The sequence below is a fragment of the Enorma sp. genome (assembly GCF_982429025.1).
On sequence record NZ_CEWCAA010000009.1, the window covers coordinates 1 to 57,671 of the forward strand.

Consider the following 57,671-nt stretch of genomic DNA (forward strand, 5'->3'; position numbering starts at 1 on the left):
CTGCAGGCGAGCGTCGAGGCAGACCTCCACGCTGCCGAAGCCGCCGGTGGCACGGGTTTCAATCGGCCGATAGCGCTTGAGCAGCGCGGACGCCGTGGCTCCCGGTGCCGGCTGCGGCGCGGGCGCGCGACGGGTAGCAGCGGCGCGTCCGGGCATTGCCGGGCGGGGGGCCGCGCTATGCGGCGATGCGCCCCGCGGGGGGCGGGTATGTTGCGAGAAGAGCGGCATGGCCATCCTTGGTGCGTTTGTGATGTGAGTGCGGTATGCCTTGGCGCACATTTTACCATGCGACAATAGCTGCCGTTATGAAGGCTGCGTGACGGGAGGGACCATGACGGACCAAGAACGCTTGGCGGCGTACGAGGCCTTTGCGGCCGAGGTGCGCGAGGAGCTCTCGAGCACGGTTGCGCGCATGGAGGACCTGCAGGCGCAGAACAAGGTGAAGACCGCAACGTACCGGCAGCTCTTTGCCGCGCGCGTCACGCTCAAGGAGATCGACCGCCGGCTGGCGTCCCACGGCTTGTAAGGCCGACGGCGGCTTAGGGGTTGCCTGGCAGGCCGGAGGGGCTGCCGGGCCGGCCGCTCCAGGTGCCTGCTCACCCGGCGGCAGGCTCGCGCTTGCGTGACCGTGCGGGAGAGTATCATGGAGGCACGCCGTTGCCCGGTTGGCGAGCGGCCACCTCGGCGCCGTCGACCGTACTGCACGAAGGAGAATCCATGGAGTCGCTCTATCGTAAATACCGCCCGTTGACGTTCGAGAGCGTGGTGGGACAGCGACATATCGTTTCGACGTTGGAACATGCCATCACAGAGGGCCGCTTGAGCCACGCGTACCTGTTCTGCGGCCCGCGCGGCACGGGTAAGACAACCATGGCGCGCATCCTTGCCAAGGCGCTACTTTGCGAGCGCGCCGCCGCTGCTCGCGCCGAGGGCGCCTCTGGTTGCATGCCGGATGGCTCGTGCGAGGAATGCCAGCGCATCGCCGAGGGCACGCATCCGGATGTCTACGAGCTCGACGCTGCAAGCCGCACCGGCGTGGATAACGTTCGCGAGGAAATTATCAACTCGGTGAGCTTCGCCCCGGTGCGCGGCGCATACAAGATCTATATCATCGACGAGGTCCACATGCTCACCACGCAGGCGTTCAACGCCCTGCTCAAGACGCTCGAAGAGCCCCCCGAGCATGTGCTTTTCGTGCTCTGCACGACCGATCCTCAAAAGATTCCCGAAACCATCCTTTCGCGCTGCCAGCGGTTCGATTTTCACCGTATCGGCAACGAGGACATTGTGGGCAGGCTCGCCTACATCTGCGAGCAGGAGGGCTTCGACTACGATGCCGAGGCGCTCGAAATCGTGGCGAAGCACGCCCGCGGCGGCATGCGTGATGCACTGTCTACGCTGGAGCAGCTATCGGTATTCGGCAACGGCTCGGTGCATGCATCGGACGCTCGGGCGCTGCTGGGCGAGGTGTCGGGCACGGTGCTCTCGGAGTTCAGCCGGGCCATCGCGGCGCGTGACGTGGCCACGCTCTTCGGGCTCGTGCGCACGCAGGTTGATGCCGGCGAGGACCTCATGGAGCTCACGCGCGACCTCGTGGCGCACACGCGAGATATATATATGGTAAGCGTGGCGGGTGCGCGCCCCGAGCTCTTCGATGGGGCGGAGGACGTCGAGGCGCTGGCCGAGGAGGCCGGGCTGTTCGGGACGGCCGACCGCCTGGCGCGCGCGCTCACGGTGCTTGACGACGCTGCGCTCGAGATGCGCACGGCAGCAGATACGCGCCTGGTGCTCGAAATCGCGCTTACCCGGCTTGCTCGCCCCGAATCCGACCTAACGCTCGAAGCGCTTGCCGAGCGAATTGACCGCCTTGAGTCCCGGATTGCTTCCGGTGTGCCCGCAGCGCCTCTTGATGCGAGTGGGGTGGCTGCGCTTGCCGGCGTGCGGGGGGCGGTGGCGAAGGTGCCCGTGCCGAATGAGGACAAGGCGACCATGCCAGCCGGGGTGCCCGTGTCGGCTGAGGCTCCCGCGGCGGCGGGAACTTCCGGTTCGGCTGGAACTTCCAAGCCCGATAAGGTATCCGCTCCCGCCGGGGCAGCCGTTTCTGCGGCGGAGCGGGCTTCCGCGCCGGTGGGGGCAAAAACCGCTGAATTTGCGGGGGAGCAGATGGCATCGCCGGTTGAGGGCGGCGCGTCCGCCCGTTCTGAGGCTTCCCATGCTGCTGGTGAGGCTCATCGCCCATCTGTGAGCACGCCGACCGAGGCTGCCGCCGCACATGTTGAGGAGCGTGGCACGGTGCCCGTCGCCCCCGTTGTTCCGCAGGATTCTAGGGTGATGGATCCTTCGGTTCGCGCCGAACAGCGGGAAGCCGACGTGCGTTCGGATCAGGGAGTTCGGGCTGCACATGCTGCCGGGCGAGGGACCGCACGTGCCGGAGGGCCCGGGGCTGAGCACGCTTCCGGTCCCGAAGCTGTTCGCCCGGCGACCGCAGCGGGGCAGGCCGCCCCGACCGCAGCGGCAGCCCCCTCGCGCCCTTCGGCAGCCGCCGCCCCAGCCGCTTCCTCGCGCCCGTCTACGGCCGAGGTCGCTGCGTCGGCTGCGGCCCCCACGCCCGCGGTGACCGATGCGGGCGAGCTGCAGCGCAAGTGGGGCGATGTGGTGAAGCGCGTTACCGCGGCCCAGCCTTCGAGAGGCGCGCTTCTGCAGAGCTCCCGCGCGCAATCCGACGACGGGTCCGCGCTTACGGTGAGCTTCCCTCCCGGTTCGGGCTTTGCGATCACGATGCTCGGTCGGCCGGACACGCAAGAGGTCGTGCTTCCGCAGGTGTGCGCTGTTTTTGGTAACCGCGCGGTGCACTACGTGATGGATGGTTCTGCCGCTGCGCCGAAAACTTCCGCCCCACAGCCTTCAGCTCCGGCTGCTTCTGTGCCGGAGGCACCTTCATCGGCTGCACGGCCCGAGGCCACGGCGCCGAAGGGGGGCCAGGTCGCAGAGGCGCCGGCGGGGCCCCAGGTTGCGGCGGAGTCGTCAGCCCCGGCGACCCACTCCTCTCCTGCTGCTTCGGCATCGCCCGATGCGTCCGAGCCAGTGGCCAAAAAACCCGCAGCCACGCCGGCCGCCCAGGAACCCGCATCCGGTCTGTCGCCAGATTCTGCTCCGTGGGCTCCTGCCCCGGCGGAGTTTGGCCCAGCGCCTGAGCCGGCCCCCTCGGTGCCCGAGCGCAAGCTAGATCACGCTCCCTCGGAGCCCGCCCAGGAACCGGCCCCTGCTTTCACAAAGCCTGCCCAAGCACCGGCCTCCGAGACCCCTGCATGGGATGACGACCAGGTGCCCTACGACGATGCTGCCGCCATGGCATATGACGACGACCTACCCCCGTTCGATATGCCCGGCGCGGATCTCGGTGCCGCCGCATCACCGTCTCCCGCTCCTGCGGCTAGCTCTTCTGCAACCTCTGCGGTAGCAGCTCCTACGACGGTTTCTTCCGCAGCCTCCACGGCTGGCGCGTCACAGGTCGCTGCTGCTGCGGCGCCCTCGGCGAAAGCGGTTGCGCCCTCGTCGTCTTCGCAGCCAAAGACATCTTCTTCCGATGTCGCTCAGGCTGCCGCTCCGTCATCTGCCCCTTGGGCTACACCAGCCGCGTCCCCGGTGCCGGCGGCCGGCGGATCTTCCGGCTCTGCGCCCTCAGCCTCTGATTCGGCCCCTGCAATGCCGGCTCCCTCCGTCTCCATGGGCGGCGAAGACGCCGACGATATTGCGTCGGTGCTGGGTAGCGTATTCGGCGACGGAGTAAAGGTGACGCAGGTGGGCGGCACGGAGTAGCGCACTCGTTCATGGTACGATGCCAACGTCAAATATCGCGGCGCGCCCGGTTTGCCGGATGCGCGCCGCGCCGCAATCAAAGGAGTTCCCATGGCTCAGATGAACATGCAGCAAATGATGAAGCAGGCTCGCAAGATGCAGGAGCAGCTCGCGGCCGCACAGGAGACCATCGCGCAGTCCACGGTCGATGCGTCGGCCGGCGGCGGCATGGTCAAGGTCACCGTGAGCGGTGACATGCAGGTCACTTCGCTCAAGATCGACCCGGAGGCCATCGACCCCGAAGACGTCGAGATGCTCGAGGACATGGTTATGGCAGCGGTGAACGAGGCCCTGCGCGGCGTCGGCGAGCTTGCGAACCGCCAGATGGGCGCCGTTACCGGAGGCCTCAACATTCCGGGCATGCCGTTCTAAGTCCACTCGATTCGGAAATCAACGGTTGTTTTTGGATTAGTCGAGTAGCGCGAAATGGCACAGGCGTTCTACCTGCAAATTCTTTTGCCAAGGACACCGCTCTACTGGGCTCATTGCGAAATAACCGTTGATATCCGTCGCGAATGTGTTTGCACACGGTGCGCGTGACCCCGTAACACCGAATGTCGCTCGTGGAAGCTGATGAGGAAGGATGCCATGGCGAGCAACCAAGATTTGCAGCGCTTGCTCGATGAGCTGGGGCGTTTGCCGGGCATCGGTCCCAAGAGTGCCCAGCGCATCGCTTACCACCTACTCGAAGCCGACGCCGAGGAGGCGCGCCGTTTGGCGCAGGCCATCCTCGATGTGAAAGAGCACGTGCACTTCTGCAGCCGTTGCTTTAACTACGCTACGGCCGACGAGTGCCCCATCTGCATGGACGGCATGCGCGATCGCACGCGCATCTGCGTGGTTGGCGAGCCGCGCGATGTGACCGCCATCGAGCGCACGGGCAGCTACCACGGCTTGTACCACGTGCTCGGCGGCGTGATCAGCCCCATGGACAAGATCGGTCCGGAGCAGCTGCATATTCGCGAGTTGCTTATGCGCCTGGGCGAGGAAGACATCCAAGAGGTCATCATCGCTACGAACCCCAACATCGAGGGCGAAACCACCGCGAGCTACCTCGCACGCACCATCAAGCCGCTGGGCGTGACGGTGAGCCGTTTGGCGAGCGGCCTGCCCGTGGGCGGCGACCTTGAATACGCGGACGAGCTGACCCTCGGCCGCGCCATCGAAGCCCGCCGCGCGCTCTGAGGCGGCGAATTCCATCCCTCACTTGTCGGTCACCACCGCTAGGTGCGTTCCCTCCTCGTTCGGGCGGACTTCGCCGCCTCAGAGCGCGCGGTTCCTAGGCGGGCGCTCCGCCTTGCCGCTTATTCGTCGGTCGCCGCGCGCAAGGCGTGCTCCCTCCTCATTTGTGGCACCTCAGAGCGTGATTTCCTGCACGGCGATTTTCCATCGCTGAATATTTGGAGTTACATTCTGTTCACCGTTGCAGATTTGAAGTTAAGGGCAGCGAGCGAAGCATATATGGAGTTATTGGTCTCTGTAGGTGGCCTTAGCTCCATATATGCTGCGCTCGCTATGCATAATTCCAGATTTGCTGCACTCGGAGGGCATGCCGGTGACAGTAACTCCAATTTTGCCGCGCTCGGCGAATCTCGACCCCGTGTAACTCCAAATCTGCAACGTTGAGTCGGGGATAACTCCAGATTTGCAGCGCTGACCGGGGGTGGCTTCGGAACTGGCCCGTTGGATGGGGGATAACTCCGGATCTGCCGCGATGGACGCAGCCCCCTCCAATTCACCTCACCTATTCAGATTCACGATTACGGTCGCGCCGAACGCGGTACAATAACGACGCATGTGGTTTTTCGCCAGCAGACGGCTTCCCCTCATCGCCGAAGCCCGACGCACGCGGCCGCGCCAATTGCGCAGACACGGCCTAGTACCAGCGATTTTCCAAGAAATGCGGAAAAGCCCCGGCGCACCAGGCACCGGGAACCTGTATACCTATGAGAGGAGAGGGTATATGGCGCGCAAGTTCAAGTCCATGGACGGCAACGAGGCCGCCGCATACGTATCGTATGCGTTCACCGAAGTTGCGGGGATTTACCCCATCACGCCGTCCAGCCCCATGGCCGACCATGTCGACCAGTGGGCAGCCCAGGGGATGAAGAACATCTTCGGAACCCCGGTGAAGGTCATCGAGATGGAGTCCGAGGCGGGCGCCGCGGGCACCGTCCACGGCTCGCTCTGCGCCGGTGCGCTGACCACCACCTACACGGCTTCCCAGGGCCTGCTGCTCATGATCCCGAACATGTACAAGATCGCTGGCGAGCACCTGCCGGGCGTGTTCCACGTCTCCGCGCGTACGGTTGCCTCCCACGCGCTCAACATCTTCGGCGATCACTCCGACGTGATGGCTTGCCGCCAGACCGGCTTCGCCATGCTCGCCGAGACCAACGTCCAGGAGGTCATGGACCTCGCCGCCGTGGCGCACCTTTCCGCCATCAAGGGCCGCGTGCCGTTCCTGAACTTCTTCGACGGCTTCCGCACCTCGCATGAGATCCAGAAGGTCGCCGTGTGGGACTTCGACGATCTGGCCGAGATGTGCGACATGGACGCCGTCCAGGCGTTCCGCGACCACGCCCTCAACCCGGAGCACCCGCACAACCGCGGTACCCACGAGGACGGCGACGTCTTCTTCCAGCATCGTGAGGCCTGCAACACGACCTACGACGAGCTGCCCGCGGTAGTCGAGGACTACATGAACCAGGTGAACGAGAAGCTCGGCACCAACTATCACCTCTTCGACTACTATGGCGCGCCGGATGCGGACCGCGTCGTGGTCTGCATGGGCTCCTTCTGCGATACCCTCGAGGAGGTCATCGACTACCTCAACGCCCATGGCGAGAAGGTCGGCCTGGTCAAGGTCCGCCTGTATCGTCCGTGGTCCATCGAGCACTTCATCGCTGCGCTGCCCGAGACCGTCAAGAAGATCGCCGTGCTCGACCGCACCAAGGAGGCCGGTTCCATCGGCGAGCCGCTCTACGAGGACGTCGTCTCTGCGCTCTATGAGTCCGGCAAGACCGGCATCAAGGTTGTCGGCGGCCGCTACGGCCTCGGTTCCAAGGACGAGCCGCCCGCGGCTGCGTTCTCGGTCTACGAGGAGCTCAAGGCCGACGAGCCCAAGCGCGAGTTCACCATCGGCATCGTCGACGATGTCACCAACCTCTCCCTCCCCATGGACGCCGACGCGCCCAACACCGCGGCCGAGGGTACCATCGAGTGCAAGTTCTGGGGCCTTGGCGGCGACGGCACCGTGGGCGCCAACAAGAACTCGATCAAGATCATCGGCGACCACACCGACAAGTACGTTCAGGCCTACTTCCAGTACGACTCCAAGAAGACGGGCGGCGTGACCATCAGCCACCTGCGCTTCGGCGATCAGCCCATCAAGAGCCCGTACTACATCACCAAGGCCGACTTCGTGGCGTGCCACAACCCCAGCTACATCACGAAGCACTTCAAGATCGCCCAGGGTGTGAAGCCCGGCGGTACGCTCATGATCAACTGCCAGTGGGACTTCGACGAGCTCTCGAAGCACCTCTCGGCCGCTGAGAAGCGCTATATCGCCAAGAACAATGTGCAGCTCTACACCATCAACGCCATCGACCTGGCGGTTCAGGTGGGCATGGGCAAGCGCACCAACACCATCCTCCAGTCCGCGTTCTTCACGCTCGCCGGCGTGCTCCCGCAGGAGGATGCCATCAAGTACATGAAGGATGCTGCCGAGAAGTCTTACGCCAAGAAGGGCCAGGACGTCGTCGAGGCCAACTGGAAGGCCATCGATGCCGGCGCCACCGCCTTCGTGAAGCATGAGGTTCCCGCCGAGTGGGCCGACGCCACCGACGAGGCTCCCGCCGCCGAGCTCAAGGGCCGTCCCGAGCTCGTCAAGCAGGTCAAGAACATCATGGAGCCCATCAACCGCATGGAGGGCGACGAGCTCCCCGTCTCCGCGTTCGTCGATCACGCCGACGGCCAGTTCGAGCAGGGCGCCTCTGCGTACGAGAAGCGCGGCGTTGCCGTCATGGTGCCGCATTGGGACGCCGACAAGTGCATCCAGTGCAACCAGTGCTCGTATGTGTGCCCGCACGCCACAATCCGCCCGTTCGGCCTGACCGAGGAGGAGATCGCGAACGCGCCCGAGGGCATGCGCACGCTCGACATCAAGATGCCGAAGGACACCGGCCTCAAGTTCACCATGGCCATCAGCCCGCTCGACTGCATGGGCTGCACCAACTGCGCCAAGGTCTGCCCGAAGGGCGCCCTCACCATGGTGCCGCAGGAGCAGGAGCTCGAGGAGCAGAAGACCTTCGATTACTGCGTGGCCGAGGTCTCGCCGAAGCCCGTGCTCGAGGCTGCAAACGTCAAGGGCAGCCAGTTCAAGCAGCCGCTGCTTGAGTTCTCTGGTTCCTGCGCCGGCTGCGCCGAGACCGCTTATGCGCGCCTCGTCACCCAGGTTTGCGGCGACCGCATGTTCATCTCCAACGCCACCGGCTGCTCCTCCATTTGGGGCAACCCGGCTGGCCGTTCGCCGTACACGGTCAACAAGGACGGTCATGGTCCGGCGTGGAACAACAGCCTCTTCGAGGACAACGCCGAGCACGGTCTGGGCATGGCGCTCGGTTACGAGGCCGTTCAGAACAAGCTCGTGGTGCTGACCGAGGAGCTCATCGCTGCCGAGGGTACGCCCGAGGACGTGAAGGCTGCCGGTAAGGCCTGGATCGACGCCCGCAAGGACGCCGAGGCATCCAAGACCGCTGCTGCTGCCTACATCGCGGCCCTCGAGGCTTGCGGTTGCGACAAGGCCAAGGCGATCCTCGCCGACAAGTCCTTCCTCACCAAGAAGAGCTTCTGGATCTTCGGTGGCGACGGCTGGGCGTATGACATCGGCTTCGGCGGCCTCGATCACGTGCTCGCCAGCAACAACGACGTCAACGTCTTCGTGTTCGACACCGAGGTGTACTCCAACACCGGTGGCCAGGCCTCTAAGGCTTCGAACCTCGGCCAGGTGGCCCAGTTCGACGCGGCCGGTAAGACCACCAAGAAGAAGAGCCTTGCCGAGATCGCGATGAGCTATGGCTATGTGTACGTGGCCCAGGTTGCCATGGGCGCCAACCCCGCTCAGACGCTTAAGGCCATCCAGGAGGCCGAGGCCTACGACGGCCCGTCCCTCATCATCGGCTACAGCCCCTGCGAGATGCACTCCATCAAGAAGGGTGGCATGCAGAACTGCCAGGCCGAGATGAAGAAGGCCGTGGAGTGCGGCTACTGGAACCTCTTCCGCTTCAACCCCGCCGCCGAGGTGGGCAAGAAGTTCACCCTCGACTCCAAGGAGCCGAAGGGCGGTTATCAGGAGTTCCTGATGAACGAGGCCCGCTATGCTTCGCTCACCCGTTCGTTCCCCGAGCGCGCCGAGGTGCTCTTCAAGGAGAACGAGGAGGCCGCAATGGCCCGCTATCAGCACCTGCTGAAGCTCAAGGATGTCTACGCTGAGGTCTAAGGCCTGAGCCCTAGCTCCTTATAGGAGGCCCCGGGGGATTCCCTCGGGGCCTCCTTTCGTTTGGATGAATCGCAGACACCGGGTGTCTGCGATTCATCAAGGGCTTCGGACATGTTTCCGGGCCCCTTTCTCTTCTTGTGCGCGGCGGGTATCCAGAAGGCTCTGCGCCGGCGTAGCGTGACGCGTTGTTGGGTACAACTGACGTGACTGCGCACTGCGCGCGCTGAGCGAAGGGGAGACACATGGCAGAGATCGAAGAAAAAATGGTCGATAGCTCAACTACGGACAACCTGGAAGATGCTTATGCGGACGCGATGCCAGAGGAGGCGCCCGCTGCCGAAGACGGCGGCCATCTGGTCCCCGGCGACGAAGGCGAGCACGACGCCGAGCTGCATGAGCAAATCTTGACGCAAGAGACCATGTGGAGCGGCAAGATCTTCGATGTCGAACGCATGGAGGTCAAGCTTCCGAACGGGCGCTGCTCCGTGCGCGACGTGGTGCGTCATTGCGGGGCCGTAGCCATCGTTGCTCTCACAGAGAACGGAAAGATTGCGCTCGTGCGCCAGTACCGCACGGCGCTCGACCGTGTGACGGTGGAGATTCCCGCGGGCAAGATGGACCCCGGCGAGGAGCCGCTCGACTGCGCGAAGCGCGAGCTCAAGGAGGAGACCGGCTTTGTGGCGGGGCGCATCGCCTACCTCACCACCATCGCCACCTCGGGTGGTTTTACCGATGAGCTCATTCATATCTACCTTGCCACCCAGCTTTCGTTTGAGGGAGCCCAGCCCGACGAGGACGAATTCCTGAACGTCGAGCTGGTCGATGTGCAGGAGCTCGTGGATGCCGTGCTCGATGGCAAAATCGAGGATGCTAAAACGGTGGTCGGCGCGCTTGCCTGCGATGTCATGGCACATCGGCTTGCTGCGGACGACGCCATGCAGGGAGACGAGGGCTCCGTTGCGTGACGCTGGGGGAGCCGTGTCGCTTAAGCCCGATTTCTGAGGGCCGTGTCCAATGGGCGCGGCCCTTATGCTCGCAATACCGCAGGTATCGATGGGTGTTTGATTGCCCCCTTGGTGCGGGAGTCTGAAAAACTGGGTTAATTTGGCGGCACGTGCCTGCCTGCCCGAGCAGGCTGGTAATGCAGGCCGTTTTACGCCATGCGCGGTACGCGGTCGCGCATGCGTCGAGCTATCTCGCAGATGCCCTTAAGGGTGAGCTGCCCGTCGACAACATCGAATACGTTGGTTGAATCTGCCACGATGCTCGCAAGCCCTCCGGTCGCGATGACGCGGGCTTCGGGCGCCCCCAGCTCGGCCCGGATACGGCCAACAAGCCCCTCAACCATAGCAGCCGTTCCGAGCACGGCGCCGCTCTGCACCGCCTCTTCAGTGGTGCGGCCGATGGCGTGGGGCGGCGTCTCCAGCGGGATGCTTGCGATTCGGGCGGCTCGGGCAACGAGGGCGTCCATCGAGATGCGCAGCCCCGGGGCGATTGCACCGCCGATATAGTAGCCGTCGGAATCGACCACGTCGATATTGGTCGCCGTGCCAAAGTCGACCACGATCGACGGCGCTCCGTAGAGCTTTTCGGCGGCCACGGCGTTGGCGATACGGTCGGCGCCGACCTCCTCGGGATGTGGCGCGTGGATGCATGTAACGGCGGCGGTGTCCGCTCCCACGGCGATGCTTCTCGCCGCAATGCGCTGGGCGAAGGCGCGCCATTCGCGGGTGAGCTGCGGGACCACGCCAGCGAAGGCGATCTCGTCTACGCATTCAAGGGTAAGGCCGTACATGCGCAGGTAGCCGAGCAGACGAACATGGATTTCGTCCGCAGTGAACGTGCGGTCGGTTGGCATGCGCCAAGAGCGTACGAGCTCGTCGGCGTCGAAGAGGCCGAGCGCCGTTTGCGTGTTTCCCATATCTATGGCGAGGAGCATGGGCCTCCCTACGGTCGTTTCGTCACGAACTTGGAGCTTGGTGACGGTATGCGTTGCGCCATCATTGTATACCAAGGCTCCGCCCGCCATTAAAGCGTTTCAAAGAGTTGCTATACTGAGATACCATGCCGAAATCGGCAATACACGATGTGGAAAAGTAGCGGGAGCAAGATGGCGCGAGTTAACATCAGCGACGTGGCGCGCGAGGCGGGCGTCTCGCTGGGAACGGTATCGAATGCGATCAACCACCCAGAGCGCGTGCGCCCCGAGACGCGTCGGCTGATCGAAGAGGCTATCGAGCGCCTGGGCTACCTTCCCAACCAAAGCGCGCGCCTGCTGGCCGGGGGGTCCAACGCGGTGATCGGGCTCGTCTTGCCGCGCCTCAACCATGGTTGCAGCGTCCAGATAGCAAGCGGTGCCCGCAACGAAGCCGAGCGCGCGGGCCTCGATCTTGTCATCATGAATTCAAACGAAAACGCAGAGGTGGAAAGACGCTATCTGCGGTTTTGTACTGGTATGCAGCTTGCTGGCGTGCTGGTGCAGCCATCGACGTACCAGGTGTCTCCGCCTCAGCATGCGCCTTCGGTGCCGGTGGTGTACCTAGGTGCCCTGGGTGCGCCGCACGAGGTGCTCTCGGTCTCGGCGGACTATCGGGCTCAGGGACGCTTGATTGCAGAGCATGTCGTCGCGTGTGGGGCGCGCAGGGTTGCCGTGATCGGATCTGCTTCGCTGCCGCCGCTTGCCGAGCGCCTTGCGGGCATACAATCCGTTGGTGCCGAGCACCCTGAATGCTCGTTCGAAGTGCTTGATGAGGGAAGCCGTTGCGGATCTACCGATGGTGCTCGGTTGGGGGAGAAGCTTGCGAAGCGTGCGAGCCGCGAGCGGCCGGATGCGATCATAGGCCTGGCAGATGCTATCGCGGCGGGGGCCATCCAGGGTGTCCAGGCGGCAGGGTGCGATGTGCCGGGCGACATCATGGTAGCAGGGTGCGATGGAAATCCCCTTGCTTGGGGAGGGGCGGTGCCGCTGACCACCTGTTCGCCTGCTGGATACGAGATTGGCCGCAAAGGGGTCCAAATGCTCGTGGGCCAAATCGCGGCTATGGAAGAGGAGAACGGCCGGAGCGGTGCGGTCGGGGCTCAGGGCAGCGTGATCGGCATCCGGAATGGCGGGGGAAGTGCCCGCGGTGCGGCCGAAGCCCACGGCACGGGTAGCACCCGGGGAGTGAGTGGCATCCAGGGTGTGGGTGGTACCCGCGGCACGGAGGGTGCGCGGGGCACCCAAGGTTCGGGCGGCGCTCCCAGCACTGATGCCATCCGGAACGGCACAAGCCGGGTTGCGGTGAGGCCTTCTGCCGTGCTGCGCGGCGAGGCCACGCGTGAGCTCGTGCAGCCCTTTTTGCTGGAGCGAGCGAGCACGGTCGGGCAGGGGGCGGCGCATAGGTCGGAGCTTTCCGGGCTCGGAGCGGTCCGCACGTTTGCCGAGCTCGACATGGGCTCGTATCTTTAGCGGTTTTTGCGGGTTTGGCGTTACGCAATCTCTTCGTTGCGCAGCCTAATCGCGCCCGCGAGCTCGTCGAGCGAGCCGAGCACATCGACGCACATCGAGCGAATCTCGGGCGTGGGCTCAATCGTATCCGGCACCAAGAAGACCGACATGCCAGCTGCGGCTCCCGCGCGAACCCCGTTGGGGGAGTCCTCGACGACTGCGCACTCCTCGGGCTGCATGCAGAGGCGTTCGGCAGCGAGCAGGTAGATATCGGGGGCCGGTTTGCCGTGCTCAATCTCATCGCCACAGGTGATGCTGTCAAAATACGCCTGCATGCCGAACGGTTCGAGCTCGCGTTCCGCAACCGGACGATACGACGAAGTGGCGAGTCCCAGCGCGAAGCCATGATCCTTGAGCACGGAGAGCGCCTTCACGGCAAAGGGCTTGGCTGCGAGCTCATTTTCCATGAGCTCTTCTTTGATGCTTCGATGGAGCGAAAAGAGCTCGTGGGCAGTTGCTTCGGTAATTCCCAGGTGCTCGATGAGCATGCTGGTAACGGCATCGGCCGTGCGCCCAACGAAGCTTTTGATCAGCTCTTCGCTCACATCGAGCCCCAGGCGTTCGCCAGATGCCAGCCATGCGCGCGCACTGAGCAGCTCGGTGTCAACGAGGGTGCCGTCAAGATCGAAAAGCACCGCTTTAATCATAGGGGTTCCCTTCATGAAGGTTCATGCTCCGTCGCTGCGAATGTTTGGCTAGGCCAGCGGCGGCAGCGCGAGCGTGCTGCTACGGTCGTGTGGCGGGTCAGCATCGATTACATGGGCGAGCCGATGTGACGGGCCGACGGACCATCGACGAGATGACCACATTATTGTGCCAGAGCCGGCCTGCGATGGGTACAAGAGGGACCGGAAACCGCGAAGAAGTCGGAGGATGCTGTGGAACGCGAAGCGCGGGAAAAGCTGCAGGCGCTCGAAGAGCTGCTTGATTCTTGGAAATCGGTTGCCGTCGGATATTCCGGGGGTGTCGACAGCACCTTTTTGGCTGCGGTTTGCGCGCGAGCGGTGCCGAGCCGAGCGGTGCTCATGCATATCGAGACTCCGTTTTCGGCAACGCCTGAGCTGGTGTCGGTTGAGCGGGCTGCAGAATCTGGCCAGGCGGCGTTCGGGCTGCCGCTTATCGCGGTTCCCCTCGATCCCTTCTCTTTGGAAAACGTTGTTCGAAACGACGAGAACCGCTGCTATTACTGTAAGCGGGCTGGTTTTTCGGCAATCTTGGCAGAGGCGCGGGCGCGCGGCATCGAGGTGGTCGTGGATGGCAGCAACGCGGACGATGCGGGCGATTATCGGCCTGGCATGCGTGCCCTCGAGGAGCTTGGGGTGCGTTCCCCGCTTCTAGAGACTGGCTGGCACAAGGATGAGGAGCGTGCGCTGCTGCGTGAATGGGGCATCCCGGTGTGGGACATGCCGGCCGGCGCATGCTTGGCGACGCGCATCCCGTGCGGCGAGCCGCTTACGGAGCAGAAGCTCGCCGCCGTGCGCGCTTGCGAGGACTATCTGCATGAGCTTGGGCTTCATCAGGTTCGGGCGCGCTTGATTGAGGGGTCCTTGCAGGTTGAAGCTTCGTCCGAGGATTTGCGCGTGCTTGCATCGGCGGGAGATCCCGCAGATGCCAGTGGCGGATCGAGTGCACCGCACGAGAAGGGCGCATGGCATGGGGAAGGTACGCCGAGCGAGGAGGGCGCGCGGCGCGTTGCGCTTCCAAAGGAGATGCGCGCCCATCTTGCAGGCTGTGTTGACGGCGAAGTGAACCCTTACGTTGTGCTTTACAGCAAAGGGAGCATGAACAGGTGAGCCGCTCTCGAATCTTGATGAATAGAACTCGACATAAATGCAGTTAACAAATTTTCGAAATGTATAGAAAAGTATGCTTCGACTAATTGGCGTGATTTGGATACTGGACTGTGGGGCGGCCATGTTTTGGGCTTTGGGGCGCATGCGCCGGGCCGGACGGATGCCCGTGCGCGGCATTAACGGGCCCCGTGGCGGAAATCGGGCTGCGGCGGCTCTCGATAGAAGCTGGGCCTGTTGGCAAATCCAAACGCTTGCCGCAAGTATTTCGCATTGTTGTTTCGCATGAGCGAGATAAAAAAGCAGTTCAAAGCATTTTAGATACTTTGAACTGCGCGTATTGCGTGGCTGGGGCAGAGGGATTCGAACCCCCGTAACCGGCACCAAAAACCGGGGTCCTGCCGCTGGACGATGCCCCAAAGCATAGCCGACGCTCCAAAGGCGCGCTCGGCCCACTCAGTGTACCTAATCGCTCAACGCATCGCAAACGCCGTCGAGGAGTTGCACGGCAAGCGCCTGTGCATCGCTTGAGGTGAACGATCCGTATCTCGTGATTCCCGTAAGCTCAAACCGAATGAGCGTTGGCCGCGTGGTGGAAGCAGCGAGTGCGGTACGAATGCGCCGCGATACATTGGGGCAGTCTGCCAGCACGATGGTCGCGCGCGGCGCGGCATCTTCGGGAAGCTCCGAGCTCGCGAGCTCGAAAACCATATCGACGTCGTCGGGCGCTTCGCTGTCGCACAGTTGCATGCCGCTGCCGTCTGTCGTCGCAGTGGCGATGTTCCACATGCGCGACGCGACGTTGCGCGCGATGGGATCCACGCCCATGACGGCGATTCGATTGCGCTCGAGCACGCTCGCTGCGCGCGCGAAACCGGTGCGCTCCTCGGCGTCTACAACGGGCGGCTTGCCCTCCCACACGTGGCGCAGCCGGTGAATGTAGTTGAAGGTGTCCTGGAAGGCCATGCCGTCGGCAAAGAGCCCTACGTTCTCCTGGAATTGCTGGAGGGCCGCCTCGGTGTGCGGGCCGAACGAGCCGTCTGCGCGCCCGCACGAGAAGCCCAGGGTGTTGAGCGCGTGCTGGAGCTCCATAACATCGGCCCCATGGAAGTTGGGAAGGCGCAGGTAGAGGGTGCGGTCGCCGAGCGCGTACGAGGCGTCGACGAGGGAGCTCCAGCATGCGGTATCCACGGTATCTCCCGCATCGAGTTGCATGTTCGCGCGGAACTCCTGAACCGCTTTTGCGGTGGCGGGGCCGAACTCCTGAGCCTCAAGCTCTGCGGCATCTATGGTGTAGCCCAAGCGGGTGAGGCGCGCCTGCACGTCTTCGACGGCCGGTCCCTGCATGCCCGAGGTGATTGCTTCCATGCTGCTTCTTTCTATATGCTTGCCCTGCGCCGGCACTGCGGCGTGGTTTCGTTGGTTCATCTTCTTTGTATAGTCTATCAAGTTGCGCGCATCGCTGCCCGCGGGCGTGCTTCCGCCTGAAAAACATCGGAATGGTAGATGGATTGTCGACATTTACTTGGCATGATGATAGCGGAAACCCCGGTGACACGGCGGGCGCCTTGGTCGCTTGGGCGCGGGCAGCGGCCGAGTGCGACGGCGTGCGGGAAAAAACCCGCGGCCGAGCGCGTGGCTCGCAGGTGGGATCCGTTGCCAAGCGCGACGGCGTGCGGGCAGCGGCCAAGTGCGACGGCGTGCGGGCAAAAACCCGCGGCCTAGCACGACGGCGGCGGAAAAGGTGGCGAGCCCCTTGGGCGCGCTGGCAAGACAGGGGTTCCGGCATCCGGATGCAGTGAGTTCGATGTGGGGTTGATGGGAATGGGGCCAGAGCAGCGACTGCTTATCGTGGACGATGAGCTTTCGATCGTGCAGATGCTTGAGGAGTTCTTCCGCATGGAAGGGTATGAAACCGTATGCGCGCAAAGCGCTGAGGAGGCGCTTCGTGCGGTCAACCGCAGCTTGACGGAGGAGCACGCCGGGATCGACCTCGCCTTGCTCGACGTGAACATGCCCGGCATGGACGGGTTCGAGCTCTGCCGCCGTATTCGCGAGCACCTTAGCTGCCCGATCATTTTCCTTACGGCGCGCGTGGAGGATGTCGACCAGCTCGACGGGTTCGCTGCCGGCGCCGATGATTACGTGCTCAAGCCGTTCTCGCTCGAGGTGCTGGGCGGTCGCGTGCGTGCGCATCTGGCGCGTGAGGCGCGGCGCGACGCGTCGAGGCCGCAGAGCGTTCGCATCTTCCATGACCTCACGATCGATTATGCAGAGCGTACGGTCGAGGTCTCGGCCCGGGATGCTCGCATCGCGCTTGACCTCACGCGCACGGAGTTCGACATCATCGCGCTGCTGAGCAAGAACCCAGGGCGCGTGTATGACCGCGTGCACATCTACGAGCAGGTATGGGGGTGGGGAGCAACGGGCGACCCATCCATCGTTCGCGAGCATGTTCGTCGAGTACGCAAGAAGTTTGCGGAGGCTGGAGTGGATGGCGAAGTCATCGAGACGGTGTGGGGCGTTGGCTATAGGTGGGCTGCGCGATGAGCGGAAGACAGGACGATAGGCTGCGGGAGCAAGGCCAAGCGGAGCGGGCGACGGCTTCTGCCGCCGGCGATTCGCAGCGCGGAGGCCGTCTTCGCCGCCTGCGCGACCGGCTGCGGGTTTGGTGGCGCAACCCCTCGATCATGCGGGCGTTTTTCGTGTATGCGCTCGTGTGGCTCGTGGCGGCCAGCGCGGTGACGCTCGTTGCTATCGACGCGCTCATGGAGGTGTACTACCGGGTGTCGGAGGAGCACCGGTCGGAGCATGTTGAGGTGAACGCGGGGCCGTACATCTACGACGCACAGGCCGATGAGCTGTTGCGAGCGACGCCCGTATACCTGCAGGATTTCTACGAGCAGGTCGTGTTCGTTGCGTTCGTCAACTCGGCGCAGAACTATTCGTCCGCGGGTGTCGTGGCCGGAGGCTGGAATCGCGATATGCAGGTTGTGGACGCGACGATGGAACTTCTTCGCAGCGATCCCTCGTACCGAGCGTCCGATTGGGGCGGAAACTATACCGAGAACGATTACCTTCAGACTGATGGCACTCCATACGATCCCGAGGCCACGGTGAGCGTGAGCGACCTTCCCGCGTACGACGCGCGCGAGCGTGCCGAGCGCTTGCAAACGGTTGAGGAGTTCGCGAACACGAACCTTGGCGAAGATGTCGTGCTCTCGAATGTGGCTTACTACGTGTCGCTCGACGAGGCGAGTTATCTCACCTGGATTGACTGGACGCTGCGGCTGGTGGCGGGCGTGGGGGTACCCATCGTTGCCTTTGGAGGCCTCGCGGTGCTGCTGTTCCGCCGGTTTTATCGGCGCCACATCGGGGGCCCGCTTTCCGTGCTGGAGGCGGCGGCCGACCGAATTGCGCGGCAGGACCTCGACTTTCAGATTGGTGCTGTGCGCGGGCGCGAGCTGGGGCGCCTCGGAGCGGCGATGGAGGGCATGCGGTCTTCGCTGCTCGCCACCCAGCGCGAGCTATGGCGCACGGCCGAGGATCGCAGGCGTCTTAACGCTGCGTTCGCGCACGATCTGCGCACGCCGGTGACGGTGCTCAAGGGAACGCTCGAAATGGCGCGCATGAAGGCCAATCGTGCGGGAAGTGGGGAGGACGTGCGCAAGACGCTCGACACGCTTTCCGGCCAAGCCGACCGCCTGGAATCTTACGCGCAGCTTATGAGCCGTGTTACCAAGCTGGAAGACCGCGAGGTCATGCGGTCGGCATGCGCTCCATCCGATGTTGCCCGCGTTCTCGAGCGCCAGGCGGCGGGCTATGTTGCCACGCGCGGGAACGGCTGCAAGCTGCTCTTCTCGTTGGGCGACGGCATGCGCGCTGCCGGGGCGGGTGACGGGAGCGTTGCCGTGCCGGATGCCGGGGGTGCTGTCGGAGCGGGTGACGGGCACGTCGTCGTGCCGGACGCCGAACGCGCCGCCGAGCCGTGCCCCGAGCCCCTCTCCATCGATATGCAATTGGTTGAGGAGGTACTGGGCAATCTGCTGGGCAACGCCTGCGACCATGCGCGTTCGAAGGTGACGGTGAGCGTTGATTTGCTGCAGCCCGAGCAGGGCTCGCTCGCTGCGGGAGCGCGCGGCGACATGCGCCTGGAGCTTGTGGTCACAGACGATGGCCGCGGGTTCACGGCGGAGGCGCTGCACCACGGGTGCGATCCTTTCTACAGCGAGGCCAAATCGGCCGAGCATTTCGGCCTGGGGCTCAATATCGCGCGCACGCTCGCGCGCTTGCACGGTGGTGCAGTTGAGCTGGGAAATCTTGAGGGCGGCGGTGCCTGTGTGACGGCTACGTTCGCCGTGGATACGAACGAGGAGAACCGATGATGGAGCAGGTGGAGAATCGTGCGCCGGGCATCCCGCAGGCGCCCGGATCCGCTCGCGCGGCAGCGAAGCTTGAGGCGGGAGCCTCTGCGGCTCTTCGGCGCAAGCGCGTCATCGTGATTGCGGTGTTGGTTGTCATGGGTGCGTTGCTCGGCATTGCCTGCTGGCGCTACGTGCCCGGTGCCGTCGCGTGGCTCATGGATGCCCGAGCGGTGCGCGCCTTCGTGGACCAATGGGGCGTGCTGAGCCGCCTTGCGATGATCGGTATCAATATGATTCAGGTGGTGCTCGCGTTCCTCCCGGGTGAGCCCATCGAGCTTGCGAGCGGCTATGCCTTCGGTTTCTGGGAGGGCACGGCGCTTTGCCTGGTGGCGAGTGCGCTCGCAACAACCTTGGTATACTGGGCCGTTCATCGCTGGGGTTGGCGCGTCGTGGGGCTCTTCTTCGACCGCTCGATGCTCGACCGTTTCTCGTGGCTGCGCGACGAACGCCGGCTCGAGCTCGTTATGTTCATCGTTTTCCTGATTCCGGGCACGCCCAAGGATTTCCTCACGTACTTCGCCGGCCTTACCCGAGCGCGGTTTCTTCCGGTCCTGCTCATCACCACGGTGGGTCGCATCCCCTCGATCGTCACGTCGACGGTTGCGGCATCGTCCTTTGGCTCGGGCAATTATCTGGTTACGGGCATATCGCTGGCAGTCGCAGTGGTGCTAGCGCTTGTGGGCGTTCTCGTGAGCCGGCGCCTGCGCTAAGCATGAAACGCAGACACCCGGTGTTGAAGCGTCAAAGTGCAGGTCGCGGAAGCTCGAGCGGTCCGTCTGCTCAGAAATGAAACGCAGACACCAGGTGTGCACGATTCATGGGGCATCGACACCCCATGCGATCCGCGTATCCCACGCGCCCCACGCGCTAGCTGAGGCGTTCGACGAAGAAATCGGCCATGGAAAGGAGCAGCTCGCGACAGTCGTTTTCGAGCTCGATGCCAGAGAGCTCCTCCTTGGCGCGTTCGGTCAGGCGGAGGGCATAGTCGTGGGCAAAGGCGATCGAGCCCGTCTCATCGAAGATTTCCACAGCGCGTTCGAGTAGGGCGGCATCTTGGGTGCCGCTGCGCAAGATTTCAACAAGCTCACGCCGGGTCTCGGATTCGGCGTGCTCCAGGGCATGAACGGCTACAAGGGTCCGCTTGCCCTCGGTGATGTCGTTGCGGAAATCCTTGTCGCCCGCATCCCCCACAAGGTTCAAGAGGTCGTCTTGGATCTGGAAAGCCAGGCCGGTTGCCAAGCCAAAGCTGCGCAAAGCTTCTACCTGCTGCTCGCTTCCTCCTCCCACCATCGCCCCCACCGCGAGCGGCACGGCGCCGCTGTAGTGCGCGGTCTTGAGCGTTGCCATGGTGAGGTAATCCTGAACCGTGAGGTCGAAGCGCTCGTTTTGCACCCAGCCCAGGTCGAGCGCCTGTCCTTCGACGGTTCGCTGCATCATGGCGGTCAGCTCGCCGAGTACGCGGAGCTTGAGGGGAGCGTCGAGCGCTTCGTCGCGGAGCACGGCGTCGGTGGAAAGCGTGATGTCGTAGTCGCCGCAGTTAATGGCGCGGCCTACGCCTTCCGTGAGGTACATGCAAGGCTTGCCGCGCCGCAGCTGGCCTTTGTCGGCGATATCGTCGTGAATGAGGGCCGCGCTCTGGAAGTGCTCGATTGCCGCCGCGGCGCTTCGGGCGCGAGCGGAATCACCGCCCACGGCGCGTGCCGCGAGCATGCAGATGAGAGGGCGATGCCGCTTGCCGCCGTTGGCGGAAAAGGCGGCGAGCGGTGCGTACAGGTAGCGCTCAAGGTCTGCATGCTGGGTTTGTTCCGTAAAGAACGAATCCAGATACGCGTCCAGATCATGGTGGTGCTCGGCGAGGTATGCGGCGAAGGCGTTGGCCATGGTGCAAGCTTTCATTCGTGGTGCAAAATGGGACGGGGTTGTTTTGACTCATTGAGCCAAAACAACCCCGTCCCTAAATGACTTATTGGGCGGTGGCGAAGCCGTCGGGGTTCTTGGACTGCCAGTTCCAGGAGTCGCGGCACATGTCGTCGATGTTGTACTGCGCCTTCCAGCCCATCTCCTGCTCAGCCTTGGTGGCATCGCACCAGTTGGCTGCAATGTCGCCGGCGCGGCGCGGGCAGATCTGGTACGGCAGCTCCTTGCCACAGGCCTTCTCGAAGGCGTGGATGACGTCCAGCACGGAGGATCCGGTGCCCGTGCCCAGGTTGAAGATGCCCACCTCGGAGCGGCCGTTCATCCATTCAAGCGCTGCGACATGGCCGCAGGCGAGGTCGACCACATGGATGTAGTCGCGCACGCCGGTGCCATCGGGCGTGGGGTAGTCGTCGCCGAAGACCTGCACGAACGGGCGCTTGCCCACGGCCACCTGCGCCACGTAGGGCACGAGGTTGTTGGGGATGCCCTTGGGATCCTCGCCGATGAGACCCGAGGGGTGAGCTCCGATGGGGTTGAAGTAGCGCAGTAGCACGACGTTCCACTCCGGATCGGCGGTGTGCAGGTCCATGAGGATCTGCTCGATCATCCACTTGGTCCAGCCGTAGGGGTTGGTGGCGGGCTTCTTGGGGTCCTGCTCGGTCACGGGCGGGTTGTCCGGGTCGCCGTAGACGGTCGACGAGCTTGAGAAGATGATGTCCTTGCAGCCGTGCTCGCGCATGACATCAACAAGGGTGAGCGTGTTGCCGATGTTGTTCTGGTAGTACTCGATGGGCTTCTGCACGCTTTCACCCACGGCCTTGTAGCCGGCAAAGTGGATGACACGGGAGGGCTGCTCGGCGTCGAAGATCTTGGTGAGGGCGTCGCGATCATTCACGTCTGCCTCGTAGAAGACAAGGTTTTCGGCGGCCTGGGGCCCAACGATCTCGCGCACGCGGTCGAGGGCAACGGGGCTCGCGTTGTAGAAGTTGTCGACCACGACCACCTTGTAGTTGCGCTGAAGCAGCTCGACCACGGTGTGGGAGCCGATGAACCCAGCTCCGCCGGTAACGAGAACGCAGGTATCCTGGGGTGCAAGTGTCTGTGCCATGAAAGCTCCTCACGTTGGGTTTGCCTGAACGCGCTGCTCCTGCTTTGGTGCGCGATGTGCTTCCAAAAGTATAGCCGTTGCATGAAGGGCGAGTTGCGACGCATGGGAGGAGCGATGAATATCCCACTCGGGCCCCGGAGCGCGACGGAATGCGCTATCCTTATGCGAAGGGCGACATATAAACACACTTACATCGGAGCACGTATGTCACACCACGATCACGCATCCTCGTCTTGCGCAGACGGGGCGCAACTTCATCCATCAACCACCGCTCAGAGTGGCCATTGTCAGGCGATGGACACCCCTGCATCAGGCGATGGAGGCCGTGCGGCACGCGGCGAAGCGGCTGCCGTCTCGCGGCGCTCCGCTCTCAAGGCCATGCTCGCCATGGCGGGCGCGGCGACGCTCTTCGCCAATCCGGTGCGCGCGTTCGCTACGCCCCAGGCCACGCAGGAGACGCTCGACGCCTTGAGCGATGCGCAGGCGAAGTACGACGAGGTCCAGGCGCAGCTCGACGAAATCTCGACCCAGTATCAGGAGCTCAGCAAGCAGCAAGATGAGACGCTCAGCCAGATCGAGGATGTCGAGCAGCAGATCGTAGATACCGAGCAGCAAATTGAGGAAAAGCAGGCAGAACTGGAAGAGAACCAGGCGCTGCTTTCCGACCGTGTCGCGACGAACTACAAAACGGGCGGCAACGAGGCGCTCTCGGTGCTGCTCTCGGCCACGACGCTCGACGACCTTATCTCGAACGCGTACTACCTCGAGAAGGTGAACGAGCAGGACCGCGCCGTCATCGCGCAGATTGAGCAGATTCAGTCGCAGCTCGAGGAGCAGAAGGCCCAGCTCGAGGAGCAGAAGGCCCAGCTCGAGGAGCTCAAGACCCAGCAGGCCGAGCAGCTGTCGCAGATGCAGGCCAAGCAGCAGGAGACGCAGGAGCTTCTGAACAACCTCGATAGCGAGGTCAAAGATCTCATCGCTCAGCGCGATGCGGAGATTCTCGCCGCTGCGGAGGCCGAGGCCGAGGAGGAGCGCAGGCGCCAGGAGGCCGCGGCGTCGCAGAACCCCAATCCCCCGGTTCTGCCCGAGCGCGGAAGCGGTCAGGATTACAGTGCGGCGAGCGGGGCGCAGAAGCGCGTCGTCAACTCGTGCTACTATACGCCGTCTCCGGGTAGCGGCTACTGCGCGCTGTGGGTCTCTCAGGTGATGCAGAACGCGGGGTTTAGCCGCGTGCGAGGCAACGCGAACGACATGTATAACGCCTGGTGCACAAGCTCGAGCAAGGCGAACTTGCAGGTGGGCATGCTCATTGCCGTGTCAACGCACAGCCATACCTCGGCCGGGCGCATCTACGGGCACATTGGCATCTACATTGGCGATAACAGGGTCATGCATAACGTGGGCAACATCGAGACACAGAACCTCGACTACTGGATCAGCTTCTACGGCACGACGGTGACCCCGCGCTGGGGTTGGGCGAACGGCATCAACCTCGCCGAGCGCAGCTAGCAAGAGCTCCTCGTAGGGATTTTCGCGGGTTTTGGGGCTGGCCTTGGGGCCGGCCCCTGCTGTTTTGGGCGTTTTTGAACGTTGCGGAGAAGTTCGAGGCTCGAGTCGGAAGGTTTTTGCGGACAAGCCGAGTAGACCCCGCTTACGCATTACCAAAACCGCAGGTCGCGCCAATGTGAGCAAGGCGCTTACTCGGCGGGTCGCGAAAAATCTTCCGACTCGAGCCTCGAACTTTTTTACTGCGTCCCAGCTGGGCCATTTTCATGTCGGATGGGAACCGGCCCGACCGTCTCTATCTCTTCTGCTGTTGCTGAACGAACTGATTGACAAGCTCGGTAAGCTCGGCGAGCTGGCGTTCCATGTCGGCTACCTGCTTTTCAAGGTCACCGATGCGCTGATGGTTCTTGCGAATGCCCTCGCGGTTCAGGCGCGACTGCTCCTCGACCGGGTCGGGCATGTTCTCGCGGTGCTTGTCGCGGTTATAGGTCTCCTCGACGATGCGGCAGCCGTTGCGCCGCACCACGCGCCCGGGAATGCCTACGACGGTGCAGTTCTCGGGCACGTCTTTTACCACAACGGAATTACCGCCCACCTTGACGTTGTCGCCGATCTGGATGTTGCCAAGCACCTTGGCGCCGGCGCCCACCGTGACGTTGTTGCCAAGCGTCGGGTGGCGCTTGCCGCACTCCTTGCCCGTTCCGCCAAGCGTGACGCCCTGGTAGAGCACGCAGTCATCGCCCACCACGGTGGTCTCGCCGATGACGACGCCCATGGCGTGGTCGATGAAGAAACGACGCCCTAACTGCGCTGCGGGGTGAATCTCGACGCCGGTGAAAAAGCGCGTGACCTGGCTCAGCACGCGCGCGGGGCCGCGTGCCCCGTGGTTCCACAGCCAGTGCTCGGGCGTGTGCATCCACTTGGCATGAAGGCCGGGGTAGGAGAGGAAGATCACGAAGTCGCTTTGGGCGGCGGGGTCGTGCGTCTTGACGGTGCCGATATCTTCGCGAATGGTGTCGATAAAGCTCATAGCTGCCCCTTTTGGCATGATGGCGGGCGTGCGGGCGAGATGGGGCGCTGCGGCAGGGCCTGTCCCATGTTCGGCCGGCGGCTCGGGGCGGGCGGCGCGAAGCCTGGGCGCCCGAGTGTTTTCGGCTAAGTATAGCGAATTACTAGGATTAAGAAAAAGAGCTCGCGCCCTTCACGAGGTGACCTCATGCGAGAGGGTGGTTCTCCAAAAGCTGGGTGTTTTCCTAGGGTACACGCTCTCTTGCCGCGGCGTTCGTTAACAGATGGCCCCCAGGTCCGCGTCATCCGTTAACAAATGGCTCCCAGATCCACTCCCCTCGTTGCGTTATCCGTTAACAAATCGCCCCCAGGTCCGCGCCCCTGCCGCGTTATCCGTTAACAAATCGCTCATAAGCAAGAAACCTCTCGGTGACGCGTGCGAACGGAGTACCATAAAGGGCACGCGATTGCGCTCTGCGTTTGCGCACGGTTCAACGTATCGATACGAGGGGAGCACCCATGGCAGCAGAGAAGAAGGATATCGACTGGGGTAGCCTCGGCTTCGCCTATCAGCCCACGGACTACAGCTACGTCTGCAACTACAAGGACGGCGCTTGGGAGGAGGGCGGCCTCACCACCGATCACAGCCTCACGCTCTCCGAGTGCGCGGGCATCTTCCATTACTGCCAGGAGGTCTTCGAGGGTCTCAAGGCCTATACCACCAAAGACGGCGACATCGTCTGCTTCCGCCCGGACCTCAACGCCTCCCGCATGGCCGACTCCGCCCGCCGCATCGTGATGCCGCCCTTCCCGGAGGACAAGTTCATCGAGGCCGTTAAGATGGTCGTCAAGGCCAACGAGGCGTGGGTGCCGCCGTTCGGCTCGGGCGCTACGCTCTACGTTCGTCCGTTCATGGTGGCAACGGGCGAGGTCATCGGCGTGGCGCCGGCGAACGAGTACCAGTTCCGCATCCTCGTGACGCCCGTGGGCCCGTACTATTCCGGCGGCGTGAAGCCCGTCGCGCTCAAGGTGCCCGAGTACGACCGCGCCGCACCGCACGGTACCGGCGCCATCAAGGCCGGCCTCAACTACGCCATGAGCTTGTATCCGAGCGTTCAGGCACATGCCGAGGGCTTTGCCGACAACATGTTCCTCGACCCCATGACTCACACCTATGTTGAGGAGTCTGGTGGTGCCAACTTCCTCTTCGTTGACCAGGACGGCGCGCTCGTGGTGCCGCAGAGCCACACCAACTCCATTCTGCCGTCCATCACGCGCCGTAGCCTGGTGCAGGTGGCACGCGATATGCTCGGCATGACCGTGGTGGAGCGACCGGTCAAGTTCGCCGAGGTCCAGGCGGGTGCGTTCGTCGAGTGCGTCATGTGCGGCACGGCGGCGGTCATCAGCCCGGTGGGCAAGGTCGTGAACGGCGACGAAGAGATCGTCTTCGGCGAGGGCGGCATGGAGCACGTGGGCCCGGTCATGCAGAAGCTGCGTGAGACGCTCACCGGTATTCAGGCTGGCGAGATTGAGGGCCCCGAGGGCTGGATCGTTAAGGTCGCATAGGTCGTTCATTCCCGGCGGAGGCCCCGCTTCCCCTTGTTCCGATGTCCTCGCGCTGCGCGCTGCGGATTACGGAACAAGGGGAAGCGGGGCCTCCTGCGTTTACGGCCTTGCTGGGGCTGAGTAGGGGCTGCGGCGGGCTTGGGCGAGCATCACTTCGCTCGCTCGCGTGCATTCGCGTGGTGCGTGCGCCGTTGCGCTCGCTCGCGTGCATGGGGCGCGTGTGGCGCACCGCTTCGCCCGCACTTCGGGCTTATTGCCTCGAGCCCTCATCAGTGCACCCCCCTGCTGCGCAAAACGTGTACACGAGCGTCACGAATCGCCGTTTTTCGGCTAGATTTTGACGCTCGTGTACACGTTTTGGGTGAGGCGCTGTGTGGGTTCGAATCTCTCGCTCGTTGCAGAAAAAAGCCCGAGCCGGGTGACCGGCACGGGCTACGAGCGTCTATGGCGGAGAGAGAGGGATTCGGGGCGCCGTTTCGCGCCGCCGTCCGCTGCGGCCGCTCGCGCGGCCTCGCGTGCTTCGCTGGAAAACACTCCGCGTTTCCTCGGCTCCGCATCTTCACAGGGTTCGAATCCCTCACCTGCTGCAGAAAAAAGCCCGAGCCGGCTGACCGGCACGGGCTTCGAGCGCCTATGGCGGAGAGAGAGGGATTCGAACCCTCGAGACGCTCACGCGCCCAACGGTTTTCAAGACCGCCGCATTCAACCGCTCTGCCATCTCTCCGTGGTAGGTAATGATAGCATCGAATACCGACCGGCGTGAGAAAGAGGGGCGGCCGTGGGCGACGAGCGGAATATCGACATGTCTCTGAGCAGGCTCGACGAGCGCTTCATGCGCGAGGCGCTGGCCGAGGCGCATGCGGCATCGGCGGAAGGCGAGGTGCCCATCGGGGCTGTTGTGGTCTACGAAGGCGAGATCATCGCCCGGGCGCACAACCGTCGTGAGCTGGACGAAGATCCCTCTGCGCATGCAGAGTTCTCGGCGATGGTCGCGGCAGCCCGCGCGCTCGGACGCTGGCGGCTCACGGGCTGCACGGTGTACGTGACCCTCGAGCCTTGCGTTATGTGTGCGGGTCTTATGGTGAACGCGCGCGTGACCCGCTGCGTTTACGGCGCGGCCGACCCCAAGGCCGGCGCGCTTGGGTCGCTTTACCAGCTGAATGCCGACCGACGGCTCAACCATGCGTTCGAGGTGACGGCGGGCGTGCTTTCCAACGAGTGCGCGGGTGTGCTCAAAGCTTTTTTTGCCGAGCTTCGGGGTGAGGGGCGTGCGAACGACGCGCACGTCTCGAAACGAGACGAGGCCCTGCGTTCTCGAAACGGCTCTATGTTGACTCAGTGCCGTGGGCGAGATGCGGTGGCTGCGACGGCGTTGTGTGCCGAAGGCGCTCATGCTGCGGCTGCGGGCAGCGAGGGCTGCCTTGCCGCGGACGGTGTGCGTGCTACAGCTGCGGGCGGCGTGACCGGCCTTACCGCGGACGGCGCGCGTGCCGCTGCCCAGCCGGGCTCCGCTTCCCGTGCCGCGGACGGTGCGCACGCTGCCACTTTGTTGGGTCCCTCTCCCCGTGTGCTCCTGGCAATCGACTCCTTTAAAGGTTCCGCCACGAGCGCTCAGGCAGAAGCATGGGTGACTGAGGGCATTCTCCATGCGTGCCCGAATGCGCGGGTGACGGCTATGCCTATCGGAGACGGAGGAGAAGGGACGGGGGAGGCGCTCGCGGCATCGGGTGGAACGACGAGGCGCGCGGCGCAGGCGCACGACGCGTTCGGACGCGTTATTTCCGCTGAATACTTGCTGTCCGATGCTGCAGGTAACGTGCCTTCAGCAGCGATTGCCGGCTCCGCTGCAGATTCGGAATCCGTGCGTTCAACAGAAGCGAGCGACGTATTCTCCGCAGCACACGAGGAGAGCGGGCACGGCACCGAGTGCCCCGTCAGCACTTCCCATGAAGCGTTCATCGAGATGGCGGTCGTCGCGGGCCTCGGTAGCTCTGACCGAACTCCCCAAGCTGCGCTCGCGGCCACGACTTACGGCGTAGGCGAGCTGGTGCTCGACGCGATTGCGTGCGGCGCGCAAACCATCTACCTCGGCCTTGGAGGGAGCGCGACCAACGACGGCGGTGCGGGATTTCTGCAGGCGCTCGGCGCGCGGCTGCTCGATGCGGACGGTCGGGACATCCCAACGGGTCTCGCGGGACTTGAGAAGGTCGCTTCTATCGATCTAGCGCCGGCGGTGCAGGCGCTCGGACCCGTGCGCCTTATCGCGCTTTCGGATGTGACGAATCCGTTGGTGGGATCGCGAGGCGCCCTGCGCGTTTTTGGCCCGCAGAAGGGGCTGGCCCAAGACCCCGACGCGCTCGATACTTACGACCGCTGGATGGTCCGCTACGGGGCGCTGCTCGATGCGGCGTGTCGCGCGGTGTCTACCCCGCGCTTCCGTTCGCTGGCCGGTGTACCCGGAGCGGGTGCAGCGGGCGGTTTGGGTGCGGCGGTGCTCGCGCTTGGGGGCGCGCTCACGCCTGGGATTGATGCGGTGCTTGATCGTTCCGGGTTCGATGAGGCGCTGCGCGACTGCGATGTAGTGGTAACCGGCGAGGGAATGATGGACGGCCAGACGGCGGGCGGCAAGGCACCGCTCGGCGTGGCGCGCCGCGCCCGGGCCGCCGGCGTGCCCGTGGTTGCTGTGGTGGGTGGCCGAGCCGATGATCTTGACGCCGTGTGCGAGCAAGGAGTTGACCTCGTTCTGCCCATCGTGCGTAGGCCGATGGATCTCTCCCATGCTCTCGACCCCAGCCAGACACGCGCCAACCTCCGTGCCGCCGGCGAAGCCGTCATCCGCGCGTATCTGCTATAAGGCTGGCGGCTCCTGGATTTTCCGAGCGCTGGGCGAGGGGGTGCTGCTGGGAACTCCACACATGCCGCTATGAGCGCCGTAAATTCCAAGTATGCAGAGGCGGGCGTGTCGCGGTTTTTCTTCTGTTGGGGTTAATCGATGTTTTCCTAGACGGCGGCGGTGGAAGCGGGTACCATAGACCAAGCGCCTAGCGCGCTCGATGGGTTCGGGTGACGATATGTTCCGAACCTGGTCAGGTCCGGGAGGAAGCAGCCATAAGGAGCCTCTGCCGGGCACCCGGATCCATCGAGCGCACGGGCGCTTTTATCTTTGTCTGCACCTCGTCAAATCCTCGTTGCGTCTTCATGACGAGCGCCGCGTCTCGTTTTGCGAGCTCAACCCGCTTGCCCTATCATGGCTTGAGCAATCCATTGCCCTACCGAAGGCGGTCTATGTTCAAGCTCCTCAAACGCTTCGGTGGCTCGTACCGCGCGAACCTTGTTCTCGGTCCGCTCTGCAAGCTCATCGAAGTCGTGTTCGACCTGTTCACACCCATCATTGTGGCCTATATGATCGACGCGGGCGTGGGCACGCGCAGCGTGCAGCCCGTGCTCACAGGCGGTGGAATCCTTCTCGCGATGGCCGCCGTGGCCATCCTCTTCGCCCTCGCCTGCCAGAAGATGGCCTCGCGCGCGTCGCAGGGCATGGGCACGAGCATCCGCCACAGCCTGTACGAGCACATCAACGCGCTTTCGCATGCTGACCTCGACCGCTTTGGTACGCCTTCGCTCACCACACGCATCACCAACGACGTCAACCAGGTTCAGCTTGCCATCGCGCTCGGCATACGGCAGCTCATGCGCTGGCCGTTTCTGGCCGTGGGCTCGCTTGTCGCTGCGCTCGCTATCGACGTGCGGCTCGGGCTCATCTTCGTCGTGTCGATGGTCGTTGTGGGCGGTCTCTTCTGGTTTGTCATGAAGGCATGCATTCCGTATTACCGCAGTATGCAGGCAAAGCTCGACCGCATCGCGCTCATCGTGCGCGAGGGGTTGTCGGGCGTTCGCGTGGTGCGCGCCTTTGTTAGAGAGGGGCACGAGCGGCGGCGCCTCGCCGATGCAGCCCAAGATCAAGCTGCTACCGCCATTGCGGTCGGCAGGCTCTCCTCGGTGCTCAACCCTGTGACGTTTCTGGTGATGTACCTCGCTGTTTGCGCTATCCTTTGGGCGGGCGGTATCCAGGTGAACATCGGCGAGCTCACGCAGGGTCAGGTCGTGGCCTTTGTGAGTTACATGACCCAGGCGCTGCTTTCTATCGTATACGTGGCGAATCTCGTGGTGGTGTTTACCAAGGCGAGCGCCTCGGCCGCGCGCGTGAGCGAGGTGCTCGCGTGCCAGCCGAGCGTGACCGACGAGGGCGCCGAGCCCGTAGAGCTGTGGGGCTCGGCGTGGCTGCCGGGTGTGGCGGAACGTGCGGATGGCGCGGGACTGCCGGACGCGGCGGAGCAAGTCCCCACACTTGCCCTGCGCAACGTCTCTTTTGCTTATCCCGGCGCGGCTGCGGACGCCGTGCACGATGCGACGCTCGCACTCATGCCGGGACAGACGCTCGGCGTGATCGGCGGAACGGGGTCGGGCAAGTCGACGCTCGTCTCGCTCATCCCGCGGCTCTACGACGCGACGGAAGGGGCGGTCGAGGTGCTTGGCCGCGATGTGCGCGCGTGGCAGCTCAAGCAGCTTAGGCAGGTCGTGGGCATGGTGCCCCAGCAGGCTATGCTCGTTTCGGGAACCATCCGCTCCAACCTCATCTGGCGCGATGCGGGGGCCACGGACGATGATCTTTGGCGTGCTCTCGAGCTTGCACAGGCGTCGGAGTTCGTTCGCACGCTGGCCGACGGTCTCGATGCCCCGGTTGAGGCGGGCGGCAAGAATTTCTCCGGCGGCCAGCGCCAGCGCCTTACCATCGCACGAGCGCTCCTTGGGGCGCCTAAGCTGCTGATTCTGGACGATTCGGCCTCCGCGCTCGACTATAAGACCGACGCCGCCCTGCGCGTGGCGCTTGCGTCGTACGGGCGCGACGCTGCTGCGTCTGGGGAGCTGCCCCCGGCCGTTGTGGTGGTCTCGCAACGCGTTGCCAGCGTGCGCGCCGCGGACCTCATCTGTGTCATGCGCCGCGGCAACGTGGTGGGGCTCGGCACGCACGACGAGCTTGTTCGTACCTGTGCCATCTACCAAGAGATCTGCGCCTCCCAAGGCGTCGAGGATGAGGCAGTTTCACCCGGTACAACTGTCTCACGTCATGAGGAGGTGCGCCATGGCTAATCCGTACGGTGCGGTGGGCTCGGTGGCGACGGTTGCCTCGAGTATCTCGGGCGGTGCTGGCGGCGCTTCGGGCGGCCCCGACGCGCCGGACGGCCGGGACGATTCGCTCAAGAGCACGCTCACTACAGGCCAGGTGCTCGGCCGGCTCATCGGGTGCATTCGTCCGCATCTGGGCTCGTTCTTGCTGTCGTTTGCCGCCTCGGCCATCTCGGTCGTGCTCCAGCTCTATGTGCCCATTCTTGTGGGGCGCGGGATCGACTGCATCATAGCGGCGGGCCGGGTGGACTTCAGCGCGCTCGCGCCTCTCCTCTTGCAGCTCATCGCGGTCATTGTGGGCGCGGCCGCCTTCCAGTGGGTGCAGGGGTACTGCGTGAATCGCCTCGCCTACGAGACCGTGCGCGATTTGCGCACCCAAGCGAACGACAAGCTCAGCCGCATGCCCATCTCGTTCATCGACGGCCATGCGCACGGCGACCTCATGAGTCGCGTGGTCAACGACGCCGATCAAGTTGGCGACGGCTTGCTCCAGGGGCTCACTCAGTTCTTTACCGGTATCGTGACCATCGTGGGCACGCTCGCGTTCATGCTGTCGATCTCGGTTCCCATGGCCGTGGTCGTGGTGCTCGTGACGCCGCTCTCGGTGCTTGTGGCCTCCGCGATCGCACGGTTCTCCCATTCGAGCTTCATCGACCAGCAACGCATCCAAGGGCAGCTCGGCGGGTACGTCGAGGAGCTCGTGGGGTGCCAGAAGCTCGTCGACGTGTTCGCCCACGGCGACGAGGTGCTCGAGGGGTTCGACTCCCTCAACCAGAAGCTGTATGTGGCGGGCGAGCGGGCCCAGTTCTTGAGCTCGCTGTCCAACCCGGGAACGCGTGCCGTGAACAACGTGATCTACGCCATCGTTGCGGTCATGGGGTGCATCTGCGTCATCACTGGATGGCCGGCGGCGCTCACGGTGGGCGGCGTTCAGACCTTCCTCTCGTATGCCAACCAGTACACGAAGCCGTTCAACGAGATCACCGGCGTGATCACGCAGATTCAGGCCGCCTTCGCCTCGGCGCGGCGCCTCTTTGCGCTCACGGATGCTCCTGAAGAAGAACCCGATGTTCCCGGTGCCATAGAGCTGGTGGATGCTCGGGGCGAGGTCGAGCTCGCGCACGTGGATTTCTCCTACGTTCCCACCCGCCCGTTGCTGAGGGATATCTGCGTGCACGCCCAGCCGGGGCAGCGCTACGCCTTGGTGGGACCAACGGGCTGCGGCAAGACGACCCTCATCAACCTGCTGCTTCGCTTCTACGATGTGGATGCTGGTGAAATTCGCGTGGATGGCGCAGATACCGCGTGCATCGCGCGTGATAGTCTGCGCCGCGCTTTCGGCATGGTGCTGCAGGAGTCGTGGCTCTTCGAGGGCACGGTGCACGACAACATCGCGTACGGCAAGCCCGATGCGACGCGCGAGGAGGTCATTGCGGCGGCGGAGCGAGCGCGAGCCGATTCGTTCATCCGCGCTCTGCCGCAGGGCTACGACACGGTGATTCCCGAAGACGGCGGCACCTTTAGCCAAGGCCAGCGTCAGCTGCTGTGCATCGCGCGCGTGATGCTCACCGATCCTGCCATCCTTTTGCTCGATGAAGCGACCTCGAGTATCGACACCCGCACCGAGCTTCAGGTGCAGCGCGCGTTCGACGAGCTCATGGAAGGAAGGACGAGCTTCATCGTCGCGCACCGGTTGAGCACCATTCGCAATGCCGATTGCATTCTGGTAATGCGCGATGGGGAGATTATCGAGCGTGGGACGCACGACGAGCTGCTTGCCGCGGGCGGTGCCTACGCCGAGCTCTATACCTCGCAGTTCACCCACGCCTAAGCGAAGCGGCTCGCTGCGCGACAGCGGTGCCAAGGAAAACTGTCACGTTGGCGGGGGCGTGACGCGCCAACACCCGGTGTCCGCGCGTCAAATGAATCATAGACACCCGGTGTTCGCGATTCATTTTCGCGCGTGTTGAATCGTAAATCGTAGACACCGGGTGTCTGCGTTTCATCTAAAAACTTCTTGCATTGTGTATAGGTGTGTATATACTGTACTTAACGGGTATACACACTATACCCAAACAGGCTTACCGAGACGTCCGGCAAGCCTGTTGCCCGGCGGGGGACGCCCCGTTGGGCGCTGCGGATGTGCGGCGTCGAGGTTTCGCGTTCGCTCATCCAGGTAACGGAAAGGATTCGGATTCGTGGAACTCATCATCTCCAACGCGAGCAGCAAGCCCATCTACGAGCAGATCACGGGTCAAATCAAGGCCATGATCCTCTCCGGCGAGCTTGCCGAGGGCGAACAGCTCCCAAGCATTCGCGCGCTGGCGAACAGTCTGCGGGTGAGTGCTATCACCACGAAGCGCGCCTACGCCGACCTTGAGGCTGATGGCTTCATTGAGACGGTCCAAGGCAAAGGAAGCTTCGTCGCCGGAGGCAATGCGGAGCTCATCCGCGAGGAGCAGCTGCGCCAGGTGGAGGAGCTCATGGGGCAGGCGGTCGATGCCGGCCGCGCCATGGGCCTCTCGAAGACCGAGCTTACCGAGATGTTCACCTTGCAGCTCGAAGACGGGGACTGATGACGGGGCCGAAATGTCAAATACGGTGAGTCAAAACGGAGCCAAAACGGGACAGTCCCAATTTGACCGATTTGACACCTCGGTCCCAGGGTCAACCGAAAGGACAGTACGATGACGATTGTCGAAAGCCGGGGGCAGGTCCCGGGTGCCGCGCAGGACGTCCCGCTCATCGAGGCGCGCGGAATCATCAAGCACTATGACGGTTTTTCGCTCGATAACGTGAGCCTCTCTGTGAGCGAGGGCGAGGTCGTCGGCTTCGTTGGCAAGAACGGCGCCGGCAAGTCGACTACCATCAAGGCCCTGCTCGGCCTCATCGACCTCGATGGAGGCGAGAGCTCCATCCTCGGCGTTCCGTCGAACGAGCTCTCCCGCCCCATGCACGCCGGGACGAAGGAGCGCATCGGTGTGGTTTTCGACACGATCTCCATGCCCGGGCACCTTCGCGTCGCCGATGTGGGGCGCGTATTCTCCCATGCGTACGCCTCATGGAATCCTCGCATGTTCGAGCAGCTCACGCACGATTTCGATCTTGCAGCTACCAAGCAGGTGAAGGAGCTCTCGCGCGGCATGGGCATGAAGCTCAGCCTCGCCTGTGCGCTCAGCCACGATGCCCGCGTGCTCATCCTAGACGAGGCCACGGCGGGTCTCGACCCCATGGCTCGTGACGAGCTCCTCGACCGATTGCTCGATTTCGTCGCCATGCCTGGGCGCGCCATCCTCATGTCGAGCCACATTACCTCCGACCTCGAGCGCATCGCGGACCGGGTGCTCTGCATCGATGAGGGAAGGATCGTCTTCGACTTGGCTAAAGACGAAATCACCGACGAGATGGGCATCGCCCGCTGCCGCGTGGCGGAGTTCGAGCGCATCTGCGCAAGCGGCATCATCCCCGAGGGCCAGCTGCGCTACCGCAAGAACGACTATGGCATCGACCTGCTCGTTCCCGATCGCTTTGTCTTCGCCGAGAACTTCCCCAACGTTCCGTGCGACCGGATGTCCATCGACGACTATCTCTCCCTTACCCTGAAAGGTGGTGTGCGGTAAATGAAGCGCGCGTACCTTATGGAAATGACGATTTTCCGCGATTACATCAAGCAGCTCATGGGCGTTGGCTTTTTCGTCTCGATATTCGTTTCGGCGGGCATGGGTTCGATCGTGGCCGCGCCGGCGATTCTCACCACGATGTTCTTCATGATGGGCTGCATGTCGGCGAGCGCTTACGACGAGCAGAGCAACTGGGGCGCCTTCCGGCTGACCATGCCGGTGAGCCGCCGCGATGTGGTGCTCGGCCGCTACGGCGTCATCGTGACGCTCGGGTTCCTGGGCATGGCGGCGGGCTGGGCTGCCTGCCTGCTCATCCTGGCTTTGGGGAGTGCCGTTGAGCTTCCGTTCGGCCTTTCGAATGCGATCGCGTTTGACGAGGGCATGTTCCTGGGAGAGGTTTTCTCTACCGCGTTTTGCATGGCGCTTGGCTCGCTGATCGCGTCGATCGAGACGCCCATCTACTTCAAGTTCGGACAGAACAAGACCACGCAATGGCTGCCCATGATCACCGTGCTGCTCTTCGTGGGGCCCATGCTCATCATCAACGGCACCGGCATCTTGGACAACGGATCGATGAGCTTCGGCAACCTCGCCTCGCTTCTGGGGTTCATCGAGACGCCTGCTGGCGTGGCGACGTGCTTCGCGATCTTCCTCGCGTTCACGGTCGTGGTGCTTGGTATCTCTGCCGCCGTCTCGCTCAAGCTCTACGAAGGGCGCGAGCTGTAGCGCGGGATTGCTGCTCTTGTGGTGCGACCTACTCGGCGATGTGTGGAAAACCTTCCGATTCGAGCCTCGAACTTTTTGAGCGGTTCTGCGCTGGCTGGATGGGGTAGGGTGATACCGGTTCAGAGGCGGCGTAAAGGAGCAGTCATGAAGTGTCTCGTTGTGGTGAACAGCAAGGGCGGAAACACCCGCATGGTGGCAAATGCACTGGTAGATGCATTGGAAAAGGCTGGTTCCGAGGCCGTGTTCGTGGATGATCCGGCCGCCGTGGACCGCGCTTCGGTTGATGCGGCCGAGGTCGTGCTTGCGGGCTTTTGGACCGATAAGGGCGATTGCGCCCCCGAGATGGCGACGTTTTTGGAGCGTTTGTCCGGCAAGCGCGTGTTCCTGTTCGGCACGGCGGGGTTCGGGGGCAGCCCTGAATACTTCGAGCGCATTCTGGGCAACGTTCGCAAGCACCTTTCGGACTCGGTTGAATACCTGGGCGGCGCTATGTGCCAGGGGAAGATGGGCGCTGGCGTGCGCAAGCGCTACGAGGCGATGCTTGCCGAGAATCCCGGCGACGCCCGCATCCAGGCGATGATCGACAACTTCGATGCGGCGCTCGCACATCCGACCGAGGAGGATGTCGCGCGGATCACGGCTGCTGCTCAGCGCGCACTCGGCGTGTGACGCTTGTGCCAGGTGAGACACTTGTGCCGGGTGAAACTGTCTCATTTGTGACACCGGTGCCGGGGGGCTGTCACGCTTGCGGCGCCCCGAGGCGTAATCTGCCGACGCCCCGTCTTTCGCATGGTTCTAGTCCTAGACTTCGTTGATTGCATGGGCTGGTTTTATGGCGCGCGCCTCGCCCCAACGGCCTCACTTCGGCGATAATATACGCACGGAGCTTTCAGCGGAGGGGACATATGGAAGGAATGCATATGGCAGAAACCACGCCGGCTAAGGTCTACTTCACCAATCTGCGCTCGTATGGGCGCGAGAGCCAGCTCGACAAGCTCAAGCGCCTCATTCGTCGTGCCGGCATCGATCAAATTGACTTCGAGAACAAGTTCGTCGCCATTAAGATTCACTTCGGCGAGCTCGGCAACTTGAGCTTCCTGCGCCCCAACTACGCGCGCGCCGTCGCCGACGTGGTGAAGGAGCTCGGCGGCAAGCCATTCCTTACGGATTGCAACACGCTCTATGTGGGCAGCCGCAAAAACGCGCTCGAGCACATCGACTGCGCGTACCAGAACGGCTTCACGCCCTACGCCACGGGCTGCCACGTGATCATCGCCGACGGCCTCAAGGGCACGGACGAGGCGCTCGTGCCGGTGAAGAACGGCGAGTACGTGAAAGAGGCGAAGATCGGCCAGGCGCTCATGGACGCGGACATCGTCATCTCGCTTACGCATTTCAAGGGGCACGAGCAGGCAGGCTTCGGCGGCTGCATGAAGAACCTCGGCATGGGTGGCGGCAGCCGCGCGGGCAAGATGGAGCAGCACGCGGCGGGCAAGCCCGATGTCGCGGCGGAGAAGTGCATCGGGTGCCATGCCTGCGAGCGCATCTGTGCGCACGGCGCCGTAAGCTTCGAGGATACGCGTGAGCGTGAGCTGCCGAACGGCCAGACGCGCACGGTGCATGTGGCGAAGATCGATCACGACCGCTGCGTGGGCTGCGGGCGCTGCATCGGCGCGTGCAACCAAGATGCCATCGCCCCCGGGTACGACGCTGCCGTCGATGTGCTCAACTGCAAGATCGCCGAGTACACGCAGGCCGTGGTGCAGGATCGTCCGAACTTCCACATCTCCATCGCCATGGACATCAGCCCCAACTGTGACTGCCATCCCGAGAACGATACGCCCATCGTGCCGGATCTGGGCATGTTCGCGAGCTTTGACCCCGTGGCGATCGACCAGGCGGCGATCGACATGGCGCTCGCGCAGCCAGCGCTGCCGAATACCGAGCTCACGGACATGCGCGCCAAGCTCGAGGCGGGCGACGGCGTGCCCGAACGCTGCGAGCCCGATCACTTCAACATGACGCACCCCGACACCAATTGGCGGAGCATGATCGAGCACGCCGAGAAGATCGGCTTGGGTACGAGCCGCTATGAGCTCATAGAGGTGAAGTAGGCGAAGAAGGGGAGTAGACGAGGGCCAGACCGTTCGGACATCTCGGCCGAACTGGGGCCGTGCTCCACGTGTGCACCGGGCGGAGCTGCGCGTCGAAGTGGGGCTGCCCGTCCATCCGGTTCGCCTTCGCGCCTACCTTGTCATCCGCCTGTTCCTCAAAGCGTCGCATAACTCAATGATGGGGCCGAAATTCGGGCTTCGTCGTCGAGTTATGCGACGCTTTTTTGACTATGCTGTACAGAACTGCACAGCAACGTTTGGAGTGCGTCCGCAACCTTTGGTATGCCCGCGGTTGGGCGTGTCGTCAATGCGAGGCGCGGCGTGCATGGGGCAAGGAGGCGACCATGGACATCCCGGTAGTTCTCTCCCATCGAACGGCGGCGCTTATCCGGAGAACGGAGCATTTTGAACGTCTGCGTGCAGCAGCGCGGGCAAACGGCGAGCGCTATGGCGTGGCCCCGTATGTCGAGGAGAGCGATCTGCCCGATATCGGCCTCTCGGCATCCGGCCTCAAGGCATCAGCCATCGTGCAGCGCATCCGGAGCGCGTTATCGACTTGGGGAATCCCCGACCGGGACCTCGTTCGGCTCGACGTGATGGTCCCCTTTGCGGAAGATCGTGTGCGGACGCGCGGCATGGCCTGCCATGCACTCGGCCGTGCGATTGGAGAGAACGACGTTTTCCCGGTGGCGAGAGGCCTCGTGGCGGTGTCGGATGCACTGTGCTTCGCGCAAGCGGGGGCTTGGATGGGCAGCATGGAGCTCATCGAGTGGGCGTATGAACTTTGCGGAGCCTATTTCCTTCCCCTCGATGGAGACTACGCGGAGCGACCTGTGTGCTTGACGCGGGACGAGCTGCGCTGCCAGCTCGAGCGCTATCGGGGCGTGCGAGGCGCCGCACATGCGCTGCGGGCTCTCAATTCGGTGCACGACGGCGCGCGCTCGCCCATGGAGACGGCGCAGGCAATGATGGTTTCCTGCCCAAAATCGATGGGCGGTCTCGGGTATCGCCATATTGTGCTGAATCATCGCGTTGGTGTGCCGCCGGATTATTCCCGGTACACGTCGGCCCCATATTACGAAATCGACCTGTTCGCACCGGTGCGTGGTGTGGGCGTGGAATACGACGGGGATGAACACAGCAAAAAGGCTCGTCGAGGACACGATGCCGAGCGCATGAGCGTGCTTTCCCTTATGGGATACGACATCAAGGTACTCACGAGTGTGCAGTTTTCTCGGCAGCTGGATATGCATCGGGCGATGAACGGGATCGCAGCATCGATTGGCATCAAAGTGCCTTCTTCTTCGAAGTTTCAGCAGGCGCAGGAGCAACTCCGCCGCTTTGTCACGCGCAGATGGTGCAACGGGAGTTGACAGTGCGGCGGAGTTGAAAATGCGGCGGAGTTGACGGTGCGCAAGGGTACGTCGAAAGCGTCGCATAACTCTGGGATGAAGCCCGATTTTCGGCCTTACCGTCGAGTTATGCGACGCTTTGTCGGTAATGCTTGCAGGGCGCGGTCTGCCGGAGGAAGGTGCCGAGAGTCTTCCCGAGGGATATGTGCCTCCCGCATTCTGCTATAGTTATGCAGACCCTATCTATGGAGGATGTACCGCCCGTATGGCAGATTCGAGTGACAGTCCCCGGCCGCAGTCGACAACGGCTGCGGCGGAAATCGTTGATGTAGCTGATCCGAGCTCTTCGGCATCGGTGAGTGGCGGCGCGGCGTGTGGTTCCGCAGTGCCTCCAACGGCGCCCCCGGATCCTTGCGCCACGTGTCGCAAGCGTCGCCGGTCATGCCCCAAGTATGCGCAGGACAACAAGGACGGTTCCTCGGCCGGGCAGCCTCTCTACACGCTCGGCGAAGAGATCGCTAATTCCATCACGCACGGCATTGGCGTGCTGCTTGCCATCGCCGGGCTCGTGCTGCTCATCGTGAAGGCGGCCCTCGGCGGAGCCGATCCAACGCACATCATCTCGGCAATCGTCTTCGGCGTGACGCTCATCCTAGAGTACCTGGCTTCCACGCTCTACCACGCCATCCAGGTGCCCGCGGCCAAGCGCATTTTCCGTATTATCGACCACAGCAGCATCTACCTGCTCATCGCTGGTAGCTATACGCCGTTTTGCCTTATCACGCTCGCGCCGTATGGCGGCATCGTGCTGTTCGTCGTGGTGTGGGCGCTCGCGTTCGCCGGTGTGTCGTTCGAGATCATCGGCCGCCAGCGTCAACCTCGTTGGGTGACCATCCTCATCTATCTCATCATGGGCTGGCTCGTGGTGTTCCGTTTGCCGCAGCTCTTGCAGGCGCTCGATCCGGTGGCGCTCGCGCTGCTGGTGGTGGGCGGCCTGTGCTACACCATTGGTACGGCCTTCTACCTTATGAAGAAGATTCCCTATATGCACAGCGTGTGGCACCTGTGGGTGCTCGCGGGAAGCATTTTCATCTTTATGGCGGTGATCCTCTTCGTGATCTGACCTTTCCGGCGGCACCTCGCCCCGCCGCCCGCCGCGTCGCGCAGCGCGCGCCAGCTGCGTTCAATGTGAGCGCATGGCATATGGCTCCGCACCGGCATCACCGCTTTCCGTACCCAACCGAGGAGGTTCGAACTCGTCCCTATGGGCATATTCATTTCCATTGTTGCTACCCTCTTGCTCACGCTGCTCAACGGTTACTTTTCGATGTCCGAGATGGCGCTCACCACCGCTAAGCGCGCCACGCTCGAGCATGACGCCGAGGAGGGCGACAAACGCGCCGCGCGCGCACTCGACCTCGCAACCGACTCCACGGACTTTTTGGCCACCATCCAGGTCGCCATCACGCTCGTTGGCTTCTTCTCCGCAACCGTCTCGTCCAACACGCTTTCCGAGCCGCTTACCGCGTGGGTGGAATCGTTCGGTATCGCGCCCCTCACCGCAGTGGCGCCGGTGGCCTCGCCGATCGTCATCACGCTCATCGTCTCGTATCTTTCCATCGTGATCGGCGAGCTTGTGCCCAAGCGCATCGGTCTTTCGGACGCTGAGGGCATGGCCAAGGCGGTTGCGGGGCCCATCGGTACGTTCCGCAAGCTTGCGAAGCCCCTCGTGTGGCTCACGCAGGCAAGTGCGAACGGCATCAGCGCGCTTCTGGGCATCAAGAGCGCCGACGACCGCCAGAACGTCTCGGAGGAAGAGATCAAATACATGGTCTCGGAGCAGGACACCCTGCTCGACGAGGAAAAGCGCATGATTCACGAGATTTTCGACCTGGGCGACGCGGTCGCGCGCGAGGTCATGGTGCCTCGCGTTGACGTGCAGATGGCCGAGGACACCGACACGGTGAACGAGGTCATGGAGCTCATGCGTCGCACGGGCTTCTCGCGCGTGCCGGTGTATCGCGAAGACACCGACAACGTGGTGGGCATCGCGCACATCAAGGACCTTGTGGGCATCGCGCTCGGCGGCAGCGGCAGCGAGCCGGTGGGCGCGCATCTGCGCGACGTGACCTTCGTTCCGGACACCAAGGACATCCTCCCGCTCCTTTCCGAGATGCAGACCGCGCACGACCAGATCGTGGTCGTGGTGGACGAGTATGGCGGAACGGCCGGCATCATCACCATCGAGGATATCGTGGAGGAGATCGTCGGCGAGATTGAGGACGAGTTCGACCCCGACAACAAGTACCTTACGCGCCTTTCTCGTCGCGAATGGCTCGTAGATGGTCGCTTTAGCTGCGACGATGCAGAAGAGCTCGGTTGGCCCATCGAGGAGAGCGATGAGTACGAGACCATCGCCGGCTGGATTATGGATGTCTGCGACGGAGTGCCGGATATCGGCGAGGTATTCGAGGTCGATGGGTACCGTTTCAAGGTCCAGTCTATGCGCGGCCGCCGTATCTCGCTCATTCGCGTGATTGCGCCAGAGGAGCCCGAGCCCGCGGCAGCGGAAGAGGCTGCCCAGAGTAGCGACGCCCCGGAGGATGCCGAAAGCGAAGCGTGATAAAACGAACCGGGTTCGTTTTATCACGGTGCGTTCTCTCACCCGATGCACCTGATGCGGTACGATGACAGGAAGAACAACCCGCCGCGCAAGACACCTGCGGCTGAGGATCGGAGAGCTATGGCGAGCCTGTTCAACATCATGAAGATCACGGTCGATGACACGAAGGCCCGCGCCAGGGTGCTCGTGAACCCCGGTATGCCGCTCATGACCTCGGAGGATATCGAGGCCACGGCGCGCGTGTACTACCTTGCCCCGGCGATTGCGCAGCACGCGTGCTTCGGCGACGCGGGCGAGAAGTTCCAAGACTGCATGGGCGACACGGAGCTCGCGCATCTGCTCGAGCACCTTACCGTCGAGATCATGAACGAGACGGGCCTTGCCGGTGATATTTCCAGCGGCCGTACGCGTTCGGTCGCAGAGGACCCGCGGCTCTTTGAGATCGAGCTTTCCTGCCCCGATGACGCGCTGACCATCGGCGCGCTGTCTTCGGCTTCGTTCATGATGGAATGGGCGTTTTTGCATCCAGATGTGACGGCGCCGGATTTCGCTGGTACGGTTGAGGCGTTGCGCCAGCTCGTGCTGAGCCTGCGTGGCGAGAGCGAGCCGGATGATGGCGCGGCTGCAGAAGGCATCGAGGCCGAGGCAGAATCCGATGCCGAGCTCGAGGCGGGCGAAGGCCAGCAGGTTGAGGCCGGTGCCGATGCCGCAGGCGCAGAAGAGGATGCATCCTTCGCCGCAGCGATCGGCGATGCCGTGCAGGATAGCGAAGCGTAACGTTTGCGGATGCCCTGCCGTGCCGCGCGTTCGGTGGGTATAATAGGCGAACACGAAGTCCACGTGACGGAGTCAATAAGAAGGGAAGACACGTATGGGTAAGGCCTTCAGCTTCATCGTCGGCGCCACGATTGGCGCCGCTGCCGGCACCATCATCGGCATTCTCGTTGCCCCGCGTTCTGGCGCCGAGACCCGTGCCATGGCCGCCGATATGGCCAACGACGCTTGGGATAGCGCTCGTGATATGTACGAGCAGGGCAGCGAGCAGGCTCGTGCGGCCGTGAGCGACTTCGGTCCCATGGTCGACGCGAAGACCGACGAGCTGCGCGCCAAGGTCGATCTGGCCCGCGAGCGCATGGATCAGCTTCGCGAGACCCTGAACGACGCCATCGCGGGTGCCGCCTCGATGCCTACGGTCGAAGTCGAGGTTGAGGTCGCTCCCGGCGTCGACGCTGACGAGGCTTCCGCCGAGGCGTAATGCGCACCAAGGATTTCCAAGGCGTAAAAATCTACCGCATCCCACCCGAGGCCAAGCGTACGCGCAAGGACGGTACTCCGCGTGACCCTAAGCGCTTGGGAAAGGTGCACTTCCCCGTGTTCACTGCCGATGGCAGGAGCGTGGTTGGCTTTATGGTCTCTCCACCCGACGTGGCGGGGATGATCAAACAGCCCGACCGGTTCGTTGCGCGCGATGCCGTTCGCGTATATGAAGGTGTTATCGCGGTGGACGACGCGAAGGGTTCCTATGATGCCGCCGCTGCCAAGCGTCTAGGCATCGACCTCGACACCTGCATCATCTGGACCGGCATGGACGTGGTGACCGTTCAGGGAACCAAGCTCGGCTATTGCTCGGACGCCGCGTTCAACCCTAAGACGGGCGCGGTCACGAGTTTCACACTCACGGGCGGTGCGGCGGCCGCCGCGTTGCTCGGCACGATCGAGATGCCCGTGCGCTATCTCAAGGGCTATCGCGATGGCGCGATGATCGTGGATGACGAGGCGGCAACTCTTGAGCTTTCGGGTGGCGCTGCGGCGAAGGCAGGCGAGGCAAGCGCGAAGATCGGCGTGAAGGTCAAGCAGGGGGCCAAGGTTCTTGACGAGAAGGGCTCCGTTGCGGTCGAGAAGGGGTCGCGCGCGCTGGGCAAGCAGCTCGGCAAGACGCGCGGCATGTTCTCGGCGTTCAAGGACGAGTTCAAAAAGGCATCGGGTTCTGCGAGCTCGTCGTCGGCCAAGGGAAAGCGCTCCTCGTAACACCAAATCGGTGGACGCTCGAGAACTCGCGCGTCTGTGCTCATGGGGAGGAAACCATTGCTTAATCACACTACTTCCCACCCGCCCAAGCGACCGCATCCGCGGCGCAACCAGAAAACAACGGGCTATCAGCTGCCCCGTGGCAGGGCGCGTTCTGCGCGCAGGCCGGGGGCAACGTACCTCAACCATTCTCAAGGCTTCGGTAACGCCGGCCATAAGCGCCGCGGTGGCAATTCTGCGCGCGGTCCTCGCCGCTCCCAGAACAACAGGCGCAACAGCACGCGGCGCACCTATGCCTTCATGATTGTTGGCTGCGCCCTGCTCTTCTTCGTTGCGAGTGTTATCTGGTACCTCAACCGCAGCGTTACGGTAACGCTCAACGGCTCCGATACCAGCATCCACATCAACGCTACCCTAACCCAGCTCATCGAAAACGAGGGGCTCGACGAGTCGTGCGACGCGGGCGACCTGCTTGCCGTAGACGATAGCGTGCTCGAGCGAGGCGGCGGCGACCGCTACGCCGTCACGCTTGACGGCGAGAGCGTTGCGGTGGATGAGCTCGATTCCGTGCACCTGGCCGGCGGAGAGACGGTCGAGGTCGCCGACGGCGCTGACATCTACGAGGAACATGATGTAGAGGCAACCGAAATCGCCCCCACGATTACCGTCGAGGGAACGGGCGCGATCGGCTTCGTGCGCACGTGGGGCATCCCCGGGCGCTCCGAGGTCTGGACGGGCAAGCAGTCGGGGATCGTCCAGGACCGCGGCGTGGTGCAAGAGGTTCAGAACTGCGAGGTTGTGTACCGCTCCGTGTCGCCCGATGGCGACGGAAAATACGTTGCGCTCACCTTTGACGAGGGGCCAAGCTCGCATACTCAGGAGATTCTCGACGTGCTTGAGGAGAAGGGCGTGCATGCAACCTTCTTCCTGCAAGGGGAGACGGTCGCGCAAAATCCGTCGGCAGCACGCGCCATAGCCGGGGCGGGCCACGAGCTCGGTTCGAATGCCTACACCGACACACGCCTTAGCTCGCTTTCGGGCGAAGACCTGAGGTCGCAGCTTACGAACGGCTTCGCTGCCATCAAGGACGCGACGGGCACGACGACGAGCCTGCTGCGCGCCCCCTACGCGGCGTTCTCGACCGAAAACTGGGCCGAGAGCATGGACCTTGTGAGCGCGGTGGTGTCGTGGAACATCGACTCCGGCGACTGGCTGCTCCCGGGTGCGGACACCGTGGTGAGCAACGTTACCGGATCGGTTCGCAACGGCAACATCGTTCTTCTTACCGACAGCGAGGCCACGGGGGCCCAGACGGCCGAGGCGCTCGGCACGCTTATCGATCGCTTGCAGGCGGATGGCTTCACCATCGTGACGCTGAGCGAGCTCGTGGCGACGGACGAGGACCTCGCCGAGGAGCTCGATATCTCCAAGGTCTCGATGCCCGAAGATGCCGTGCTGCCCACGGTGCCAGCCGACGATGAAGGGTCTAGCGCGTAGCGTACGGGCACGCGGGCGTCGCACCGTAGACAGCTTGTAGATACTTAATAGAACTGTATAAGCGTTCTTTAATGGTTCCCTTAAGCAATGGTTAATGTTCGCGCGATGTGCCCGCCGCCGCGAACGCTCCACGTTAGACTTGGTGTGATTGAAGCAGGTAATGCAATGCGTGGCAGGATACGCAATCGCGCAGAGGGTCCTTCCGCGCAGCGAGATTTGATGCCGTTCGGTGCGGGGGTGCCGGGCGGTGGGAGTTTGGGGCCATGAGCAAGCACGATCACGTACAGGTGGGAAAAGCGACCAACCTACATTACGGCTCGGGCAAGGGGCATCATGTGCATGCTTCGCATGCGGGCGCGGGGCATCGCAGCGGGCAGGCCTCGGGCGCGAGCCATATCGTTTATGCGAACAACGCGAGCCGCCAGTTCTCGGCAACGGAGCGCGCTGCCCGTGCCGAGGCTCTCAAGGCGCGTATGAACCGCCCCCGTCGCCCACCGAATATGAAGGTGCTGGCCGTGGTGCTTGCTTGTGTGGTTGTGATTGCTGCGGTGGGCGGGTGGTATTTCTGCCTGCGCAGCGTGACCGTGACGGTCGACGGGACAGAGGTTTCGGTGCGGGTGGGAACGCCGCTCAGCACCGTGCTCGAAGATAACGACCAGTTCGGCGCGGTGCCGGGGCGGCTGCTTTCCGTGGGAGGCAACGTGCTCTCCCAGGATGGCGGCAACCCGAGCACGGTAAGCCGGGCTGGCGAGACGCTCACACCCGATGAGGTCGAGCAAACGCGCGTGCAGGAAGGTGACGAGTTCACCGTCTCCAACGGCACCGACGCCGAGGAGCCGTCGAAGGAGGAGACGGTCACCATGGCCCCGGGCATCCAGAAGGAATCCGGCGGCGCGGTGCAGTACGTCTCTCAATGGGGGAAGGCCGGCGAAAAGCGCGTCAAGACGGGCGAGACCTCGGGCGAGACAGTCGATGTCGAGGTGCTTGAGCAGCCCCAGGACATGGTGGTGTCTTCGGTAAACCTGAGCCCCGAGGGCGGCAAGTACGTTGCGCTGACCTTCGATGACGGCCCGAGCAAGTACACGCCTCAGATTCTCGAAATCTTGGAGGAGAAGAACGCGAAGGCAACGTTTTTCAACTTGGGAGCGCAGGCGCAGGGCAACCCGGCTGGCTCCAAGGCTATCGTCGATGCAGGCCAAGAGCTAGCGAGTCATACCATGGCGCACCAGAACCTGCCCAAGGTGGACCGCGAGACGTTGCGCTCCGAAATCTCGAACGCCGCTTCTGCGCTCAAGGATGCGTCGGGCAAAGACGTGCAGATGATCCGTGCTCCGTACGGCGCCTTCACGGATGTCGAGTGGGCTCGTTCGGGCGACCTTATCTCGTGCAACGTGCTCTGGAACATCGATACGCTCGACTGGGAGCGTCCGGGTGCGAGCGCCATCGAAGCCGCGGCATTGAAGGGCGTGCGCAATGGTTCGATCATCCTCATGCACGATGGCGGCGGTAACCGCGAGCAGACGGTGGAGGCTTTGCCTGGCATCATCGACAGCCTTCGGGCGCAGGGCTATGAGCTGGTAACGGTGAGCGAGCTCATGAAGCTCGATGGCAGCATCCCCGAAGATGTGGTGAACGGTACCGTGAGCATGCCGGAGGACGCCGCTCTGCCCGAGGTATAACGACGTGAATCGTAGACACCGGGTGTCTGCGAATCAACCGCCCGCACGCCGTGTTGGCAGGCGCGACGCGGCCGACCCCGCGCTCCGTGTTAACGGGCACGAAATCGCAGAAAAGAGGTGTCATTAAAAGGAGTATTCTGCAAAATGTTGCCCGTAAACTCCTGGCCTCTTGATAGACCCAGCCAGCCTGATAAACCCAGGCGGGCTGGGTTTTCGGTTGTAATTACGCGTAGCAGAGGCATCTGCTATAGTAGGTGAGCTGCGCTCCATCGCCGGTGCGAGTCAAACGGCCGAGCGGTGCCTCGCAGCACGAAGATAGGTTACGAGAAAGGCGTCAGGTGAAATCGAAGCCTCGACCTCACAGTTGCTGACCCCTGCGGGTGCTCTAAGCGCGCGCAAGGGGTGAGAACCCGGCGTGCTGCCTATGGCGGCGAGCCGCGCACGCATAGCCTCTGCGGCCGGAGCTCTCTGGCCGTCGGGATGAAGGAGCACCATGAACTATCTCTCCGAGATGCTCAAGCTGCCCGTTCTGGATGTGAACGGCAATAAGCTTGGTGTTGTGAACGACCTCGGCATCGCTACGGGCGAGGTCTTCCCCCATGTCACCTCGCTCGCGTTCCAGGGACCGGGCAAGACGCCGTTCATGATTAGCTGGCGTAAGTACGTGGACCATGTGGACGAATCCGGTGTGCATCTCAAGGCGTGCGATACCGACGTTCGCTTCTCCTTTCTGCAGCCCGATGAGCTGCTGCTGGCGCGCGATATCCTCAACAAGCAGATCGTCGATACGCAGGGCCTTAAGGTCGTGCGCGTAAACGACCTGAAGCTTTCGAGTTCGGGCGAGAATCAGCTGCGTCTGCTCGGAGCCGAGGTGGGCATGCGGGGCCTGCTGCGCGCGGTGCATCCCGCCCTCGAGCACGTGGCGGCGCGCATCGCCCGCGCGGTCGGCAAGCCGCTCGAGGAGCACATCATCGCGTGGTCGTACATGGACCTGCTCGAACGCAGCACCCAGACCATCAAGCTCTCCGTGTCTCATAAGACGCTCGACGAACTGCATCCGGCCGATATCGCCGATATCATCGAGCAGCTCGACCCCCGTTTGCGCGGCCAGGTGTTCGCGCAGCTCGATACCGCGCAGGCGGCCGAGGCGATCAGCGAGTTCGACGATGACGAGCTCGTGGCCGAGGTGCTCGAGGGCATGAGCGACCGCGATGCATCGTCCATGCTCGCCCTCATGGACCCCGACGACGCTGCGGACCTCATCGAGGAGCTCGATTACGAGAAGGCCGAGAAGCTCCTGCGGCTCATGGGCGTGAAGGAAGAGCGCGCCATCCGCAACCTTCTGGGGTACGAAGAGCACACCGCGGGCCGTATCATGACGAGCGAATTCGTCGCGCTGCCGGCGACCGAGACCGCGGCGTGCGCTATCGACGCTATTCGCGAGCTCGATGACGATTTCGAAAGCATCTACTACGTGTATACGCTCGATCCGGCGGGCGCGCTCACCGGCGTATTGTCCCTGCGCACCCTGATCGTCGCCGACCGCGACGCTCGGCTTTCGGACCTCGCGTACCGTGACGTGGTGTGGGTCGCGCCCGATGTCGACCAGGAAGACGTTGCAGACGAGATGGCCAAATACGACCTCGTCGCCGTTCCGGTATGCGATGAGAACCGCCATGTGCTCGGTATCGTGACCGTCGATGACGCGCTCGATGTCATCGCCGAGGAGCATGAGGAGGACCTGCAGATTGCCGGCGTAGGGGCGAGCGAGAGCGGTTCGGGCGAGGCACCGCACATGCTTACGTGGTTCGCGCGGCGACAATATTGGGTGCTCGTATGGGCAATTGCTTCGGGAGTTATCGCCGCGGTGCTCGATGCGGCAGGCGGTGCGAGCGCATACGTGATCTACCCCATGTGCGCGATGCCGGTGGTGCTGCTCGCGGCGGACCGTGTGGTGTCGTTCGTGCGCAACTACTTCCTGGAGTATGACGAGCCGGAGGATGGCGGCAAGCCGTATCTGGGCTTTTTCTTGCAGACGGCGGGGCTCGGCGTGGTCCTGGCGGCGCTCATCTACCTTTGCGGCCAGCTCGTGCTCGGTGCGGCGTATCCGGACGAAGTCATCGCGATGGCGAGCGATCCGAGCTTCGCCCCCGGAGTGGGAAGCGCAGGTCAGGTTCCTGCCGAGGTGCTTCAGGTGCAGGCGGTTTCGATAAGCTTTGCCTGCGCGGCAGCCGTGGTGCTCTGCTGCTGCCTGGCCGCAGTTGGCTACCTCAAGCTGCTGTTCTGGCGCGATGAGCGCGACCTCAACACCTCGGGTACCGCGCTCGGCGTCTCTGCGGTTCTTGCGTCTTGCGTGGCGTATTCGGTGGCGGTGACGCTTCTCATGCTGCTCGCGGTGTGCTGGTAGGCGCGCCATGCAGGGGAGGGAACCGGGTAGTAAACTCACACTCACCGCGGTGCTCGCGGCCATGGGGCCGGGGCTGCTCGCCGCGCTTGCGGGAAACGACGCGGGAGGTATCGCCACCTATTCAAGTGCGGGCGCATCCTTTGGATACGGAACGCTCTGGATACTGCCGGTTATGGCGCTCTTGCTCATCGTGGTGCAAGAGACGGCGGCACGCTGCGGATGCGTGACGGGCAAGGGCTTCGCCTCGCTCATCCGCGAAAAGTTCGGCGTGCGCCTTTCCGCCCTTGCGATGGGAGCGCTTCTGATTGCCAATACCGCGGTGACGATATCTGAATTTGCGGGCATCGCGAGCGGTCTTGCGCTCTTCGGCGTTCCGACGACAATCTCGGTGCCGCTCACGGCGCTTGTGATTTGGCTCATCACCATGAGCGGGAGCTTTGCTCGCATCGAGAAGATCCTGCTCTTGGTGAGCTGCGTGTTCCTAACGTATGTGGTGGCGGCGTTCATGGTGGGGCCGGATTGGGCGTCCGTGGCGCGTGCGACGGTGACGCCGCAGGTCATGGGGGACCCAGATTATGTGTCGCTTCTCGTGGCGACCATTGGTACCACCATCGCGCCGTGGATGATTTTCCTTGCGCAGAACAACGTGGTCGATAAGAACGTGCGCGAAGATGGAATCGTGCTGCAGCGCGTCGATACGGTGTCGGGCTCGGTCATCGCGTGCGCCATCGCGTGGTTCATCATCGTGACGACCGCGACGGTGCTCCATCCCGCGGGCATCGAGGTGGGCGATGCGGCCGATGCAGCGCTTGCGCTCGAGCCCATCGCCGGCCAGTGGTCGACGATTCTCTTTGGCGCCGGTCTTGTGGCCGCGAGTTTCCTGGCTGCTTGCGTTCTGCCGGGCGTGACGTCAAGCGCGATTTGCGAGGCATTTGGATGGGAGCGCGGCGCCGATCGCACGTGGGAAGAGGCTCCGACGTATCGAGGAATCATCACGGGCATCATCATGCTTTCGGCGCTGCTGGTAATCCTTCCCGGGGTTGATCTTTTCGACATCATGATGAGCGCCCAGGTTATCAATGGTGTGCTGCTGCCGGTGCTTCTTGTGTTCTTGGTGCTCATTGCACGCGACGCCCATATCATGGGCGATTACCGGAACGGGCGCATATGGAACATCCTCACCGTGGCTACCATCGCGCTCATTACGGTGCTCACGGTGGTGATGTTCGTGTTGCAGGCGTTGGGGTTTTAGCGGCCGTATTCATCCTGCGAGCGCCGGAGCTTTAGCGGATGCTGCTCGGCGACTTTCGGGCGCTGAGATTCTCGGGCGAGATTTGGACACTAGCTTTGGCCGCTGGCTTTGTCGGGCGATATTCGGACAGTCAACACGTTTTCAGGCGACATCTGGACGCTCGGGAGCCTCCAAACGTCCGAATCTCGCCCGAAAATGCGTTGCGTATCCAATTTGCGCCCGGAAACTCTGACGGCGTCCTGATCCAGCCCGACAACACGCGGCGTGTCCGAAAGTAGCCCGTTAATGCGGTGGTGTCCGAATCTCGCCCGGCAACCCCGAAGCCGTCCGAAACCCGCCCGTTAACGCTGCATCGTCGCATCTCGCCCAAGAAAAAAACGGCGCCCATATCTATCCTGAAAACGTTGCAGAACCCTCTAATGTCTACCGCGCAGACTTACGATATCTGCTGAGATGGGTCAGTGTATCGCCGATAACCATGGGGCGGTACAGTAGCATTGTTAGCGTTATTGCATGCAGCACAATATGAGGCGTGTTACGAGAAGCCGGAGGCGATGGTGCAGATAGAGGTCAGTCAAGAGACGTTTGATGTCGAGGTTAACGACCAGCTGGTGGCAGCGAGCTATCGCACGGCAGATGTCGAGCGCGTGCTCCTTTCCTTGCTTGATGAAGCGGCCCGCCTCGAGCGCGAGCGGTCGGCGCGCATGGCTGCTTCGCATCCAGCGGCCTCGGCGTCCGAGGCAGAGGGCTCGTCGCGCTCTGCTGCTGGTCTTCAACAACAGCGCTTCTCTGCTAACGCGAAGGAGCCTGCCCCACCCGCTGCGCGGACCATCGTTTTCCTGGCCGCTCCTCCCGGTGCGGGGAAGTCGACGCTGGCGGCGGTGCTTGAGCGGCTCGCGCAGAGCCAGCCCGGTATGTCGCGCGTGCAGGCGGTCGGCATGGACGGGTTTCATCACACGAATACGTATCTCGATCGCCATACGCTTGATTGCCCGGACGGTAAGTCGGTGTCGCTTCGGAGCATCAAGGGAGCTCCGGAGACGTTTGACGTCGAGGGGTTTGCGCGTGCGTTGCATGAGACGCGCGTCTCGAGCGATCCGGTGCAGTGGCCGGCGTATAGCCGCGTGGCGCATGACGTGGTGGCGGATGGTCCCATCGTTAGCGCGCCGATTGTAATTGTTGAGGGTAACTATTTGTTGCTCGATGAGGGCCCGTGGCGAGATCTCGCCGAGCTGTGCGATCTCTCGATATTCGTCGAGGCGGACGAGGCGATGCTTCGCGAGCGGCTTGTTGCGCGCAAGGTGCGCGGCGGTCTCTCGCGCACAGAGGCGGAGCGGTTTTTCGAGCAAAGCGACGGAAAGAACGTGCGGCGCGTCCTAGCACACCGCCGCCCAGCCGATATTACGATGACGCTCGATTCGTCCGGGCGCATGCGGCGGCTCGAGGCGACCCCAGCCCTTGCCTTCTTCGATATCGACGGCACGCTGACGTGGGCAAGGGAAGGCGAGGCGGATATCGACGCTGCTCCCACCGATGCTGTACGACTCGCGCTCGAGAACTTTGTGGCGCGCGGAAACCTCGCCGTGCTCTGCACGGGCCGGCCGCTGTGCAATGTGCCGCCGGCACTCAAGACGTTGCCGTTTGCCGGCATGGTCACGTTGGCGGGCGGGCACGTGGAGCTCGACGGTGAGGTCGTTCGCGATGTTGGAATGCCTTCCGATGTCGTTGAGCTGCTGGTTTCGTGTTGCGAACAAGCGCACGTTCCGGCGTATTTTGAGAGCTCAAGCCGGGGTGTGGTGCTTGCCTGGCCGGGCGTGTTCTCCCTGTTCGATACATTCGGGGAGTTTTCTGAGCGTGTGGGCATCGAAGAGCTGCGGGGTGTGCTAGCCGGAATCGATGTGGGCAAAGTGGTGTTTGACAGCGAGCATATTGAGCTTCTGATCACAATGGCGCCTGCTGTCACCGAGCGTTGTTCGGTGTGCAACATCGGCGATGGTCTGTATGAGGTGACCGTGCCGGGGATTACCAAGTTCGACGGCATGCGCGCCGTGTGGTCTGCGCTGCGTGAGCGCGGCGTGCGAATAGGCACGGTGTACGGCTTCGGCGACTCGGAGAACGATTGGAGCATGCTTTCCGCTGTTGATGTAGCCGTGGCCATGGGTAACGCGCTGCCTGCCGTCCGCGCGAGCGCGGACTACGTGACCGAGCCCGTGTGGGACGACGGCGTTGCCATCGCGTTGGAGGCCTTTGGCCTCGTGTAGGGTCGGGAGTACAGGCCACCGTGGGGCATCCTTACGGGGCGGGCATTTTTCGGGCGAGATTTTGATGCTGTGGAGGTTTGCGGCACTATATCTTGGCGCCGCCGCCTTTTCGGGCGACTTTCGGACGCCGCTTCGTTTTCGGGCGACATTTGGACAATAAACTTGTCGTCGGGCGAGATTTGGACACTCGGAGGCTCCTGAGCGTCCGAATCCCGCCCGAAAACGTTCGCGGTGTCCGAATCTCGCCCGGCAATTTGCGGCACGTACGAATCTTGCCCGAGATTTCTCTTGAGTGTCCGGATCTCGCCCGGCAATGCATGGCGTGTCCAAAAGCCGCCCGCAAAGAGTCCGTTCATCCGGCTCGTGCTTAGGCGAAGCCGGGACCGTGCCTTTCGCGTGCCATAATGAGGCAAAGATGCTGCCAGCGGAGCACGAGACGATGGGCGTGCCGGCGGAGGCCGAGGCGGCGCACATTGCCAATGGAGTGTGCGCGGGGGGCGCTGCAGGCGGGTCGCGCAACGGCCGCTGCCGGCGAGCGCGAGGCGGCGGGCGCTGCCAGCGGATTGCGCGACGGCCGCTGTCGGCGACAAGCGCATCGGCCGCTGCCGGCGGAGGGCGCGGCGGCTGCATCGCGGCATGGGAGGTTGGCCATGTGGAAGACGAGCACGAAGGAAGCGCTGAGGATTTCGGCGGATGAGCGCCGCGCGATGATTGTCGACGAGGTGAACGACCGAAGCTCGCTGCAGGTTTCCGATATCTGCGACCGCTTTGGTATCTCGGCGGTTACGGCTCGGGCGGACCTGGCGCAGCTCGAGCGCGCGGGCAAGCTGCGCCGCACACATGGCGGCGCCGTCTCCATCACGCGAACCATTTCCGTTTCCTATCCCGACCAGCGAATGAACCTCAACGTAGAGGCGAAGCGCGCCATCGCTGCGGCAGCTCAACGGTTTATCGACGAAGGGGATTCGCTGTTCATCGATTCGGGGACGACGACGCTGGAGTTTGTTCGCGCGCTGCAAGGCACGTCCCATATCACCATTGTGACGAACGACCTCTCGATCGCGTCCTTCGCCGATGCCAACCTGCCGCATGCCGATATCATGGTGCTGGGCGGGGCGCTTCGCAAAAGCCATCGGTACATCACCGGGCCCATCGCAAGCGGAATTCTCGATAGCCTTTCGCTGGACAAGGCCATCATGGGTACCGAGTCGTTCGACGCACGGCAGGGGTTCTCGACAGAGTTTATGGGGAATGCAGAGATAAAGCGCGGTATGCTGCGCCATTCAAAGACGCACATCATGTTGATGGATGCCAGCAAGGTACGGCAGCCAAGCTTTATGAGCTTCGCGTCTCTAGACGATTTCGACGCAATCGTCATGGACGAAGATCCGGACGGCACGGTGGGCGCAGCCATCGAGGCAGCCCATGCCTCCACGCGGTTGATTTTGAGCCGGTCCTCACGCCAAGTTGGTCACGGGAAGAACGAGCTCGTTGGCAGGTCGGCGGGGCCATGGGGTGCGAGTCCGGCGGGGACTCACTTCGCGTAGTGGACGCAGCCGGCATGCCGGCGCACGACATGGGGCCGCGCGCAGTCGCAGATGACAGGCGTGAACAACGTCGAACATCGAGCGCGCATGGCGCCTGGCGCAGGCACGCGAGATTAAGCTGCGCGGCGCCCGGCTACGAGGCGTCGCTGTGCGAGCCGAACACCACGGCTCCGGCTTGCTCGCACGTCTTCTGTGCTTGGGCAATCACCGCTTGTACCGTCGTATCGCGCGTCGCACCCTCAAAATGGAAGGGAAGGTCGTTCTTGACCTCGTTGTTCACGAGCGCGATGTACTCCTGGGCCCCGGTGCTCGAGAGATGCGTGCCGTCGCCGTCGAAAAGATCGTTTCTTCCCTCGCTATAGGCGTACCAGTCGATCACCCGAACGTTTTCGTAGCGCTCGGCGGCGCGCTTGAGAGCGTCGTTGGTCGATTGCACCCATTGGCGCGGGCTGCGCGTGGTGATGAACACGCAGATGCGGTCGGGGCCGACGACCTCCATAAGGCTGTCGATGGCGTCGTCGGTCACCGGGCCGTTTGTGCCCAGAGCGAAGACGACGATCCTACCGGCAAGATTCTGCTGCGCATAGTCCGAGAAGATGCCCTTGCCTGCGGCGAATTGGCGGTTCTTCGCCGCGTCGATGTGCCCATGGGTAAAGGTGTTGTTGAAGGTGTCGACGGTGCGAAGCGAAACCGAGTCGCCGATCATAAGGATGTCGTAGGCGTTGTCGGGAAAGCCGTCTTCGTCGGCATCGGTCGCGTCGCCTGCTTGTTGAGCATCGCTGCCTGCGTCCTGCTGCGCAGCCCCTTCCCCCGTGCCGTCTTCGCCGGTCTGCTGGATGAGCTCTGCGCCCTCCTTGCTCAGCGCGGACGTGTTCGGGACGAAGGCGATGCCGCCCACCGCTACGAGTACGATCACGCCTGCTATGGCGGTGGGAACAAGATGGCTCTTCGCGATGGCGGGTATCGTAGCCTTGCCGTCGCGAATCTTGCGTACGGTTGCCCCGAGCACGCCATGGCGGAAGGGCGTCTCGATGAATCGGTAGGATAGCTCGGCTGCTAGGAGCACGATGGCAAGCTGGACAAGATGCATCCACCAAGGCACTGTGGCTATGTTGGAAACGGGGTTCATGAGCGCAAGCAGCGGGTAATGCCACAGGTAGATGCTATACGAGCGCTTGCCCAACCAGACAAGCGGCCCGGCGGAGAGGGCGCGCGCAAGGATGCCGCTGGGCTGGACACTCGCCGCGATGACCGCGAGGCCCAGGATGGAGCACAGGACGGTGCCGCCCCGGTACATGAAGGGCGTGTATCCGTTGCAGGCAACGGTCATGATCACGAGGCCCGCCAAGGCGAGGATACCGATGGCATCGATCGCGCGCGCCGCGTGGTGGGCCGGCACATCGGCTTGGTTGCTGGCGAGGCGCTCCTGCCCGCCGATTTGCTTGCCAGTAGAGCCCGCAGGTATGCCGGCCTTTTCATTGCCGGCGCGCTCCGCCCCGCTAGCTATCCCATCAGCGCCTGAAGCGGAATCCTCGGCCCTTTGTCCCTGCGTTTTCGACGTGGCTCTTTGGGGAAGCAGCTTGCCAAGGCCGACGGTTTGCAAGAGCTTGGCCGGGCTCATGGAGCCCTCGGGGATGAACGCCAACCATGCGCCCAGCAGCATGGAGAACGCGCGGGTATCGGTGCCGTAATAGACGCGGCTCGGGTCGGCTGCGGGGTCGTAGAGCACCGCCATGGCGACGGCCGATACGGCGGCGAGCGCCACCACAATGCGGCGCATCCAAGGGCGCTTGACGCGCAGCTTCAGCATGATGAGCAGGAGCACCGGCCACACGACGTAGAACTGTTCCTCGATAGCGAGCGACCAGAAGTGCGTGAGCGGCGAGGGATCGCCGAGTGCGTCGAAATACGAGACATTCTGCGCGATCTGCCACCAGTTGTTGAAGAAGAAAAGCGACGGCAAAATATCGGGCCGCATCTTGGTGAGCATCACGTGGTTGAAGATCGTGCACAGAACGGCAACGACGACAACGAGCGTGATCGTTGCGGGCACAAGGCGCCGAACGCGCCGCACCCAGAACCGCTTGAGGTCGATTCGGTCGGTCTGTTCGAATTCCGCAAGAAGCAGGCGGGTGATGAGGTATCCCGAAAGCACGAAGAAGATCGTGACGCCCAGGAAGCCGCCTTGCGCCCAGGTGAGGTTAAGGTGGTAGAGCACGACGGCGATGACAGCGAGCGTGCGGATGCCGTCGAGGGCGGGGATGTAGCGCGAGCGGCGTTCCGTGCCGGGCGCAAGGCGACCTGCGGGCGCTTGCTCGGCGCTCGGCGCGGGACGGCCCGCGGTCCGCTGCTCGGTGCCGCGCACGGGGAGGCCCGCGGCCCGCTTCTTGGCGCCGCGCATGGAGAGGCTCGTCTGCTGCTTACTCATAAGGTAACCTCGTCATATATTCAAAGCCGATGACGGCGTGCGTTCGAAGGGGTTATTATTGTATAGACTGTTGCACACCCATGGGTCAATGGTCTTCGAGCTCATAGAACGAACGTTGAGGATGGCGCTCTGCTAAGCTTATGCGCATAGCACCTGCTGTTGGGTCCCGCGGGCCGTTTGCCCCGGAGCTCGGGTACGAGGCGGGCAACGTGAGAAAGGAACGCCCTATGGAGGCCTACAAGCAAGAGTTCATCAAGTTCATGGTCGAGTCCAACGTGCTCAAATTCGGCGAGTTCACGCTCAAGAGCGGCCGCAAGTCGCCCTTCTTCATGAATGCGGGCGCCTATGTGACGGGCGAGCAGCTCAAACGCTTGGGCGAGTACTACGCACGTGCGATTCACGATAACTTCGGTCTGGACTTCGATGTGGTTTTCGGCCCTGCCTATAAGGGCATTCCGCTTTCGGTGGTGACGGCCATCGCGCTCAACGACCTCTATGGCAAGGAAGTCAAGTACTGCTCCGACCGCAAGGAGGTCAAGGACCACGGCGCGGACAAGGGCGGCATGCTCGGCTACGAGCTCAAGGACGGAGACCGTGTGGTCATGGTCGAGGACGTTACCACTTCGGGCAAATCGATCGACGAGACCTACCCCAAGCTCATGGCGGCAGCCGATGTTGAGGTCAAGGGACTCATCGTGAGCCTTAACCGCATGGAGGTCGGCAAGGGCGGGGTCGTGACCGCTCAGCAGGAGATCCAAGAGAAGTACGGCTTCCCGGTGGCGAGCA

Annotated in this window: 42 protein-coding genes, 2 tRNA genes and 1 other RNA gene (1 of these 45 running past the window's edge); 35 read left to right on the forward strand and 10 right to left on the reverse strand. The window is 63.2% G+C overall.

The genetic code is table 11. The features are described from left to right. The coding region (locus AC1VS5_RS02760) for a hypothetical protein (protein ID WP_481217622.1) at positions 1–228 on the reverse strand (228 nt) is incomplete at its 3' end. A 103-nt stretch (positions 229–331) separates the two neighbouring features. Between AC1VS5_RS02760 and AC1VS5_RS02765 the strand changes: the two genes are divergently transcribed. The 6 genes from AC1VS5_RS02765 (at position 332) to AC1VS5_RS02790 (ending at position 10,323) form a co-directional block, all read left to right on the forward strand. Next, complete coding sequence (locus tag AC1VS5_RS02765) at positions 332–526, forward strand: hypothetical protein (RefSeq protein WP_019128734.1); 195 nt, start codon at positions 332–334, stop codon at positions 524–526. A 191-nt stretch (positions 527–717) separates the two neighbouring features. Further along, positions 718–3,819 (forward strand): DNA polymerase III subunit gamma/tau, encoded by a 3,102-nt coding sequence (dnaX, locus tag AC1VS5_RS02770; protein ID WP_481217623.1) that lies wholly within the window; start codon positions 718–720, stop codon positions 3,817–3,819. A gap of 90 nt (positions 3,820–3,909) precedes the next feature. Beyond that, positions 3,910–4,230: a YbaB/EbfC family nucleoid-associated protein gene (locus tag AC1VS5_RS02775; RefSeq protein WP_019128736.1), complete on the forward strand. Its 321-nt coding sequence runs from the start codon at positions 3,910–3,912 to the stop codon at positions 4,228–4,230. A 216-nt stretch (positions 4,231–4,446) separates the two neighbouring features. Then, on the forward strand, positions 4,447–5,043 hold the full coding sequence (recR, locus tag AC1VS5_RS02780; RefSeq protein ID WP_019128737.1) for a recombination mediator RecR: 597 nt from the start codon (positions 4,447–4,449) through the stop codon (positions 5,041–5,043). Between the two features lie 778 nt (positions 5,044–5,821). Beyond that, positions 5,822–9,358, forward strand: coding sequence for a pyruvate:ferredoxin (flavodoxin) oxidoreductase (gene nifJ, locus AC1VS5_RS02785; RefSeq protein ID WP_481217624.1), 3,537 nt, complete (start codon positions 5,822–5,824; stop codon positions 9,356–9,358). A gap of 242 nt (positions 9,359–9,600) precedes the next feature. Then, positions 9,601–10,323: an NUDIX domain-containing protein gene (locus AC1VS5_RS02790; protein ID WP_481217625.1), complete on the forward strand. Its 723-nt coding sequence runs from the start codon at positions 9,601–9,603 to the stop codon at positions 10,321–10,323. 188 nt (positions 10,324–10,511) lie between these two features. On the opposite strand, the gene AC1VS5_RS02795 is transcribed toward AC1VS5_RS02790, so the two are convergent. Beyond that, the gene (locus AC1VS5_RS02795; RefSeq protein WP_481217626.1) at positions 10,512–11,297 is read right to left on the reverse strand and encodes a type III pantothenate kinase; all 786 of its coding nucleotides are present in this window, start codon (positions 11,295–11,297) and stop codon (positions 10,512–10,514) included. Between the two features lie 171 nt (positions 11,298–11,468). On the opposite strand from AC1VS5_RS02795, the gene AC1VS5_RS02800 reads away from it, so the two are divergent. Then, positions 11,469–12,806 (forward strand): LacI family DNA-binding transcriptional regulator, encoded by a 1,338-nt coding sequence (locus AC1VS5_RS02800; RefSeq protein ID WP_481217627.1) that lies wholly within the window; start codon positions 11,469–11,471, stop codon positions 12,804–12,806. Between the two features lie 20 nt (positions 12,807–12,826). Here the strand turns inward: AC1VS5_RS02800 and AC1VS5_RS02805 are convergent, their stop codons facing one another. Further along, entirely contained in the window at positions 12,827–13,492 is a 666-nt protein-coding gene (locus AC1VS5_RS02805; protein WP_481217628.1) for an HAD family hydrolase, read from the reverse strand. 231 nt (positions 13,493–13,723) lie between these two features. Here AC1VS5_RS02805 and larE point away from each other — a divergent pair, with 231 nt between their 5' ends. Continuing rightward, positions 13,724–14,638: an ATP-dependent sacrificial sulfur transferase LarE gene (gene larE / locus AC1VS5_RS02810; protein WP_481217629.1), complete on the forward strand. Its 915-nt coding sequence runs from the start codon at positions 13,724–13,726 to the stop codon at positions 14,636–14,638. A gap of 342 nt (positions 14,639–14,980) precedes the next feature. Here the strand turns inward: larE and AC1VS5_RS02815 are convergent. Together AC1VS5_RS02815 and AC1VS5_RS02820 are read right to left on the reverse strand one after the other, a co-directional pair. Next, positions 14,981–15,054: transfer RNA gene (locus AC1VS5_RS02815), tRNA-Gln, on the reverse strand. Between the two features lie 46 nt (positions 15,055–15,100). Beyond that, complete coding sequence (locus tag AC1VS5_RS02820; protein WP_481217630.1) at positions 15,101–16,003, reverse strand: peptidoglycan-binding domain-containing protein; 903 nt, start codon at positions 16,001–16,003, stop codon at positions 15,101–15,103. A 456-nt stretch (positions 16,004–16,459) separates the two neighbouring features. Here AC1VS5_RS02820 and AC1VS5_RS02825 point away from each other — a divergent pair, with 456 nt between their 5' ends. Genes AC1VS5_RS02825 through AC1VS5_RS02835 form a run of 3 tightly spaced genes read left to right on the forward strand, consistent with a single transcriptional unit; the run spans position 16,460 to position 19,769 of the window. After that, the gene (locus tag AC1VS5_RS02825) at positions 16,460–17,185 is read left to right on the forward strand and encodes a response regulator transcription factor (RefSeq protein WP_186297414.1); all 726 of its coding nucleotides are present in this window, start codon (positions 16,460–16,462) and stop codon (positions 17,183–17,185) included. After that, positions 17,182–19,020, forward strand: a complete 1,839-nt coding sequence (locus tag AC1VS5_RS02830) for a HAMP domain-containing sensor histidine kinase (RefSeq protein ID WP_481217631.1) — start codon at positions 17,182–17,184, stop codon at positions 19,018–19,020. The genes AC1VS5_RS02825 and AC1VS5_RS02830 overlap by 4 nt, the downstream gene beginning before the upstream one ends. Next, positions 19,017–19,769: a TVP38/TMEM64 family protein gene (locus tag AC1VS5_RS02835; protein ID WP_481217632.1), complete on the forward strand. Its 753-nt coding sequence runs from the start codon at positions 19,017–19,019 to the stop codon at positions 19,767–19,769. Before AC1VS5_RS02830 ends, AC1VS5_RS02835 begins: the two co-directional genes overlap by 4 nt. 157 nt (positions 19,770–19,926) lie before the next feature. On the opposite strand, the gene AC1VS5_RS02840 is transcribed toward AC1VS5_RS02835, so the two are convergent. After that, on the reverse strand, positions 19,927–20,940 hold the full coding sequence (locus AC1VS5_RS02840; RefSeq protein ID WP_481217633.1) for a polyprenyl synthetase family protein: 1,014 nt from the start codon (positions 20,938–20,940) through the stop codon (positions 19,927–19,929). 82 nt (positions 20,941–21,022) lie between these two features. Next, positions 21,023–22,084 carry a UDP-glucose 4-epimerase GalE gene (galE, locus tag AC1VS5_RS02845; RefSeq protein WP_019128749.1) on the reverse strand — a complete coding sequence of 354 codons (1,062 nt, stop codon included), beginning with the start codon at positions 22,082–22,084 and terminating at the stop codon, positions 21,023–21,025. Positions 22,085–22,378: 294 nt separating this feature from the next. Here galE and AC1VS5_RS02850 point away from each other — a divergent pair, with 294 nt between their 5' ends. After that, positions 22,379–23,593 carry a coiled-coil domain-containing protein gene (locus AC1VS5_RS02850; protein WP_481217634.1) on the forward strand — a complete coding sequence of 405 codons (1,215 nt, stop codon included), beginning with the start codon at positions 22,379–22,381 and terminating at the stop codon, positions 23,591–23,593. A gap of 292 nt (positions 23,594–23,885) precedes the next feature. Here AC1VS5_RS02850 and cysE read toward each other — a convergent pair whose 3' ends face one another. Then, positions 23,886–24,620, reverse strand: coding sequence for a serine O-acetyltransferase (gene cysE / locus AC1VS5_RS02855; RefSeq protein WP_144688236.1), 735 nt, complete (start codon positions 24,618–24,620; stop codon positions 23,886–23,888). A 497-nt stretch (positions 24,621–25,117) separates the two neighbouring features. Between cysE and AC1VS5_RS02860 the strand changes: the two genes are divergently transcribed. Beyond that, a complete protein-coding gene (locus AC1VS5_RS02860) occupies positions 25,118–26,164 on the forward strand; it encodes a branched-chain amino acid aminotransferase (RefSeq protein ID WP_481217635.1) in 1,047 nt (348 codons plus the stop codon). Between the two features lie 634 nt (positions 26,165–26,798). Here the strand turns inward: AC1VS5_RS02860 and AC1VS5_RS02865 are convergent. Then, positions 26,799–26,888, reverse strand: a tRNA-Ser gene (locus AC1VS5_RS02865). A 54-nt stretch (positions 26,889–26,942) separates the two neighbouring features. Between AC1VS5_RS02865 and tadA the strand changes: the two genes are divergently transcribed. From tadA to AC1VS5_RS02970, 21 genes are all read left to right on the forward strand, one after another. Then, positions 26,943–29,018 (forward strand): tRNA adenosine(34) deaminase TadA, encoded by a 2,076-nt coding sequence (gene tadA / locus AC1VS5_RS02870; protein WP_481217636.1) that lies wholly within the window; start codon positions 26,943–26,945, stop codon positions 29,016–29,018. Positions 29,019–29,214: 196 nt separating this feature from the next. After that, an RNA gene (gene ffs / locus AC1VS5_RS02875) (signal recognition particle sRNA small type) lies at positions 29,215–29,310 on the forward strand. Positions 29,311–29,449: 139 nt separating this feature from the next. Continuing rightward, positions 29,450–31,315, forward strand: a complete 1,866-nt coding sequence (locus AC1VS5_RS02880) for an ABC transporter ATP-binding protein (protein WP_481217637.1) — start codon at positions 29,450–29,452, stop codon at positions 31,313–31,315. Continuing rightward, positions 31,308–33,182 (forward strand): ABC transporter ATP-binding protein, encoded by a 1,875-nt coding sequence (locus tag AC1VS5_RS02885; RefSeq protein ID WP_481217638.1) that lies wholly within the window; start codon positions 31,308–31,310, stop codon positions 33,180–33,182. Before AC1VS5_RS02880 ends, AC1VS5_RS02885 begins: the two co-directional genes overlap by 8 nt. Positions 33,183–33,549: 367 nt before the next feature. Continuing rightward, a complete protein-coding gene (locus tag AC1VS5_RS02890) occupies positions 33,550–33,927 on the forward strand; it encodes a GntR family transcriptional regulator (protein WP_019128756.1) in 378 nt (125 codons plus the stop codon). Between the two features lie 111 nt (positions 33,928–34,038). Further along, positions 34,039–34,971 (forward strand): ABC transporter ATP-binding protein, encoded by a 933-nt coding sequence (locus AC1VS5_RS02895; RefSeq protein WP_481217639.1) that lies wholly within the window; start codon positions 34,039–34,041, stop codon positions 34,969–34,971. Further along, positions 34,972–35,697, forward strand: a complete 726-nt coding sequence (locus tag AC1VS5_RS02900) for an ABC-2 transporter permease (RefSeq protein ID WP_481217640.1) — start codon at positions 34,972–34,974, stop codon at positions 35,695–35,697. It abuts the gene before it with no gap. Between the two features lie 144 nt (positions 35,698–35,841). Beyond that, positions 35,842–36,366 carry a flavodoxin family protein BilS gene (gene bilS, locus AC1VS5_RS02905; RefSeq protein ID WP_481217641.1) on the forward strand — a complete coding sequence of 175 codons (525 nt, stop codon included), beginning with the start codon at positions 35,842–35,844 and terminating at the stop codon, positions 36,364–36,366. Positions 36,367–36,617: 251 nt separating this feature from the next. Beyond that, the gene (locus AC1VS5_RS02910; RefSeq protein ID WP_481217642.1) at positions 36,618–37,811 is read left to right on the forward strand and encodes a DUF362 domain-containing protein; all 1,194 of its coding nucleotides are present in this window, start codon (positions 36,618–36,620) and stop codon (positions 37,809–37,811) included. 344 nt (positions 37,812–38,155) lie between these two features. After that, the gene (locus tag AC1VS5_RS02915) at positions 38,156–39,184 is read left to right on the forward strand and encodes a hypothetical protein (RefSeq protein ID WP_481217643.1); all 1,029 of its coding nucleotides are present in this window, start codon (positions 38,156–38,158) and stop codon (positions 39,182–39,184) included. A gap of 244 nt (positions 39,185–39,428) precedes the next feature. Then, the gene (gene trhA, locus AC1VS5_RS02920; protein ID WP_481217644.1) at positions 39,429–40,286 is read left to right on the forward strand and encodes a PAQR family membrane homeostasis protein TrhA; all 858 of its coding nucleotides are present in this window, start codon (positions 39,429–39,431) and stop codon (positions 40,284–40,286) included. Positions 40,287–40,427: 141 nt separating this feature from the next. Further along, complete coding sequence (locus tag AC1VS5_RS02925; RefSeq protein ID WP_481217645.1) at positions 40,428–41,786, forward strand: hemolysin family protein; 1,359 nt, start codon at positions 40,428–40,430, stop codon at positions 41,784–41,786. 120 nt (positions 41,787–41,906) lie between these two features. Then, positions 41,907–42,563 (forward strand): cyanophycin synthetase family protein, encoded by a 657-nt coding sequence (locus tag AC1VS5_RS02930; RefSeq protein WP_481217646.1) that lies wholly within the window; start codon positions 41,907–41,909, stop codon positions 42,561–42,563. Between the two features lie 94 nt (positions 42,564–42,657). Further along, positions 42,658–43,041 (forward strand): YtxH domain-containing protein, encoded by a 384-nt coding sequence (locus AC1VS5_RS02935; RefSeq protein ID WP_144688248.1) that lies wholly within the window; start codon positions 42,658–42,660, stop codon positions 43,039–43,041. Then, a complete protein-coding gene (locus AC1VS5_RS02940; protein ID WP_276869305.1) occupies positions 43,041–43,814 on the forward strand; it encodes a PRC-barrel domain containing protein in 774 nt (257 codons plus the stop codon). The genes AC1VS5_RS02935 and AC1VS5_RS02940 overlap by 1 nt, the downstream gene beginning before the upstream one ends. Before the next feature lie 300 nt (positions 43,815–44,114). Next, positions 44,115–45,311, forward strand: coding sequence for a polysaccharide deacetylase family protein (locus AC1VS5_RS02945; protein ID WP_481217647.1), 1,197 nt, complete (start codon positions 44,115–44,117; stop codon positions 45,309–45,311). A 263-nt stretch (positions 45,312–45,574) separates the two neighbouring features. Next, positions 45,575–46,990, forward strand: a complete 1,416-nt coding sequence (locus AC1VS5_RS02950) for a polysaccharide deacetylase family protein (RefSeq protein ID WP_481217648.1) — start codon at positions 45,575–45,577, stop codon at positions 46,988–46,990. A 493-nt stretch (positions 46,991–47,483) separates the two neighbouring features. Continuing rightward, positions 47,484–49,397: a magnesium transporter gene (locus AC1VS5_RS02955; protein ID WP_419057638.1), complete on the forward strand. Its 1,914-nt coding sequence runs from the start codon at positions 47,484–47,486 to the stop codon at positions 49,395–49,397. 7 nt (positions 49,398–49,404) lie between these two features. After that, on the forward strand, positions 49,405–50,649 hold the full coding sequence (locus AC1VS5_RS02960; protein WP_087186354.1) for an NRAMP family divalent metal transporter: 1,245 nt from the start codon (positions 49,405–49,407) through the stop codon (positions 50,647–50,649). A 554-nt stretch (positions 50,650–51,203) separates the two neighbouring features. After that, complete coding sequence (locus AC1VS5_RS02965; RefSeq protein WP_481217649.1) at positions 51,204–52,910, forward strand: nucleoside/nucleotide kinase family protein; 1,707 nt, start codon at positions 51,204–51,206, stop codon at positions 52,908–52,910. A 650-nt stretch (positions 52,911–53,560) separates the two neighbouring features. Beyond that, positions 53,561–54,457 (forward strand): DeoR/GlpR family DNA-binding transcription regulator, encoded by an 897-nt coding sequence (locus AC1VS5_RS02970; RefSeq protein WP_481217650.1) that lies wholly within the window; start codon positions 53,561–53,563, stop codon positions 54,455–54,457. A 133-nt stretch (positions 54,458–54,590) separates the two neighbouring features. Here the strand turns inward: AC1VS5_RS02970 and AC1VS5_RS02975 are convergent, their stop codons facing one another. Then, complete coding sequence (locus tag AC1VS5_RS02975; RefSeq protein WP_481217651.1) at positions 54,591–56,885, reverse strand: acyltransferase family protein; 2,295 nt, start codon at positions 56,883–56,885, stop codon at positions 54,591–54,593. A 227-nt stretch (positions 56,886–57,112) separates the two neighbouring features. Between AC1VS5_RS02975 and pyrE the strand changes: the two genes are divergently transcribed. Next, positions 57,113–57,671 carry the 5' portion of an orotate phosphoribosyltransferase gene (pyrE, locus tag AC1VS5_RS02980; protein ID WP_022348589.1) on the forward strand. Its footprint extends 125 nt past the window's final position, so the window shows 559 of its 684 coding nt (coding positions 1–559); its start codon is at positions 57,113–57,115; its stop codon lies off the right edge, out of view.

Bases quoted from the DNA above. Each gene is read 5' to 3' on its own strand.
- AC1VS5_RS02765 (WP_019128734.1), top strand. From the start codon at position 332: ATGACGGACCAAGAACGCTTGGCGGCGTACGAGGCCTTTGCGGCCGAG.
- dnaX (WP_481217623.1), top strand. From the start codon at position 718: ATGGAGTCGCTCTATCGTAAATACCGCCCGTTGACGTTCGAGAGCGTG.
- AC1VS5_RS02775 (WP_019128736.1), top strand. From the start codon at position 3,910: ATGGCTCAGATGAACATGCAGCAAATGATGAAGCAGGCTCGCAAGATG.
- recR (WP_019128737.1), top strand. From the start codon at position 4,447: ATGGCGAGCAACCAAGATTTGCAGCGCTTGCTCGATGAGCTGGGGCGT.
- nifJ (WP_481217624.1), top strand. From the start codon at position 5,822: ATGGCGCGCAAGTTCAAGTCCATGGACGGCAACGAGGCCGCCGCATAC.
- AC1VS5_RS02790 (WP_481217625.1), top strand. From the start codon at position 9,601: ATGGCAGAGATCGAAGAAAAAATGGTCGATAGCTCAACTACGGACAAC.
- AC1VS5_RS02795 (WP_481217626.1), bottom strand. From the start codon at position 11,297: ATGCTCCTCGCCATAGATATGGGAAACACGCAAACGGCGCTCGGCCTC.
- AC1VS5_RS02800 (WP_481217627.1), top strand. From the start codon at position 11,469: ATGGCGCGAGTTAACATCAGCGACGTGGCGCGCGAGGCGGGCGTCTCG.
- AC1VS5_RS02805 (WP_481217628.1), bottom strand. From the start codon at position 13,492: ATGATTAAAGCGGTGCTTTTCGATCTTGACGGCACCCTCGTTGACACC.
- AC1VS5_RS02820 (WP_481217630.1), bottom strand. From the start codon at position 16,003: ATGGAAGCAATCACCTCGGGCATGCAGGGACCGGCCGTCGAAGACGTG.
- AC1VS5_RS02825 (WP_186297414.1), top strand. From the start codon at position 16,460: ATGGGGCCAGAGCAGCGACTGCTTATCGTGGACGATGAGCTTTCGATC.
- AC1VS5_RS02830 (WP_481217631.1), top strand. From the start codon at position 17,182: ATGAGCGGAAGACAGGACGATAGGCTGCGGGAGCAAGGCCAAGCGGAG.
- AC1VS5_RS02835 (WP_481217632.1), top strand. From the start codon at position 19,017: ATGATGGAGCAGGTGGAGAATCGTGCGCCGGGCATCCCGCAGGCGCCC.
- AC1VS5_RS02840 (WP_481217633.1), bottom strand. From the start codon at position 20,940: ATGGCCAACGCCTTCGCCGCATACCTCGCCGAGCACCACCATGATCTG.
- galE (WP_019128749.1), bottom strand. From the start codon at position 22,084: ATGGCACAGACACTTGCACCCCAGGATACCTGCGTTCTCGTTACCGGC.
- AC1VS5_RS02850 (WP_481217634.1), top strand. From the start codon at position 22,379: ATGGACACCCCTGCATCAGGCGATGGAGGCCGTGCGGCACGCGGCGAA.
- cysE (WP_144688236.1), bottom strand. From the start codon at position 24,620: ATGAGCTTTATCGACACCATTCGCGAAGATATCGGCACCGTCAAGACG.
- AC1VS5_RS02860 (WP_481217635.1), top strand. From the start codon at position 25,118: ATGGCAGCAGAGAAGAAGGATATCGACTGGGGTAGCCTCGGCTTCGCC.
- AC1VS5_RS02880 (WP_481217637.1), top strand. From the start codon at position 29,450: ATGTTCAAGCTCCTCAAACGCTTCGGTGGCTCGTACCGCGCGAACCTT.
- AC1VS5_RS02885 (WP_481217638.1), top strand. From the start codon at position 31,308: ATGGCTAATCCGTACGGTGCGGTGGGCTCGGTGGCGACGGTTGCCTCG.
- AC1VS5_RS02895 (WP_481217639.1), top strand. From the start codon at position 34,039: ATGACGATTGTCGAAAGCCGGGGGCAGGTCCCGGGTGCCGCGCAGGAC.
- AC1VS5_RS02900 (WP_481217640.1), top strand. From the start codon at position 34,972: ATGAAGCGCGCGTACCTTATGGAAATGACGATTTTCCGCGATTACATC.
- bilS (WP_481217641.1), top strand. From the start codon at position 35,842: ATGAAGTGTCTCGTTGTGGTGAACAGCAAGGGCGGAAACACCCGCATG.
- AC1VS5_RS02910 (WP_481217642.1), top strand. From the start codon at position 36,618: ATGGCAGAAACCACGCCGGCTAAGGTCTACTTCACCAATCTGCGCTCG.
- AC1VS5_RS02915 (WP_481217643.1), top strand. From the start codon at position 38,156: ATGGACATCCCGGTAGTTCTCTCCCATCGAACGGCGGCGCTTATCCGG.
- trhA (WP_481217644.1), top strand. From the start codon at position 39,429: ATGGCAGATTCGAGTGACAGTCCCCGGCCGCAGTCGACAACGGCTGCG.
- AC1VS5_RS02925 (WP_481217645.1), top strand. From the start codon at position 40,428: ATGGGCATATTCATTTCCATTGTTGCTACCCTCTTGCTCACGCTGCTC.
- AC1VS5_RS02930 (WP_481217646.1), top strand. From the start codon at position 41,907: ATGGCGAGCCTGTTCAACATCATGAAGATCACGGTCGATGACACGAAG.
- AC1VS5_RS02935 (WP_144688248.1), top strand. From the start codon at position 42,658: ATGGGTAAGGCCTTCAGCTTCATCGTCGGCGCCACGATTGGCGCCGCT.
- AC1VS5_RS02940 (WP_276869305.1), top strand. From the start codon at position 43,041: ATGCGCACCAAGGATTTCCAAGGCGTAAAAATCTACCGCATCCCACCC.
- AC1VS5_RS02945 (WP_481217647.1), top strand. From the start codon at position 44,115: ATGATTGTTGGCTGCGCCCTGCTCTTCTTCGTTGCGAGTGTTATCTGG.
- AC1VS5_RS02950 (WP_481217648.1), top strand. From the start codon at position 45,575: ATGAGCAAGCACGATCACGTACAGGTGGGAAAAGCGACCAACCTACAT.
- AC1VS5_RS02955 (WP_419057638.1), top strand. From the start codon at position 47,484: ATGAACTATCTCTCCGAGATGCTCAAGCTGCCCGTTCTGGATGTGAAC.
- AC1VS5_RS02960 (WP_087186354.1), top strand. From the start codon at position 49,405: ATGCAGGGGAGGGAACCGGGTAGTAAACTCACACTCACCGCGGTGCTC.
- AC1VS5_RS02965 (WP_481217649.1), top strand. From the start codon at position 51,204: ATGGTGCAGATAGAGGTCAGTCAAGAGACGTTTGATGTCGAGGTTAAC.
- AC1VS5_RS02970 (WP_481217650.1), top strand. From the start codon at position 53,561: ATGTGGAAGACGAGCACGAAGGAAGCGCTGAGGATTTCGGCGGATGAG.
- AC1VS5_RS02975 (WP_481217651.1), bottom strand. From the start codon at position 56,885: ATGAGTAAGCAGCAGACGAGCCTCTCCATGCGCGGCGCCAAGAAGCGG.